Source organism: Corynebacterium sp. SA-MJD20WY100, assembly GCF_039822565.1.
Classification (GTDB): Bacteria; Actinomycetota; Actinomycetes; order Mycobacteriales; family Mycobacteriaceae; genus Corynebacterium; species Corynebacterium phoceense_A.
In genome coordinates this window covers 1-40,733 of the sequence record NZ_JBCJKS010000024.1, presented here as the reverse complement: position 1 = coordinate 40,733, position 40,733 = coordinate 1, and the positions used below count along the sequence as shown (strand labels likewise).

Annotated in this window: 38 protein-coding genes and 1 pseudogene; 23 read left to right on the top strand and 16 right to left on the bottom strand. The window is 62.1% G+C overall.

The window, feature by feature from the left end:
* Positions 1–156: 156 nt before the first annotated feature.
* Complete coding sequence (locus ABJ196_RS11335; protein ID WP_347307170.1) at positions 157–1,113, bottom strand: LysR substrate-binding domain-containing protein; 957 nt, start codon at positions 1,111–1,113, stop codon at positions 157–159.
* A 170-nt stretch (positions 1,114–1,283) separates the two neighbouring features.
* On the opposite strand from ABJ196_RS11335, the gene ABJ196_RS11330 reads away from it, so the two are divergent.
* The 3 genes from ABJ196_RS11330 to ABJ196_RS11320 all read left to right on the top strand — a co-directional run bounded on the left by ABJ196_RS11330 (position 1,284) and on the right by ABJ196_RS11320 (position 2,887).
* Positions 1,284–1,877 carry a peroxiredoxin gene (locus tag ABJ196_RS11330; protein WP_257069706.1) on the top strand — a complete coding sequence of 198 codons (594 nt, stop codon included), beginning with the start codon at positions 1,284–1,286 and terminating at the stop codon, positions 1,875–1,877.
* Between the two features lie 116 nt (positions 1,878–1,993).
* A complete protein-coding gene (locus ABJ196_RS11325) occupies positions 1,994–2,518 on the top strand; it encodes a carboxymuconolactone decarboxylase family protein (protein WP_257054650.1) in 525 nt (174 codons plus the stop codon).
* Positions 2,519–2,743: 225 nt separating this feature from the next.
* A complete protein-coding gene (locus ABJ196_RS11320) occupies positions 2,744–2,887 on the top strand; it encodes a hypothetical protein (protein ID WP_257072142.1) in 144 nt (47 codons plus the stop codon).
* Here ABJ196_RS11320 and ABJ196_RS11315 read toward each other — a convergent pair.
* Positions 2,884–3,159, bottom strand: coding sequence for a hypothetical protein (locus ABJ196_RS11315; protein ID WP_347307167.1), 276 nt, complete (start codon positions 3,157–3,159; stop codon positions 2,884–2,886). The genes ABJ196_RS11320 and ABJ196_RS11315 overlap by 4 nt on opposite strands.
* Positions 3,160–3,808: 649 nt before the next feature.
* On the opposite strand from ABJ196_RS11315, the gene ABJ196_RS11310 reads away from it, so the two are divergent.
* On the top strand, positions 3,809–4,663 hold the full coding sequence (locus ABJ196_RS11310) for a hypothetical protein (protein ID WP_257069703.1): 855 nt from the start codon (positions 3,809–3,811) through the stop codon (positions 4,661–4,663).
* Between the two features lie 33 nt (positions 4,664–4,696).
* Here the strand turns inward: ABJ196_RS11310 and ABJ196_RS11305 are convergent, their stop codons facing one another.
* Positions 4,697–5,722: a PTS sugar transporter subunit IIC gene (locus ABJ196_RS11305; protein WP_347307172.1), complete on the bottom strand. Its 1,026-nt coding sequence runs from the start codon at positions 5,720–5,722 to the stop codon at positions 4,697–4,699.
* Positions 5,723–6,144: 422 nt separating this feature from the next.
* Between ABJ196_RS11305 and ABJ196_RS11300 the strand changes: the two genes are divergently transcribed.
* Positions 6,145–6,699 carry a hypothetical protein gene (locus ABJ196_RS11300; protein ID WP_347307165.1) on the top strand — a complete coding sequence of 185 codons (555 nt, stop codon included), beginning with the start codon at positions 6,145–6,147 and terminating at the stop codon, positions 6,697–6,699.
* A gap of 243 nt (positions 6,700–6,942) precedes the next feature.
* Here the strand turns inward: ABJ196_RS11300 and ABJ196_RS11295 are convergent, their stop codons facing one another.
* On the bottom strand, positions 6,943–9,495 hold the full coding sequence (locus ABJ196_RS11295; RefSeq protein WP_347307163.1) for a DUF3516 domain-containing protein: 2,553 nt from the start codon (positions 9,493–9,495) through the stop codon (positions 6,943–6,945).
* A 33-nt stretch (positions 9,496–9,528) separates the two neighbouring features.
* Positions 9,529–10,611 (bottom strand): PAC2 family protein, encoded by a 1,083-nt coding sequence (locus ABJ196_RS11290; RefSeq protein WP_347307161.1) that lies wholly within the window; start codon positions 10,609–10,611, stop codon positions 9,529–9,531.
* Between the two features lie 298 nt (positions 10,612–10,909).
* Here ABJ196_RS11290 and ABJ196_RS11285 point away from each other — a divergent pair, with 298 nt between their 5' ends.
* Complete coding sequence (locus ABJ196_RS11285; RefSeq protein ID WP_347307159.1) at positions 10,910–12,067, top strand: DUF4192 domain-containing protein; 1,158 nt, start codon at positions 10,910–10,912, stop codon at positions 12,065–12,067.
* Between the two features lie 75 nt (positions 12,068–12,142).
* On the opposite strand, the gene galE is transcribed toward ABJ196_RS11285, so the two are convergent.
* The 6 genes from galE to ABJ196_RS11255 form a co-directional block, all read right to left on the bottom strand.
* A complete protein-coding gene (gene galE / locus ABJ196_RS11280; protein WP_347307157.1) occupies positions 12,143–13,132 on the bottom strand; it encodes a UDP-glucose 4-epimerase GalE in 990 nt (329 codons plus the stop codon).
* A gap of 233 nt (positions 13,133–13,365) precedes the next feature.
* On the bottom strand, positions 13,366–14,043 hold the full coding sequence (locus ABJ196_RS11275; RefSeq protein ID WP_347307155.1) for an iron dependent repressor, metal binding and dimerization domain protein: 678 nt from the start codon (positions 14,041–14,043) through the stop codon (positions 13,366–13,368).
* A 328-nt stretch (positions 14,044–14,371) separates the two neighbouring features.
* Entirely contained in the window at positions 14,372–15,379 is a 1,008-nt protein-coding gene (locus ABJ196_RS11270) for a sigma-70 family RNA polymerase sigma factor (protein ID WP_257054634.1), read from the bottom strand.
* A gap of 193 nt (positions 15,380–15,572) precedes the next feature.
* On the bottom strand, positions 15,573–16,025 hold the full coding sequence (gene dtd / locus ABJ196_RS11265; protein ID WP_141629110.1) for a D-aminoacyl-tRNA deacylase: 453 nt from the start codon (positions 16,023–16,025) through the stop codon (positions 15,573–15,575).
* Between the two features lie 14 nt (positions 16,026–16,039).
* Positions 16,040–17,590, bottom strand: coding sequence for a class I SAM-dependent methyltransferase (locus ABJ196_RS11260; RefSeq protein ID WP_347307153.1), 1,551 nt, complete (start codon positions 17,588–17,590; stop codon positions 16,040–16,042).
* A gap of 9 nt (positions 17,591–17,599) precedes the next feature.
* The gene (locus tag ABJ196_RS11255) at positions 17,600–18,073 is read right to left on the bottom strand and encodes a DUF3099 domain-containing protein (protein ID WP_347307151.1); all 474 of its coding nucleotides are present in this window, start codon (positions 18,071–18,073) and stop codon (positions 17,600–17,602) included.
* Positions 18,074–18,122: 49 nt separating this feature from the next.
* On the opposite strand from ABJ196_RS11255, the gene ABJ196_RS11250 reads away from it, so the two are divergent.
* The 5 genes from ABJ196_RS11250 to ABJ196_RS11230 all read left to right on the top strand — a co-directional run bounded on the left by ABJ196_RS11250 (position 18,123) and on the right by ABJ196_RS11230 (position 22,011).
* On the top strand, positions 18,123–18,377 hold the full coding sequence (locus ABJ196_RS11250) for a DUF3039 domain-containing protein (RefSeq protein WP_066486456.1): 255 nt from the start codon (positions 18,123–18,125) through the stop codon (positions 18,375–18,377).
* Entirely contained in the window at positions 18,374–20,140 is a 1,767-nt protein-coding gene (locus tag ABJ196_RS11245) for a DEAD/DEAH box helicase (protein WP_257054626.1), read from the top strand. Before ABJ196_RS11250 ends, ABJ196_RS11245 begins: the two co-directional genes overlap by 4 nt.
* A gap of 139 nt (positions 20,141–20,279) precedes the next feature.
* The gene (locus ABJ196_RS11240; protein ID WP_257069694.1) at positions 20,280–21,095 is read left to right on the top strand and encodes a DUF559 domain-containing protein; all 816 of its coding nucleotides are present in this window, start codon (positions 20,280–20,282) and stop codon (positions 21,093–21,095) included.
* Between the two features lie 135 nt (positions 21,096–21,230).
* Positions 21,231–21,440 (top strand): DUF6290 family protein, encoded by a 210-nt coding sequence (locus tag ABJ196_RS11235; RefSeq protein WP_196131284.1) that lies wholly within the window; start codon positions 21,231–21,233, stop codon positions 21,438–21,440.
* A gap of 277 nt (positions 21,441–21,717) precedes the next feature.
* Complete coding sequence (locus tag ABJ196_RS11230; RefSeq protein ID WP_347307148.1) at positions 21,718–22,011, top strand: hypothetical protein; 294 nt, start codon at positions 21,718–21,720, stop codon at positions 22,009–22,011.
* Between the two features lie 605 nt (positions 22,012–22,616).
* Here ABJ196_RS11230 and ABJ196_RS11225 read toward each other — a convergent pair.
* The 3 genes from ABJ196_RS11225 to ABJ196_RS11215 form a co-directional block, all read right to left on the bottom strand.
* Complete coding sequence (locus ABJ196_RS11225; RefSeq protein WP_347307146.1) at positions 22,617–23,138, bottom strand: helix-turn-helix domain-containing protein; 522 nt, start codon at positions 23,136–23,138, stop codon at positions 22,617–22,619.
* A gap of 122 nt (positions 23,139–23,260) precedes the next feature.
* A complete protein-coding gene (locus ABJ196_RS11220) occupies positions 23,261–23,653 on the bottom strand; it encodes a hypothetical protein (protein ID WP_347307144.1) in 393 nt (130 codons plus the stop codon).
* Between the two features lie 322 nt (positions 23,654–23,975).
* Entirely contained in the window at positions 23,976–24,920 is a 945-nt protein-coding gene (locus ABJ196_RS11215) for a trimeric intracellular cation channel family protein (RefSeq protein WP_347307142.1), read from the bottom strand.
* 925 nt (positions 24,921–25,845) lie between these two features.
* Between ABJ196_RS11215 and ABJ196_RS11210 the strand changes: the two genes are divergently transcribed.
* From ABJ196_RS11210 to ABJ196_RS11180, 7 genes and pseudogenes are all read left to right on the top strand, one after another.
* Entirely contained in the window at positions 25,846–27,651 is a 1,806-nt protein-coding gene (locus ABJ196_RS11210) for an NAD(P)/FAD-dependent oxidoreductase (protein ID WP_347307140.1), read from the top strand.
* A gap of 257 nt (positions 27,652–27,908) precedes the next feature.
* Complete coding sequence (locus tag ABJ196_RS11205) at positions 27,909–29,153, top strand: FAD-dependent oxidoreductase (RefSeq protein WP_347307138.1); 1,245 nt, start codon at positions 27,909–27,911, stop codon at positions 29,151–29,153.
* 342 nt (positions 29,154–29,495) lie between these two features.
* Positions 29,496–30,194, top strand: a complete 699-nt coding sequence (locus tag ABJ196_RS11200; protein ID WP_347307136.1) for a FadR/GntR family transcriptional regulator — start codon at positions 29,496–29,498, stop codon at positions 30,192–30,194.
* A gap of 201 nt (positions 30,195–30,395) precedes the next feature.
* Positions 30,396–31,847 (top strand): four-carbon acid sugar kinase family protein, encoded by a 1,452-nt coding sequence (locus tag ABJ196_RS11195; protein ID WP_347307134.1) that lies wholly within the window; start codon positions 30,396–30,398, stop codon positions 31,845–31,847.
* Between the two features lie 68 nt (positions 31,848–31,915).
* On the top strand, positions 31,916–32,812 hold the full coding sequence (locus tag ABJ196_RS11190) for an NAD(P)-dependent oxidoreductase (RefSeq protein WP_347307132.1): 897 nt from the start codon (positions 31,916–31,918) through the stop codon (positions 32,810–32,812).
* A 2-nt stretch (positions 32,813–32,814) separates the two neighbouring features.
* The gene (locus ABJ196_RS11185) at positions 32,815–34,152 is read left to right on the top strand and encodes a GntP family transporter (protein ID WP_347307130.1); all 1,338 of its coding nucleotides are present in this window, start codon (positions 32,815–32,817) and stop codon (positions 34,150–34,152) included.
* Between the two features lie 111 nt (positions 34,153–34,263).
* Positions 34,264–34,650 (top strand): annotated as a pseudogene (locus ABJ196_RS11180) (FAD-binding oxidoreductase); the annotation flags it as partial.
* Positions 34,651–34,717: 67 nt separating this feature from the next.
* Here ABJ196_RS11180 and ABJ196_RS11175 read toward each other — a convergent pair.
* Together ABJ196_RS11175 and ABJ196_RS11170 are read right to left on the bottom strand one after the other, a co-directional pair.
* The gene (locus tag ABJ196_RS11175; RefSeq protein WP_347307128.1) at positions 34,718–35,383 is read right to left on the bottom strand and encodes a hypothetical protein; all 666 of its coding nucleotides are present in this window, start codon (positions 35,381–35,383) and stop codon (positions 34,718–34,720) included.
* 240 nt (positions 35,384–35,623) lie between these two features.
* Positions 35,624–36,073 carry a hypothetical protein gene (locus ABJ196_RS11170; RefSeq protein ID WP_347307126.1) on the bottom strand — a complete coding sequence of 150 codons (450 nt, stop codon included), beginning with the start codon at positions 36,071–36,073 and terminating at the stop codon, positions 35,624–35,626.
* 174 nt (positions 36,074–36,247) lie between these two features.
* Between ABJ196_RS11170 and ABJ196_RS11165 the strand changes: the two genes are divergently transcribed.
* The 5 genes from ABJ196_RS11165 to ABJ196_RS11145 all read left to right on the top strand — a co-directional run bounded on the left by ABJ196_RS11165 (position 36,248) and on the right by ABJ196_RS11145 (position 40,690).
* On the top strand, positions 36,248–37,228 hold the full coding sequence (locus tag ABJ196_RS11165) for a tripartite tricarboxylate transporter substrate-binding protein (protein WP_347307124.1): 981 nt from the start codon (positions 36,248–36,250) through the stop codon (positions 37,226–37,228).
* Positions 37,225–37,854 (top strand): tripartite tricarboxylate transporter TctB family protein, encoded by a 630-nt coding sequence (locus tag ABJ196_RS11160; RefSeq protein ID WP_257034754.1) that lies wholly within the window; start codon positions 37,225–37,227, stop codon positions 37,852–37,854. Before ABJ196_RS11165 ends, ABJ196_RS11160 begins: the two co-directional genes overlap by 4 nt.
* Positions 37,855–37,857: 3 nt before the next feature.
* Positions 37,858–39,387 (top strand): tripartite tricarboxylate transporter permease, encoded by a 1,530-nt coding sequence (locus ABJ196_RS11155; protein ID WP_347307122.1) that lies wholly within the window; start codon positions 37,858–37,860, stop codon positions 39,385–39,387.
* A 220-nt stretch (positions 39,388–39,607) separates the two neighbouring features.
* Complete coding sequence (locus ABJ196_RS11150; protein ID WP_347307120.1) at positions 39,608–40,048, top strand: hypothetical protein; 441 nt, start codon at positions 39,608–39,610, stop codon at positions 40,046–40,048.
* A gap of 231 nt (positions 40,049–40,279) precedes the next feature.
* Entirely contained in the window at positions 40,280–40,690 is a 411-nt protein-coding gene (locus ABJ196_RS11145) for a hypothetical protein (protein ID WP_347307118.1), read from the top strand.
* Positions 40,691–40,733 lie beyond the last annotated feature (43 nt).

Below are 40,733 nucleotides of genomic sequence, written 5' to 3'. Positions count from 1 at the left end.
CCCCCCCCCCCCCCCCCCCCCCCCCCCCCCCCCCCCCCCCCCCCCCCCCCCCCCCCCCCCCCCCCCCCCCCCCCCCCACCCCCCCCACCCCCCCCCCCCCCCCCCGGGTGGGGGGGCCCCCCGCTTCGCTATGGAACGCGGGGGCAGTTCGGCGCTTTAGGCAGGGGAGAGCGGTGCCGAACGGTCGACGGCGTTGTGGAATGCGGCGGTGACGAGCGCGCCCAGCTCCTCGAATTCCTTGGAGCGCGCGGCCGAGGAACGGAAGACGAGGCCGATGGTGCGCTCGGCGATGACGTTGGGGGCGAAACGGCCTACGGCGAGCTCTGGGTTGCCGCATTCGGTGGCGAGCGCGGACTCGGGGACGAGCGTGCCGCCCAGGTTGCCCATGACGAGCTGCATGATGGTCGTCAGCGAGGAGGCGCGGGTCACGGCGTTCGTCGCTTCCGCCGGATTAATGTGCGCGGTGCGGCAGAGGTCGAGAATCTGATCGCGCAGGCAGTGCCCGTCATCGAGGAGGAGCAGATCGAGCTCATCAAGCTGCGTGAGCTCGAGGTCGGTGCGGCCGGCGAGTGGGTGCGAGACATTGGTGACGACCCGGAAATTCTCGTGGTAGAGCGGCACCTCGACAAGACCATGCGACTCCGCGGGCAGCGCCATGATGGCGACATCGAGCTGGCCGTCGCGCAGGCGCTGGACGAGGTTGTCGGTCTGCTCTTCGACGAAGCGCGGTTCGAGCTCCGGGAAACGCTCGGCAATGGAGGTGAGGAGGTCCGGCAGGATATACGGCGCGATCGTAGGAATAATGCCAATGGTGAGCGGGCCTGTGAGGGTCCCGTTGGCGCCGCGGGCGTGGGCTAAGAAGGCATCGGCAGCTTCGAGCGTGGCCTTGGCATAAGGGAGGAGAGACTCTCCCGCTGTAGTAACAATCACTTTGCGGGTGGAGCGCTCGATAAGCTGGACGCCAAGGCCCTGCTCGAGGGCGACGAGCGCCTGGGAGAGGGAAGGCTGGGAAATCTGCAGCTTGGTAGCGGCGGTGCCGAAGTGCTTATTCTCGGCGATCGTCACGAAAGTGCGCAGCTGAGCCAGCGTGGGACGATACTCTTTATTGTGCATGCCTATAACTCTAACACCACTTAATAAGTTTAGCTATTGACAGCCCGCGATTTGATAGGCATAATGGAACGCGTTGGCCACACAGTCCCGGTCGTTGTGAGAGGGACCTGCGGAAACGGCCAGTAGTGAAACCATTCAAGTTGTTTGCATCCTAAGGAGTAACACACACTATGCCTATCTTGACCGTTGGCGAGAAGTTCCCGGAGTTCGACCTCACCGCTCTGAAGGGCGGCGACCTGCACGACGTGAACGCGCAGCAGCCGGAGGATTACTTCGAGCAGGTTTCGCTCGACAAGTACCAGGGCAAGTGGAAGGTTGTCTTCTTCTACCCGAAGGACTTCACCTTCGTCTGCCCGACTGAGATCGCTGCCTTCGGCAAGCTGAACGAGGAGTTCGAGGACCGCGACACCCAGGTTCTGGGCGGTTCCACCGACAACGAGTTCGCTCACTTCAACTGGCGCGCAACCCACCCGGAGCTGAAGTCCGTTCCGTTCCCGATGTTCGCTGACGTCCGCCACGACCTCATCCGCGCCCTCGGCGTCGAGAACGCTGACGGTGTTGCAGACCGCGCTACCTTCATCATCGATCCGGATGGCATCATCCAGTTCGTCTCCGTGACCCCGGACGCTGTCGGCCGTAACACTGACGAGGTTCTCCGTGTCCTCGACGCTCTGCAGTCTGAGGAAGTCTGCGCCTGCAACTGGGAAGCTAACGACCCGACCAAGAACATCAACAAGCTCGACGTCGTCCAGTCCTCGCTCTAAGGCTGCGCCCACCTCAGGCATTAGGCCATGAGCTTTCAAGCCTCGCACACGCTGCGGGGCTTGCTTTTGACCATCGATTGAAAAACACCTATAAAACGCTGTAAGGAGCAAAGAATATGTCTATCGACAACCTGAAGTCTTCCCTGCCGGAGTACGCCAAGGACCAGAAGCTGAACCTGGGCACCCTCACTCGTTCCACCGAGCTCAACGAGGAGCAGCTGTGGGGCTCCATCCTCGCCGCGGCCGCTGCTACCCGCAACGACACCGTCCTCTCCGAGATCATGGAAGAGGCCAAGGAGCACCTGTCCGCTGAGGCTATCGAGGCTGCCCTTGGCGCCGCTACCGTCATGGCAATGAACAACGTTGCCTACCGCGCTAAGGGCTGGCTGGGCGATGACTTCGCTCAGGTCAAGTTCGGCCTGCGCATGAACATCATCTCCAAGCCGGGCGTTGACAAGGCCAACTTCGAGCTGTGGAACACTGTTGTCTCCGCCATCAACGGCTGCGAGCACTGCCTCGTTGCTCACACCAAGACCCTCCAGGAAGAGGGCCTGACCAAGGAGCAGATCTGGGAGGGCATCCGCGTGGCTGCCACCGTTCAGGCTGTTGCACAGGCAGTTCAGATTGAGGCTGCTCGCTAAGAGCATGCGCTCCTAGAACCGGTGGAACTTTCGGTTCTCTGGCACAGGGCCTTGCGTTCACGCGAACGCAGGGCCCTTTCGTGATCTCTGGGGACAATCCACAGGTGAGAACATTTCCGATGGGGCTAGAACGGGCGTGCGTTGTGCGCTAAATTAAGAGCAGTAGTGAGAACTGCATTGACTAGGTCTTCGCATCCCGCCCACGAATTCAGTCAAGGAAGGTCTATGAGCACGTCGTCGCGCCTCGCATTTAGCGGCTTGGTCGCCGCCGCGGCCTTGGGGATCGCCGCCTGTTCGTCTGACAGCTCCGCCGTTGCCAGCCCGCACGACGCCACGGCTGAAGAAAGCGAGAGTCCCACGACATTTTAGGGGTATGGCTTTTCCGTGCTCTCCGTGGCGAGGAACTCCAGGAGCGTCGCGCGTAGGGCCTCCTTTTCCGCGGCGTCGAGGAACTCTGCCGCGTGGCCTTTCGCTCCCGGGTTTCCCGCGCGTTCCTTGATTTCGCTGGGGCGCATTCCCAGCGCCTCCACGTAGGGCGCGGCGTGCGCGTTCGCGTAGTCCTTGCTTGTGACATCGTCGCGCTCGTCGAGCTGCGCATGGACGTGCGCGCGGTAGTCGGTGAGCGCTTTCTGCAAGCTCATATCGAGGGGAGTCTCTGCGGTGCGTGCCGAGCTTTCGCGCGCCGGCTCCCGTTCGGGATCCCGTGTGGTCTTCCGCGACGATTCAGGCTTACGCGGCGTCGATGGTTCCGCTAGATGGTGAGGGATCGTGCGCGCGACCCAGGCGCGCAAAGCATCTGCGCGGGCGCCGCGCAGCCTCAGTCCGACGGCGATGAGCATCTCGAGTGAATATTCAGCCCGCTGCCGGGTAACCTCACGGGGGCCTTCGGCGCGAACTTGTGGGGTTTCCCGACGAGTTCGGCGTACGAGCGGACCGTTGTCTCGCGAGAGCGTCGCGATATGCGTGGCGACGGTGCTGCGTGCCACGCCGAACACCGCAGCGATGTCCTCCTCGGTCCACAAGGCGCTGTGTGCTGCCTTTTTAACCGAGAGTGTGTAGCCGCCGTGCCTGGCGCGGGAAAAGGATAACAGTGGAGCTGCAGTCGTTGATTTCTTTGGCATGGAACTGAATACCGGTAACCGGGGATTAGTGGGCGTGTGCCCATCAATCATAATCGAGCAGAGTCCACATCGCGCTTGGTGGGATAAGGGGGCGCCTCACAGAGGAGCTGTCCGCGGCGGACGCTTTCGCGTTCGCCCTCCATTTCGATGACTGTGTAAAGGAGTAGTCATGTTTTCTATCATCACCGACGCCCGTGTCTACGAGAACGCCGACCCGAAGGACCGGAACCTGCCCCCGCTCATTCTGCCGGAGGGCAGCGACGTTCCGCTCATTGGCGGGGAACGCACGCCGGACGTTGTCGTCCGCTCGCGGTACGTCCCAGGGGCCGAACGCGTTCTCGTTGCCGCAATGAGTGCCTTTGACGCCGTGTGCGCGCTGGGAGGCGAGGACCTGCGGGTGGCACGCGCCGACGTCGATGACCTGGGAATCGGCGTTGAGGACATCGCCGAGCTGACGTCCTATACCGAGCCGACGCCGGTGCTGGGCGACGCCGTCCACGCCTTGCTCAAGGAGCTGGGGGAGTTCGCCCACGCGTGCCGCGTGGAAACGCAGCGACGGATCAACTCGGCGTATGCGGTCACGCGGACGTGGAATGATCTGGAGACACACGAGCAGGATCTTCTCCTGCGGGCTGCGAACCCGGCGGTCCGCATGCTGTGGGATAAGGAGATCCGTAGGGAATGGGGTGAGATTCTGTGGACCGCGCCCGTCCCGCTTGTCCTCAATACCCTCGATGTCCAGCTGCTTAAGGGGCAGCCGAATCTCAACGCGTTCTACTGCGGGGAGATGCTCCTCATGAGGGCTCACCGGCCGGAGCTGCTCCTCGGAGATCTGTGGGCCGCGGGGCTCGTGGACATCGACGGTCGCGAGGGCGACCGGTTCGCGCACGCAGACGCCGCGTTGCAGGAGGCCTTCGAGATGAGCGGTGAATTTGGTGAGCGTTGGGAGGCTTATCAGGATGGCATGACCTATGAGGAGTGGCTGCGCGCCGAAGCCGCCGCCGACGCGCACCGGCTGAGGTAGCGGCGGTCCTCGCAGCGGCGTGGTGCCGGAGTACTACTCGAAGTCCAGCTTGTAGTGCTCTGGCTTTACCCAGCCAAGGAGCGTGCTGTAGACGAAAGTGAAGAGGAAACCGAGAGCGATGGGAGCGGCGACGAAGACGAGGGCGACGATGATGACGTTGCCGGCGCTCCAGCCCCAACCTTCGTAGTTGAGGGCGGCGAGCGGGCCGACGAGGCCGGAAATACCGAAGCCGGCCGAGATAGGCGTGCCGGAAATACCCACGGCGCCGCCGATGCCGCCGAGGATGGCCGCGGAGCTCAAGATGGGCAGCAGGGTAATGGGACGCGAAAAGATATTCGCCATCTGGACCTTGGGGGAGCCGAGGACGTGGAGGATGGATGTCGCAAAGCCATTGGCCTTCCAACCGATGATGAGCAGCGTGAAGCCGGTGGCGACGGCGCCGAGGTTCGCCGTACCGGAGGCCACGCCTTCCATGAAGATGGCGGTGGCGATGCCGACGGTGGAAATCGGCGAGACGATAAGGAACGCGAAGAGCGTGGAGAGCACGATGCCCATGAGTACGGGTTCGAGCGTCGTCGCGCCGTTGATGAGTCCGCCGAGCCACACGGTCAGCGCCTTGACGGCAGGGTAGGTCACGGCCCAACCGATGCCGCCGGCGACAAGCGTGACGATGACGGAGAGCACGAGGATGGTGTAGTTCTTCAGGCGCGAACCGATGAGCAAGATGAGACCGACGGCGATAGCTGCGGTGAGGCCGGCGTTGATGACGAGGCCCGTGCCCTGGAGGTGGAAGCCGCCGTCTGGATCGACCTGCGCGACGCCCGAGCCGCAGACGGCGGCGATGCCGACGCAGGCGGTCTGGATGGGCGTGAACTTGAACTGCATGCCGACGAGGATGCCGATCATGGCGGGCAGCATGCTCGACGCGAGGCCGGTAATCGCGATGATGGTGGCGGCGCCGGGCCAGAAGGGCAGCAATGCCTTGGCCAGCTCCCCGAGGAGGGCCTGGGGGATAAGCGAGACCACGACGGCGATGGAGATGCCGTTGAGGACCTTCATGCTAAAGCTGCCGACGCTAAGCGAGGGCTTCGCGTCGGTCGCGGCGGTATCGGGATTGGACTCGGCGTTGGAAATCGGTTCCTCACGCGCTGCGTTGTAGCGGCCGGCGGCCCGTGCGGGGGCATCGGCAGCGGAGGCTTTCGCGGCGGTGGCGCTCGCTGCAGTGGTGGTGGTATTAGGGGAGGTCATGCGGGTAGTATACGAATACTATCGACCGATTGAAAATTATTCGTCCCAATCTGTGGTACTTTGCCCCCATATGGTGAGATGAGCGGTGGTTGCTTGGGGAAACTACTCTGCACCGGGCGACAGGGAACGCTACGGTGAAAAGCACGGCACGCGGCTTCGACGCGCCGCGTGGTCATCACCGCGCGGGTGTAGGCCTGCTGACTCCGTCCGCGCCAGACACAGAAAGGACCAGCATGCTTACTCGATTTCGACGCACGCTCTCACCCGCGTCCCGCGCGGTGACTGTCGTTGCTCTCACAGCCGGACTCGCCGTCACTGGCCCCTTCGCCGCTGCGGCGGAGCCGTTACCAGACAACCAGTGGCCGCGTTCTTCGGGCTCCTCCGAGGACTTGCAGTTTCGTGAACTCACTGAGGACGAGGCGTTTATCGCGGAGCGCAATCATGTGCTGGGCGGCGCTGAGCTGCCGTATACCTCGCCGGATAATCCGTGGCGCACGTGGGACGAGAAGAAACTCATCCCGATTCACGACCCGCGCTTCTTCGACCCGAAGGAAAACGAGGCCAAGATCGTCTCGCCGCACGGCACGGACGGTGTCGTGTGTGCCCAGGCGCGGTGGGCCCTCACGGCGTGCTACCAGCACGGCAAGAAACTCATCCACCTCGATACGGGCACGATAAACGGAATGTTCGTCAATTCCGATAGGCCGAAGGAACAGGTTCGCCGCACGGCACAAGCGTTCCTGCGCTCGAGTGAATTCGCGACATCTTCGGACTCGCCGTTCTACTAAATCGCGGCAGTACAGCGCACACGGGGCGAGTCTGTCTCAGTCTCGTGGGAGGTGCTCGCCAGTCGTGTGTTTGTCCCCCGTCGCACTCACCACGCCCTTGCCACCGTAGGAGCCTTGGCCCGTGCGGTCGGCATGGTGGTGACCGGCCCCGCCACAGCGAGCGCGGAGGAGCAGTTCCCGGAGGTTTACTCCTCGCTCGCGCAGCGTGAGAACAACGTGAGACAAGCCGGAGCCGAGGGGCGTCTAGTACTCGACGCGCAAGGAGGACAGGCGCACCTCACCGGCGGCATCGGAAGCATCGAGGTCGACGGTGCCCACGAACTGGAAGGCGTGCTCGCCCTTGGGATCGCAGATGATTTGGCGGACGGTCCAGGTGCGGGTCTCTTGGTCGCTCACGCGGAAGAACTCGGGGCCGCGGGCGGAGGGGCCGGTCTCAATGTCGTCGTACTCGTCGAAGTAATCGTCGAGCACCGCGCCGAAGTCGGGGACCTCGTCAAGATAGTCGAGGAGCTCGGCCAGGCGGTCTTCCTTCTCCAGAGCAAAGAGCTGGACGAGGCGGAAGAAGTAGTTGCGCACCATGATGGTAAACGCGCGGCGGTTGGCGGTAAGGGCCGTGGGGTCCTCGACGCCGAAGGCGAGCTCGCGGTCCAAGTCCTCCTGGGAGATGGGGTTGTCCTCGCCGGCCATCTGAGCCCATTCGTCCACGAGGGAAGAGTCGACCTGGCGGATGAGCTCGCCGAGCCATTCGACGACATCGGCAAGCTCGTCCGTGTAGTACTCGTCAGGGACGGATTGGCGGAGGGTACGCCAGGCGTCGGTGAGGTAACGCAGGATGACGCCCTCGCTGCGGGCGAGGCCGTAGGTGGCCACCAGGTCGGAGAAGGTCATGGCGTTGTCCAGCATGTCGCGGACCACGGATTTGGGCGCGAGCTGGAATTCCTTGACCCAGGCATTGGTCTCAGCAAACGTGTCATAGGCCTGCTCGAGGAGTTCCTCCAGGGGCTTGGGCCACGTGATGTCTTCGACGATGGTCATGCGCTCGGTGTAGTCCACGCCATCGGCCTTGAGCTGGGCGATCTCCTCGCCGCGGCGCTGTTTCTGCTGGGCGATGAGAACCTGGCGGGGGTCGTCGAGGATGGCTTCGAAGACGGAGATAATATCGAGCGTGTAGGTGTCCGACTCTGGGTCGAGCAGGCTCAGTGCGGCGAGCGCGAAAGGCGACAGGGGCTGGTTGAGCGCAAAATCGCGGGGGAGTTCGCGCACCACGTGGTAGGGGCGGCCGTAGATGTCGAGGCCCTTGGTGGACTTCTGGACGACGCCGGTGCGCACGAGCCCGCGGAAGAGATCCAGCGCCGTGAGGATGTCCTGGTTCTGCTTGGAGCGGGTGTCGTGGTTGGTGCGCAGGAGGTGGCGCATGTGTTCGTAGCCGTCGCCGTGGCGGGCAAGGACATTGAGCAGCATGGAGTTGGAGACCTTAAACTGGCTGGTGAGCTGCTCGGGCTCGGCATCGATGAGTCGCAGGTAGGTCTTTTCTGACCAGGTGACCTCGCCGTCGCGGGCCGACTTCTTCTTGAGCTTCTTCAGGCGCGCCGGGTCGTCCCCGGCCTTGCGGCGGGCCTTGGCGTTTTCGATTTCGTGCTCGGGGGCCTCGACAACGACGGTGCCTTCGGTGTCGTAGCCGGCTCGTCCGGCGCGGCCGGCGATCTGGTGGAACTCGCGGGACTTCAAGATGCGCTGGCGGGTGCCGTCGTATTTGGCCAGGCCCGTCATAAGCACGGTGCGGATGGGCACGTTAATACCCACGCCCAGGGTGTCCGTGCCAAAGATGATCTTGAGCAAGCCGCGCTGGGCGAGGCGCTCGACCAGGCGACGGTACTTGGGCAGCATGCCGGCGTGGTGGACGCCAATGCCCTTGCGTAGCAGCTTGGACAGGTCCCGGCCGAAGGCCGTGGTAAAGCGGAAACCACCGATTTCCGTGGCGACTGCTTCCTTTTCCTCGGGAGTGAGGATCGTGCCGATGGAGGTGAGCGCTTGGGCGCGCTCGGAGGCCTCGCGCTGGGAGAAGTGCACGACGTAGATGGGGGCCTTGCCCTTGGAGAGGAGTTCTTCGATGGTGTCCTGCACGCCCGTAAAGACATAAGAGAAGTCGAGCGGCACGGGACGGGTGGTCCCGGCGACGAGCGTGGTGTCGCGGCCGGTGCGCTGGGTGAGGTCCTCCTCGAGCCACGACGTGTCGCCGAGTGTGGCGGACATGAGGAGGAACTGCGCCTTGGGCAGTTCCAGGAGCGGTACTTGCCAGGCCCAGCCGCGGTCGGGCTCAGAGTAGTAGTGGAACTCATCCATGACGACTTGGTCGATGTTCGCCTCCGCGCCGTCGCGCAGCGCGATATTGGCGACGATCTCCGCGGTGGCCGCGATAATCGGCGCGTTGCCGTTGACGGTGGCGTCGCCTGTCATCATGCCCACGTTATCGGGGCCGAAGATTTCGCACAGCGCGAAGAACTTCTCGGAGACCAGCGCCTTAATGGGGGCGGTGTAGAAGCTGCGCTGGCCGCGGGCGAGTGCGATAAAGTGCGCAGCGTTAGCCACCATGGATTTGCCGGAGCCGGTGGGTGTCGCAAGGATGACATTGTCGCCGGCGAGGATGCCCAACGAGGCTTCCTCCTGGGCGGGGTAGAGGCTAATCCCGCGGTCTTTCGTCCACGCGATGAAGGTGTCCCACACCGCCTCGTCGAAGAGGGAGGAGGGGACATTCTCAAGGTCGGCCAGCTTGTCAGACAACGTCGCGGTATTCACGACTCACCAGTCTACAAGGCAGGCCGACGCGAGTTACTTGGCTTCGCCTGAATCGTCCGAGTCATCGGAAGCATCCGAGCCCTCGGCAGAAGGACCGCCCAGCCCCTGCGGACCCGAAGAGCCACGACCGAAGTTAACCTCGCGGTCGTTGATGTCCGCGGTGAGGATCTGGTCGCGCCAGGAATACTCGTGGCCCAGGGCGTCGAGGAAGCGCTCGAATTCCTCCGAGAGCTCTTCGCCGGTAGGCGCGCCCTGCTCGCCCGGCATGATGGCCTGCGGGTGCTCCTCGCGGTAGCGCTCCATGTAGACGTCGTACTGGTTCTCCAGCTGGCCCACGACCTGCGCGATTTCCTCGGAGTCGTTGACCTGCTCCTCAATCTGGTGGTTGAGTCGTGCGGCGTCGGCCTCCAGGGCGCGCAGCGGCAGCTTGAGGCCCGTCACCGAGCCGACGGACTCGAGAAGCTCGAGCGTGGCCTGCGGGTAGGGGGAGCTGGCCAGGTAGTGCGGCACGTGTGCCGTGTAGCCCGCCACGTTACGGCCGGCCTTCGCCAGGGCACGTTCGATGTACATCTGCGCCGCCCCCGGGACCATCATCGTGGAGTCGAGGCGGAACATGCGGCTCACGAGCTCCGGTGAGTTGCCGTGGGCCGTAATCACCATGGGGCGCGTATGCGGCACCGGCATGGGCGCGCCATACAGCGCGACCGTCTGCTTGACGTCGAACTTCTCAACCAGGTCAGTAACGGCCTTGGTAAAAGCCTGCCAGCGCAGGTCCGGCTCGGGGCCAGACAGCAGCAGGAAAGCCTTGCCCGCGGTATCGCGCAGCACGCGCATATCGAGATCGAGGTTTTCAATCTCCATCGGTGCGTCATTATCGAGCGTCACCGCAGGGCGGCGCGAGCGATAATCGATGAGCTCGTCCGCGTTAAAGGATGCGATAAGCCTGTTATCGAGCGCCGCCTTGAGGTGGTCGGCACTGTGCTCGACCGCCTGGCCCGCGTCCGCGTAACCGTGCAGGGCGACGATAAGGGTGGGGCCGTCCGTCTCGCCGGCCGCGGTGTCGTTTACCGCCGGTGCTGGGTATTCCAGCTCATACATGCGATCTTCGTTCGCCATGGTGTCCTCCTAGCGTCTATACCCTCCACAACAGCGAACCTCACCGTTGTTATTCCCTTGCCCGCACTCACATTTCAGGGGTGCGGCAATGAGGTAGGTGGCCAACCATTCTAGCCCGAAAAACCTGCCAAGCGTGCCGGTTGTTCCCGATCTATTCCTGTGGAGTCAATACCAATGTGCGCATCTGTGGATAATCCCCGGGGGACTGCACACTCTATTGGGCAATGCACTCGCGTTATCCACAGGCGCGAACGCGCCGGTCTCGACACCATGCAGAGTAACCGGCCACAGTGAAAGCATGACTACTTCACATGATGCTGTTACACCTGGTTACCTGCTCGCTTCTATCCCTGGGGCGCTCGGATTTTATCCCAGCGACTCCATCATCCTCATGGGCTTTAGCTCAGAGGACAATCGCCTCGTCTTAGGGCCCGTCGCCCGTTTCGACGTCGCGCTTGCCTCGCGCCAACTGTCTGAGGCCTTCGCCGTCGTCGCCGCGGAGACGGATGTCGTCTTCGCCTTCATCGTTTCCCACCGCCCCGACCCCGCCATTCATGACCTCACCGATCTCCTCTTCGATTTTTCTGCCGACCTCGACGACACTTGCCGCACCGTCGACGCCTGCTGGTTTACCCCAGAGATTTCCGTCGGTCAGCCCTATGAGATGTGCTTTGCCCCGGCGGAGATTCCGCTCACGCACACCGCGGAATGGCAACAGGGCACCATTGACTCCATCGCCGCGTCGCCCACCATGGAGCGCTGGCGCGAGGCCGGCCGCCTGCCAGAGATTTCCCGCGACGAGGCCTTCGCCTGCTTCGACGAGGCCAATCCTCACTTCGGCCCGCACGATATCGCAGCCATGGTGAAAGCCGCTGCTTCCGATGCCCCCTTGCTCGCCCAAGGCCGTCCCGCCCGGCCTGTGCCCCTGGCAACCGGCGTGGCGGCCAGCGCCCTGGCCGAGGACGTCCGCCTGCGCTTCGAGGTCCGCGACATCGTGCCGCTGGTAACGCGCGTCTTTAGCGAACTGTCGCATATGACGGGTGAGCCGCCGGAGGACGACCCCGTGCGTGCCGATGCCGTCCTGATCACCCGTATGGCGACCATCCTGTATGACACCGCGTTGCGCGACCTCATCGTGAGCGCCCTGTGCGACCAACCACAGGGCGCGGCGCGAGTGCTGCTCGCCGTGGCGCAGACGGTCCACGGACCCTCGCGCACCAACGCGTTGGCGCTCTATGCCATGGCGCAGGTCGCGCTCGGCTTGCCGATGGTCGCCGGCACCGTGTTGTCCGTCGCCCTCGAGGAAGACCCGGAGCACACCCTCGCGGGCCTGCTCATGCGTGGGTATCGCGCCGGGCTGCAGGACAAGATGGTGGCTAACTTCCGGCGCGGATCCGCCAAGGCGCGGGCGAGCCTCGGCCTCGACGAGGACGGCGAGCGCGCCTTGTGCGCCTAGCGGACGTGTGTCCATGACCGAAACGACGAAGTCCCGGCACCGCAATCGGTGCCGGGACTCGTGCGTGGAAGACGCTTAGCGGACGCGCTTGGCGGAGTGCGCGCGCTCGCCCAGGTTCTTCGTGAAGTTCCACGCGTCCGTCACGATGGTGGTGAGCTCGGTGCGCGTCGGGTTCCAGCCCAGCTCCTCCTTGATCTTGGCGGAAGACGCGATGAGCGTCGCCGGGTCGCCAGCGCGGCGCGGGGCAAGCTCGGCCGGGATAGGGTGGCCCGTCACGGCGCGGCAGGCCTCGATGACCTGCTTGACGGAGTAGCCATCGCCCGAGCCCAGGTTGTAGATGCGGTGCGTGCCCGGCGTATTCGTCTCGAGCGCGAGGACGTGTGCGTCCGCGAGGTCGCGGATGTGGATGTAGTCGCGCACGGCCGTACCGTCCGGGGTGGGGTAGTCATCGCCGAAGATGAAGATCTTGTCGCGGTGGCCCAGCGCCACCTGGAGCACGAGCGGGATGAGGTGGGTCTCGATTTCGCGGTTCTCGCCAATCTCGCCGTAGGCGCCCGCGACGTTGAAGTAGCGCAGCGAGGTCGCGCCCAGGCCATAGGCGTTCGCGTAGGACGTGATGGCGTAGTCGATGGCAAGCTTTGTCGCGCCGTACGTGTTCGTGGGCTTGGTAGGCAAGTCCTCGGTAATCGGCACGACCTCGGGCTCGCCGTAGGTCGCCGCGGTGGACGAGAAGACGAGGTTGTTCACGTCGTTGGCGCGCATCGCGTCGAGCAGTGCCAGCGTGGTGACGAGGTTGTGCTGCCAGTACTCGTCCGGTACCTCCATGGACTCGCCGACAAGCGAGCGTGCCGCGAAGTGGACGACGCCCTCGAAGCCGCCTTCGCCGAGGACCTCGGCGGCCTTATCACGCACGTCGCCTTCGACGAGGCGGGCGGCGGCCGGGACGGCCTCGCGGTTGCCCGTGGTGAAGTTGTCAATGATGGTGACGTCGTGGCCGGCCTCAACGAGGACGGCGGCGCACACGCTTCCCACGTAACCGGCACCGCCGGTGACAAGCAGCTTCATGAATAGGACCTTTCCATTAGGCAGTTGGGGGCAATGCCTGCGGCAGATGCCGCAGGCGGGCGAGTCGAGTCAGGAGTGTTGGTCTGTCTACAACAATCTCCCACTGTAGACGCGAACGCGGCCACGGTCCCGGTGCGAAACTCGTGTGGCCCAGTGAGGGGCGAATGGAGCGGCACAGGGAGCACGGCCGCGGAGGAGAAGCCGGTGCGAAAGGCGAGCACCGGCCCGGCACGCTACGTGTGAATGCGAATGGCGTGAGCGAGGTCGTCGACGAGCTCAACGGTGGCGCCGTTGTCCGTCGTTATCGTCACGGTGCCGTTGTCATTGACCACGGTGACTGCGGCGCCGACCACGATGCCGGCCTCGTAGAGCTCACGGAACTGGGAGGCATCGACCTGCAGGATCTCGTTGATCTGCTCGATGGTGCCCTTCGTCTCCTCGTTGTCCGGAAGATCGATGACGCGCACGCCCGCCTCGAGCGACGGCGGGGTCACGCCCAGCTCGTCGAGCGCCGGGATGGGATTGCCGAACGGGGAGCGGTACGGCTCGTCCAAGATGTTGACGAGGCGACGCTCGACGTCCTCGCTCATGACGTGCTCCCAGCGGCAGGCCTCGTCATGGACCTGGTGGATGTCGAGGCCGAGGACATCGGTGAGCAGGAGCTCAGCGAGACGGTGCTTGCGCATAACGGCCGTGGCTAGTGAGCGGCCCTGCGCCGTGAGGTCGAGGCTGCGGTCGTTGCGCACGTGCAGCAGGCCATCGCGCTCCATGCGGGCGACCGTCTGAGAGACCGTCGGGCCGGACTGCTCGAGGCGCTCAGCAATGCGGGCGCGCAAGGGAATAATCCCCTCTTCTTCCAGCTCATAGATGGTACGAAGATACATCTCCGTGGTATCGACTAGATCGCGCATGCTGTATGGCCTTTCTGTCTGGAGCCGACGTACGCGACGACCCCAGGCGCTGTAATAAAGAAATACTCGCCCACCCCAACGCGCCAGCAAGCCGTTGTATTTCCACGACCTGCCGCCGCGCGGTGTTAGTTACTCCCATACTTTAGCGTAAAAGCATGCTCCCGTGCACAGGAAAACACTTTTAACTGCTGATTTTTAATAGTCGGGGACTATGAGATGTGGGCAACTATGCACAGTTTCCTGTTGGTGACATACGACACCGCCCCCGGCCGGCTGGCCGAGGGCGGTGGAAAGGGGCGCGGTGGCGCCCGGAATGCGTCCGGGCTGTCTACTGGGCGTACTCGCGCAGGCGGGCGGCGCGGTTGCCGTCGCGCAGCTTAGCCATCACCTCGCGCTCGATCTGGCGAACGCGCTCGCGGGAGAGACCGAACTTGCGGCCAATCTGGTCGAGGGTGCGCGGCACACCGTCGTCCAGGCCGTAGCGCAGACGGATAACGTCCTGCTCGCGCTGCTCCAAAGAGCCGATGACGGAACGGATATCAGAGTGGCGCATCGCGGCGACGACGGCGGACTCGGCGTCGGTTGCCTCAGCGTCCTCAATGAAGTCGCCCAGCGGTGCTTCCTCGTCCGCGCCGACCGGCATGTCAAGCGAGACCGGGTCGCGGGACTGGCGCAGGAGCATCTCAATCTTCGACTCGTCAATGCCGGATTCCTCCGACAGTTCCTCGTTCGTGGCCTCGCGGCCCAGGGACTGGTACATCTCGCGCTTGATGCGCGAGAGCTTATTGACCTGCTCGACGAGGTGGACTGGGAGGCGAATGGTGCGCGACTGGTCAGCCATGCCGCGCGTAATAGCCTGGCGAATCCACCACGTGGCGTACGTGGAGAACTTAAAGCCCTTGGAGTAGTCGAACTTCTCCATGGCGCGAATCAGGCCGAGGTTGCCCTCTTGGATGAGGTCGAGGAGCGGCATGCCGCGGCCGGTGTAACGCTTCGCGAGCGAGACGACGAGACGGAGGTTGGCTTCCAGCAGGTGGGAGCGTGCCTTCTTGCCGTCGCGGGCGAGGATCTTCAAATCACGCTTCTCAGCGCGGGTGAGCTTCTCGGCGTTGGCGAGCTTGTGCTCCGCGTAGAGACCAACCTCAATACGCTGGGCGAGTTCCACCTCGTCTTCGGCCGAGAGCAGCGCCGTCTTACCGATGCCGTTGAGATAAACACGAACCAGGTCTGCGGAGGGATTATCGTTCGTCTGATTGCGGCGGGAGCCGCGGTCCGCGTCGTCGGGCGCGAAGCCGTCGGTCTCTGTGGTGGTGTGGGCTGCGGAAGAGCTGCTCATTGTTTGTGGCCTCCTATAAGGTTTCGCCGGTAACACACTGTTCAACGGCCGAGAGGTGACATGAGTTCCCGCCGCCGATTATTACTGCGATAGGTACCGCACGAATGGGGGTAATCCACCGGGGGTAACCTGCGGTTTCCTGAGATCTATTTAAAACAAAAAATTAGTGGAAATTCAGACTCGGGCCGCGAGGCTAGCACTCGACGAGGACCGTGAAGGGGCCCTGATTGACGGAGGTGACCTCCATCATGGCACCGAAGCGGCCTGTCTCCACGTGCACTCCGTGGCCCTCGAGCGCGGTGCGCAGCGCCTCGATGACGGGCTCGGCGTCTTCGCCAGGCGCGGCGTCCGACCATGACGGGCGGCGGCCCTTGGCGGTGCGGCCGTAGAGCGTGAACTGGGAGACGAGGAGAACCGGCGCGCCCGCGTCGCGGACGGCGACCTCGCCGTCAAGGATGCGCAGGCCTGAGATTTTGTCTGCCATCTTGTCAATTTTCGACGCCAGCGTGCTGGCGTCCTCGCAGTCCTCGCGGGCCACACCCACGAGCGCGAGCAGCCCGCCGGTCTCGGGGCAGTCGATGGCGCCGACCACCTCGCCCTCGACGGTGACGGACGCGGACGAGACGCGAGTGAGAACGGCGCGCATGAAAGAAAGACTCCTTAGTCGTTGAGCAGGTCGGTGGGGATGAGTAGGCCATGGCGGACGAGATCCACGACGGCAGGCAGGGCAGAGGCGAGGAGCTCGTCCTCGTCGAAGTCGTTGAGTGCGGCGTAGACGCCGACGGTATCGGCGAGCGTGAGGCCTTCCGGGTTGAGGCCCGCGACGATGGAGGCGAGGTGCTCGTCTACTTCGTGCTGCCAGCGCGGGCCCTCGGTACGGGTGAGTCGCAGTGCGGCGCGGTGAAAACCTTGGCCGGAGTCGTCCGGCAGGGCGACGTCCTCGCGGGCAAGACCCGGGCGCACCGCGAAGTGGGAGTGCTCCAGCTGGCCGGGGACGAGGCCGCGCAGCCACGCGACGCGCGCGAAGTACTCCTCGACCTCGGGGCCGAGCGGATCGTTAAACGGCTGCGGCATGTACTCCGCCAGGATGTCCGAGGGCTCGTCGTCGCCGATGCGCTGCAGAGCCACGAAGCCGAAGCCAATGCCCGTGACGTCGTGGGCATGGAAGTGCGAAAGCCAGCGCTGCGCCTGTTCCTTGCCGGTGTCTGAGCGCAGGTCTACGGACTCGTCCTTGAGCCACGTCGAGACGTAGAGGGACGGGTCGGCGACGTCGCGCTGGATGATCCACGCGGCCACGCCTGTGGCGGGCAACCAGGACGCGACGCGCTGCTGCCAGGGGACGTCGCCCTGGTGGACCCAGGCCGCGAGCAGGTGCGCGGTGCCGCCGGGGTTGAGGTGCTCTGGGGCCTGGGAGATGACGAGCTCGGAGGCGCCGTCCAGGTTGAGGCCGGAGTCGCGGTAGACGTGGCCCACGGTGGGCAAGCCCACGACGAAGGGCGGGTTGGCCACGATCCGGTCGAAGCGTTCGCCGTCGACGGGCGCGAACCAGGAGCCCTGGCGGAGATCGACGCGCTCGGTGGCGCCCGCGGCGGCGACGGTGGCACGGGCGAGCTCGAGGGCGCGCGCATGGACGTCCGTGGCGACCACCCGCGTGGCGTTGCCCAGCTGGCCGAGCAGCTGCACGCCCGAGCCTGTGCCGAGGTCGAGGACGGACTCGACAGGCGAGTGCGGAGTGGACTGGAGGAGGGAGAGCGAGGCCGAGCCGACGCCCAACACGTGATCGGGGCCGGGGACGTGGTCGACGAAGGTGGCGTCCACGTCGGAAAAGACCCAGTGGTTGGCGCCCGCGATGACGTGCGGTCGCACGTCGAGGGCGACGCGGAGCGTCCCGGCGGCATCAGCAGGGACGGTGACCCCGGCGTCGATGAGGCGGGTGGCTAGCGGTGCGGAGAGGGCATCGGCAAGCTCGGCGGGCGTCAGCGGCTCGTGGAGGATAAATGCGCGAATGAGCGCGTCGAGCTGGGTGCCGCCGGAGGTAGCGAGCAGAACGGGGCCGGGCTCGCCGCGGTAGAGGGCCTCGGTGACCTCAGGGCCCAGGTGGCCGGCCAGACCGGCGTCGGTAAAGCCGGCGGATTCGAAGGCGGCGGCGAGGTCTGCGGCGACAGCGGCAAGCGGGAACTTGGGGTTAAGCGGTGCGAAGAAGTCGGTCATGGCGGGCCTTTACTGGGGGTCGTCGTGGTCGATGGTGCGGGAGGCAGGCAGCTCGGCGGTGCGTTCGCGCTCAAGCTGGGCGTAGTGCTGTTGCTGCTGGCGGGCGAGGGCGGGGCGGTAGACCATGCGCTCGCGCTCGTCGCGCTTCTGGCCGCGGCCGTTGCCGAGCACGACCGCAATCCACGGCAGCGGCACGGAGACGGCCAGCGCGATGGTCGCGGCGAGGTACCAGTGCATGACGAGGAAGAACGCGCCGAGCAGGAGGGAGGGCACGCGAAGGAACTGGAGGAAGGCGTATTGCTTCTCGCGGCGGAGGCGATCCTGGCCGGGGCCGACCTTCGCGTCTGTAATGAGGGCACTGCGGCGGGCGAAGCGGCGGCGGGGTGCTTCCTCTGCGACGCCCTCAATAACGCAGGGATCGCTAGACGACGATCCGGTCTGAGGATCGTCTGGGGTGTCGTCGACATTCTCCCGAGTACTCATGACAACCCAGCCTAGCCCCTTGAGTCGCATTTTTTAACCCGCGTGGGGCATGATAGGTCGAGTGAGTACTACGACGACGAAGACGATTGAACGCCCCGACGTTCGTGAAGAGACGTCGACGGGTGATGGCACCCCGAAGTTCTTCCACTACGTGCGCAAGGACAAGATCCTGAATTCTGCCGTGAGCGGCGAATACGTCGTTGCACTGTGCGGTGAGACCTTCCCGGTGACCAAGCAGGCGAAGCCGGGGTCTCCGGTGTGCCCGGACTGCGAGAAAATCTATAAGGGGCTGCGTCGTAAGTGAGCGCCCGCCGCGGTCCTTTGCGTGCCTGGCAACAGGCGGCATTGGACAAATTCATGGCAACCAAACCGCGTGACTTCATGGCCGTGGCAACGCCGGGTGCCGGTAAGACGACGTTCGCGTTGCGCATTGCCACGGAGCTTATCGATGACCGCACGGTCGACCGCGTCATTGTTGTGGTCCCCACGGAGCACCTCAAGGTGCAGTGGTCCCACGCTGCCGCGCGCGTGAATCTGTCGCTGGACCCGAATTTTAAGAACTCGTCTGCGTTCAACCCGGCCTACGACGGCATTGTGGTCACCTATGCCCAGGTGGGCATGCACCCGTTCAAGCACCGCGCCGTGGCCTCGTCCAAGCGCACGTTGGTGATCCTTGACGAGATCCACCACGCCGGCGACGCAAAAAGCTGGGGCGACGGCGTGCGCGAGGCCTATGACGACGTGGAGCACCGCCTGGCGCTGACCGGTACGCCGTTTCGTTCCGATGACTCGCAGATCCCCTTCGTGCGCTACGAGCAGGACGGCGAGGGCCACCTCGTCAGCCAGTCCGACCACACCTATGGGTACGGTGACGCGCTTGCCGATGGCGTCGTGCGCCCCGTGGTCTTCCTTTCTTACTCTGGCGAGTCGCGCTGGCGCGATTCCGCCGGTGAGGAGCATGCCGCCCGCCTGGGCGACATCCTCAACCCGGAGCAGACCGCCCGCGCGTGGAAGACGGCGCTGGACCCCAAGGGCGAGTGGATTCCTACCGTTTTGAATGCGGCGCACACGCGCCTGATGCAGATGCGCCGCAACATGCCGGACGCCGGCGGCCTCGTGCTCGCCACGGACACGCAGACCGCCCGCGCGTACGCGAAGATCTTGAAGAAGCTGTCGAATACGCCGGTCTCCGTCATCCTCTCCGATGATCCGACGTCCTCGGACCGCATTGAGGAGTTCTCCCAATCCACCGACGAGTGGATGGTCGCCGTGCGCATGGTCTCTGAGGGCGTCGACGTCCCGCGCCTGGCCGTGGGCGTCTACGCCACCTCCGCGTCCACGCCGCTCTTCTTCGCGCAGGCCATCGGCCGTTTCGTGCGTTCGCGCATGCCGGGCGAAACCGCGAGCGTCTTCCTGCCCTCCGTCCCCGTCCTTTTGGGCCTGGCGGAGAACATGGAAAAGTCCCGCGACCACGTCCTTGGTGCGGAGAAGTCCCCGGACAAGGAGGGCTGGGACGACGATCTGCTGGCCGAAGCCAACAAGAAGAAGACCGAGCAGGACATGCTCGAGCCGACCTACGAGTCCTTGGGAGCGGAGGCTGAGTTCTCCGGCCTGCTCTTCAACGGCTCCCAGTTCACCACCGGCGATATCACGCAGGAAGACCAGGACTTCATTGGCATCCCCGGCCTCCTCGATGCCGACCAGGTCAAGGACCTGCTGCGCAAGAAGCAGGCCGATGAACTCGACCGTCGCGAGCATGAAGAAAAGGCAAAGCGCGCCGCCGAGGCCGCCGAGGCCCACCGCCGCGAAATCTTCGGCCTGCCCAGCGCGCCGCAGAACCGGAAACCCGCTGCGTCCGACGCCGCTGGCGAAGCCAGCGGTGTTGTCGATGAGATCGCCGAGCTGCGCAAGGAGCTCAACACCTTGGTCTCCATCAAGGCTCAGAGCTCCGGCCGCCCGCACGGCGCTATCCACACGGAGGTCAGAAAGGCCTGCGGCGGACCGCCCACCGCACTGTGCAACGCAGAACAGCTGCAGGCGCGGATTGATTTTCTGCGGGCTTGGTAGCGCTCCTGGGTGCTTGCCTGGTGCAACGTGAATGAGTCGCCGAAATTCGAGTGAATTTTCGGCGACTCATTCATATTCGTGCTGCACGCTCGGGTGCCTTCGGTTAGGCTGATGCTCACAACACACGGGGGAGATCAGCATGAAGATCGTTGACAGAAAATTTCCGGGGGCTTTCAAGGTAGGTCGCGGCCTCTATTTGTCGCAGGAGCCGACGCCCGAACAGCTCGCGGCCCTCGCTTGCGAGAGGGGCGCGTATCTCACGGGAGACAGCGCCGCACAGGTGCTATTGGGTGAAGAGCTCACCTTGCCACTGCGCTTGGTGAGCCGTACGTCGCTGCCGGCCTCGCATCTGTGGACTGTGTCGCGACGCCACCGGCTGGTGTACCTAACGCGTGGCGACCTTAAGATCCTCTATCACCCTCTCGCCGTGGCCGATATCGCCAAGGATGACCGGGCCATCCGGCTGCTCGCGAGCCGCTACGGTGGAAAGAGAGGACAGAGGTTACTCGATGAGGATCTCTCGCACGTGCGTGAGCTTCCCAAGCGGACGCGGGAACTCATCAACCGCGCCGCGGTGGGGGCTGAGTCCCCGCTCGAGCGCACTGTCGCCCGTGCGCTGCGGGAACATGGCGTCGAGGTAAAGATCAATCACCTCATAGGGCTTTATCGCTGGGATCTGGTGATCCCGAAAATGAAGGTCGCAATCGAACTCGATGGATTCAAGTTCCACATCCAGCGTGACGTGTTTATCCATGACCGCTGGAAGAATAATGACGCTGTCCTGCGCGGCTGGACGACACTTCGATATTCCGGTTCCTGCGTGAAGCATCATCTCGAGGACGTGGTGGGGCAAATCCTCTCGGCAAAGGCCCCGCGATTGGGCGAGCGGTGGCACAGGCTCTTCGTACGGCAGTGGCATTGGGGTATGCACGACGAGATGATTGTTCTGGAATGACGGAACGTGAATGAGTCACCGAAAATCGGGTGAATTTTCGGCGACTCATTCATACTTCGCAACCCCACCTGCCGAACGGACGCACGAATGGCGATATCGGAGACGCGTGGATACATCTCCATGAAAGGAACCCCCTTGGCTACCACGCTGACGGTGCGTCTCAGAAGTGATGAAAAGTTAGCCGTCGAGACGCACGCCGTAGCACTCGGCCTGACACACTCCCAGTTCTTGCGGTCGGCGGCTCTGGACGCTGTGGAGCTCGCAGAACACAACGACGCTAAGGCGGAGTTCGACAAGGATCCCGTGGTTTTCTCTGCCGAGGAACTCGCTGCCGAGTTCCTTTAAGACCGGCAGCGAGGGCAGTGCGGAACACTATCCGGGGAACGGAGAGAACGGCGCTCCAAGGTATCGGCGGCTCAGAGCTTCGGCGCTACTGAGCGAGCGCCTGCCGGATGACGGCCTGCGGCAGCTGGACCGCACCACCGAGGACGCCAACGAAAGGACAGCCCCGGCAGACAGGCTCTCCGGCACGCGGTTCGCCGGGTCATCGAAGCCCGTCGCAGCGTGGGTGCCGGACATCGTGTTGTCATGGGGCAACGGGGGAGTCCTTACCGACATGGGCGTGACCCACGCACCGGTGACGTATGCGCTCGATATCGGCTTCGTGGGTCCGCTGCGTATCCTGGCGCTGGTCTTTCTGTGCTGGCGCACTGGACTTGCTCTCGCGCTCTACGCGTCGGCGTTGCTCCTGTGTATCTCCGTGGCGGGGCAACCGGTCGCAGGTATTCCCTTCGTGCGGCACATCTACGCGGGGACGGGACTCACTGCGTTGATGACGCGCGTTGTCTCGTTCATCGCGCTCGGCGCCTGGGGACCCATCCTGGGCAAGGAGCTCTACCGCCAGCAGCAGCAGTAAGTGCTGCATAAGACGTCGTTACTAGTTGTTTCGGGCCGCATCACGAAGCATGGTAGCTGCTTCGGTCGCGCCGTATCGTTCTTCCATAATCGTGATGAATTGTTCGAGAGTCAGAGCGGGGTTCTTCAAGCGAGCGAGCAGGGAGTTGCATGCTTCGAGTCCACGTGCGGGAGAAAGTCCTACGGCGTCAGCTAAGAATTCGCTGGGTGGAATGGCGCTGATACCAGACGGTAGACAGTTCCTGGGAAAGTCTTTGAGATTATTCGTAACAATAACTTCAGCGTTGCTGAAGACGGCCGCACCGAGGACGTGCTCATCGTAGGGATCTGGTAGGGGATTGCTGGGGACCAGGCTGGAGGGACGTGCACTGTGCATTGCGGAAAATGAGTTTCCATCTGTCGGATCAGCCGGAATGCTCGATGCTGAGCGTTTGATTCTGAAACGCCATGAGAGACGAGCTTCTCTGTTTCATGAATCTCGAGCTCAGCCAGGATGTCTTCGCTCCATCGTGGTTCAAAGACGTGATGGGAACCAAGCGTGAGAAGGAAATCTCTTTGGAGAGAGGGCCAGAGGACACATGTATCAAGCACTGCAGGAAACATGCTTTATCCGGTCTGCTTCTTTCGCTTGCGCTCGGCAACAGCTTGTCGAACTCGTTTGAAATCCTCTGACGATGGTTCTTCATCCAAGTGCTGCGAAGTAGACGCAATGAAGTCGAGCTGCTCCTCACGCTTTTTATCGCGATAGTGGAGAACATCGGTAAGCCTTAGCCGGCGGTGGCGCGTGACTCTTTCGGCATCCAGCTGCCCGGACTCGATGAGGCGAACAACCGTTGGTCGTGATACGCCGAGAATGTCTGCGGCCTGTTGGGTCGTTACCTGCATCTCATTGGGGCGGATTGTCACTGCCTTACCGCTTTGTAGTGCTTCTACGGATTGCACCAGGATCTCGTAGAGCTGCCGCGGAAGCGGCACGTGGTCGCTGGGGTTCGGACCAGAAAGGAAGTACTGTGGCTCTGGTTCCTCGCCTTTCTTAGCGCGGAAAGCATCGAGGAAATTGGCGACTCGGGCAAGCTGATGATCGCCGTCATCATCAAGGGGTAAGTATGTGGCTTCCTGGGCGGACATGGGGCGGCCTTTCGTTTTGTTCGAATTCAACCTTGATGGTAAATGGACAGAACGAAAGATGCAATACCTTGGCGTTGGTTTTAGCAGGTGTAGGAAGTATTTCGGCGCGACGGCGTTCGAGGTCACAGTAGGGGAAGAACCAACACCGCCATGACAACCGTAAAAATCCGGTTCTTCACGATGTCCGCGAGCGTCCCCGGCAGTGGGGAAGCCGTAGCCCACCACCGTGATGAAGACGAGGAACGCGAGGATGACCAGCGCGCCCCAGCGCACGGTAAGTCCCGCACACAGAGGGCGGCGCCGGCCACCATCTCGAAGGCGGCGAGGATAAGCGTGCGCCAGCTGATGTTCGGCATGACGAACGAGGACCACAGGGCACTAAGCCAGTTGAAGGGCGCGGTCTCGTCAAAGCCGGCGTAGCTCTTCGGCGCGATGTGGTCGAGGACGAGGTGAGCCACGCCGCTAGCGAGGAAGTAGAACCTGAAGGCGGCGCGGGCAATGGCGTGGTAGCGCATGGTCACTCCAGCGCGTCGAGGGCACGAATCTGGGCGGCGCGCCGGGTAGGCGGGAGACACGACTCACGCTTGAGTTTGATATTCACGCATGTCTTGTGCCCTGGACTGTGCTTTTGGTCGCGGCCCAGCTTTTCGATGCCCCCTCCACCCGTCGCCGCAGTCCCCGCTCAGCAGGGGAGACGGCGAGAAATCCAAGGGGATGAGAACACGAGTGGGCGGGGAACTTGCCGGCGATCATGCACGAGGCCCAACACAGGTTTCCCCGGGCGACATAGCAGTGGCCGAGCGGTTGTGTGGGCATGCATATCCATGCACGGCCCTGCTAGGCGCGCCCGTCGCCACCCTCACGGTTGACCTCGGCCTCGTCATCCGCCGTCAACGCGTCAGCGGCCGCTTCTACGTCGTGCTCGACTACAGCCTTCACGGCCTCCGCCGTGTCCTTGACGGCTTCCTTTGCTTCCTCGACGGGGTTGGCGTCATCGACGTCATTGCCAAGTTCTCGGTCGGCCTTGGCAAGCGCCTGGTGGCGCAGTGAGCGCATGGCATACGGCTCGAGCTCGCGAGCAATGCGGCGGCTTTCATTCTCGAGCGGTGCTGCCGCGTTGCGCAGGAAGTTCGCCGCCTGATTGACCGGTGCGAATTCGACGTGGAAGGGGATCTTCCAGTGCCGCCAGTAGGACAGCAACGCGAGCGCCGTCGCGGGGATGGGCGCGAGGAGCATGCCCCAAATGGTCTGTCCCAGCTCATTGAGTACCACCACGATGACCGCGGAGAGCAGTGCCGGCATGGCGTAGAGCCGCTTGCCCACGAGTACTTGCGGGGTCACACCCGTCATCACGTCCACAAGCACGCCGCCGCCCGTCGCGGTGAGCACGCCCATGAGCACCGCAGAGAAGGGCGGCAGCCCGTACTGCAGAGCCTTCGTTGCACCAGCCACCGCCCAAATGCCTAACAGGAGGGCGTCGGCATGGACTTGAAAGAGCTCCCAGACGCGTCCGCGCAGGTGAGTGAAGAAGGCGATGAGTGCGCCGACCGTGGCGAGGATGAGATACATCGGGTCTTTCATCGCGGAGACCGCGCCCGCCATGATGAGCGCGTCGCGCATCATGCCGCCACCCAGCGAACCGACCAGCGCGATGACGAAGAAGCCGAAGATATCGAATTCCCTGCGCCGCGCCACCATGGATACGAGGATGGACATGAGGAACACGCCTCCGAATTCGAAGACGCGGTAGAGGTTCATGACCTCGGGATCGACTTGTTCCATTGGTCCACCCTAGATCGCTTGTGGTCGTGGGGTGGCAGGGCACGCTCACATGCGTCCCTCGAGGACCCACGCTGTAGACCCCATGCGCCGAGCGGTCGCCGTGCTATCGCGGCGCCCGCGTAAAGGCGACGAAGGAAGGAAAAGAACATCGTGAAAGCACGGATTACCGCGGCCCTCGTGCATGCTGCAGCCAACAAAGCACTATGCGTTTTCATTATGGGGGACGGCCACTTCGATGGTCTTTCGTTTGCCGTCTTTGTTCTCTTCTTCCTCGGCGTGAGCGTCCGTCTACGCGTGACGGGTGGTCGCACGAGTTGGGCGCGCATCCGGTCCTCACAATGTGCGCAGCACGGGCCTGCGTAGCCGTCATTTCCGCAGCGTACATCGTGAAAACTCACCAATCCACTGTGGGGCGGTGCTCATGGCCTTCATGGCGTTTGCCGCCGTCCTGCTGCGTGGCGAGGCACGGCCCCACGGCGCGGAGCAGAATGACACCGGACTCGACAACGACGTGCGTTCCAGCGCGGTCCCCTGCGGATAGCGCCACGAACGCGTAGAGCGCACGCCGCTAAACCTGGGGGCAACGAGTCCCCACGTGCGCCCCAGTAGTGCACTCCAGTCATGCACAGGCATGAGGAAAGTGCACTGGGGAAGTGAAGCGCGGATCCCGGATGCCTGTGCTCAGCGCTTGTCGCGCTCCATCACCACGCCGATGGCCTGCGCGACGAGGCGGTTCATGCGCGCTGAGTTTTATTCGCCGCGAGGCGTTTACATCCGCTAAGAAATCGCAACGTCGTTCCCAAAGTTTTTGCAAAGCATCGCATGGCAAAAATAACAACGCGCCACACCGACGAAATTTTGGCACGTGTTACGTTTTCTCCTTACTGTGGTGTGCAACATATTTGCCTAGGAGAAAGGGGTCGTGATGACCACCGCAGTAGCCGTCGACCAATCCACCTACGTCGCAGACTGGTTAGAACGCTTGGAAGGCCTCACCAGCCAGGAACACGTCACCACGGCTGATGTGGAAGGCGTCTTTGAATCCGACGGCTTCTGGCGCGACCTCACAGCAATCTCCTGGAACCTGCACACCGCGGAAGGCGCGGAGTCCATCGCAGAACTCATTTCGAATACCGAGTCGGCCCTCACCAACACCGAAGTCACCGAGGTCGTCGACGAAGGCGAGGGCGTGCTCCGCGTGCACTTCACGTGCGACTCCCTGGCGATGAGCTGCAAGGCCATCGCGCGCCTGCGTGACGGCAAAGCATGGACGTTGCTCACTTCGGCGCGCGAGCTCCGAGAGTTTCCGGAGCCCGCCGGACGCAACCGTGAGAAGGGCGCCGAACACGGCCCGCATCAGTCCAAGAAGAACTGGGCGGATCGCCGCGCCGAGCGTCAGGCCGCACTGGGCTACACGGAACAGCCTTACGTCGTCATCATCGGCGGCGGCCAGGGCGGCATCGCGCTGGCCGCGCGTCTCAAGCGCCAGGGCGTGCCCACCCTCGTCGTTGAGAAATCCGACCGCCCTGGCGACCAGTGGCGCGGTCGCTACCACTCACTGTGCCTCCACGACCCGGTCTGGTACGACCACTTGCCGTACATTCCGTTCCCGGACCACTGGCCGGTATTCACGCCCAAGGACAAGATGGGCGACTGGCTCGAGGCCTACGTCACCATGATGGACCTAGATTATTGGACGAAGACCGAGTGTCTGTCCGCGAGCTACAACGAGGCGGAAGGCAAGTGGGACGTCCACGTCAACCGCGACGGGGAAGACCTCACCCTGCACCCCACGCAGCTCGTCTTCGCCACCGGCATGTCCGGCGTGCCCAACCGCCCGCACCTGGAGGGACAGGAAAACTTCCGCGGGGAAATCCGCCACTCCTCGGAGCACCCCGGCGGCAGCGGTGACGAAGGCAAGAACGTCATTGTCCTCGGCGCGAATAACTCGGCGCACGATATTTGCGCGGACCTCGTGGATAACGGCGCCAAGCCCGTCATGATTCAGCGATCGTCCACCCACGTCGTCCAGTCGGACTCGCTCATGAAGGAAGTTTTCGGTCCGCTCTATTCGGAAGAAGCCGTGGAATCCGGACTCGACACGGACTCGGCGGATCTGCTCTTCGCCTCAACCCCGTACAAGATTTTGCCGGATGGCCAGCGAAAGGCCTTCGACAAGATCCGCGAGATGGACAAGGACTTCTATGACAGTCTGGAAAAGGTTGGTTTCAAAAACGACTTCGGCGCGGATGGCTCGGGTCTCTACCTCAAATACCTGCGCCGCGGCTCCGGCTACTACATCAACGTCGGGGCCTGCGAGCTCGTTGCCAGCGGCGAGATTCCTGTTCACTCCGGCGTCTCCATCGCGGAGGTCGGGGAGGACACCGTCACGCTCACCGACGGAACCGTGCTGCCCGCGGACGTCATTGTCCTGGCCACCGGCTACGGCTCCATGAATGGCTGGGCGGAGACTCTCATTTCACCCGAGGTCGCCGACCGAGTCGGCCGCTGCTGGGGACTTGGCTCTGATACCGCCAAGGACCCGGGCCCCTGGGAGGGCGAGCTGCGCAATATGTGGAAGCCCACCCAGGTGGACAACCTCTGGTTCCACGGCGGTAACCTCCACCAGTCGCGCCACTATTCGCGCTACCTCGCGCTCCAGTTGAAGGCCCGCTACGAGGGCCTCGACACCCCGGTCTACAAGCTGGCGGAAGTCCATCACCGCCGTTAACAGCCACCACATACAGCGCCGCCATCCTCCCTTGATGGCGGCGCTTTGCGCGCGCCGGGCCATCAATCACCCCGCCGCACCGAGCTATCAGCCACCTTTGCCGAGGTCCCACAGCACCCACTTAATCCAGACGTCATTTCGCCCACACAACCACCAATGCGGTAGTAATATGACTCACAATTAACACCCCACTGTGCACGCCCCACAAGGGCTCTACGCACAACACACCCACTCGACACCCTGAGAGGAAGCAGTCCATGGCAGCATCCCAGTCCACCCCACATTCGATCGTCGTCGGCGCAGGCATGGTCGGCTTGTCCACGGCCTGGTTCCTCCGGCAGAAAGGCCACGAGGTCACCGTCATCGACCGCGACGGTGTTGCCGCCGGTTCTTCTTGGGGTAACGCCGGGTGGCTGAGCCCCGGCAAGACCATTCCGCTGGCCAACACGGAGCTGTGGCGCTACACCCCGCAGGCCTTCTTCAATCCGGATGCCGCCCTCCACGTCCCGCTTCCGCCCAGCCCGCAGGTCATCGACTTTGGCGTGCGCTTCATGGCGCACGCCACCCAGAAGGCCTGGGATAAGACGATGGCTGCGCTCACGCCCATCGATCTCAAGGCACTCGACGCCTATGACGAGATGGTCGACGGCGGCGTCGAATCCTGGACGAAGAAGAGCCCGTTCATCATCGCTTTCAAGAACGAGCAGGAAGCCGAGGGCTTCATCCATGAGGTCGAAGGCGCCGTGCGCCACGGCCAGGATGTTCCCTTTGAGGAGGTCGCCAATCCTCGCGAATTCGTGCCCTTCCTCAGCGATAACGCGCAGCTCGTCTTCCAGATGGGCAATCAGCGCTACTTTGAGCCGGGCCCCTTCTGCCACAAGCTTGCCGATGCCCTCCGCGACCGCGGCGTCACCATCCGCACCGGCGACTCCGTCGTGGATGTTCAGTCCACCCGCAAGCCTGTGGTGGAGCTCTCCACCGGCGAGCGTCTCCCAGCCGATTACGTGGTCCTTGCCACCGGCGCATGGCTGCCGAAGCTCGCGCGCAAACTCGGCGTGCGCACCCGGGTCCAGGCCGGCCGCGGCTACTCCTTTAGCGTCGATACCGGCGCGCACCCCGCCGAGTATCCCGTCTACCTGCCCGCGCAGCGCCTGGCCTGTACTCCGTACGAGGGCCGCTTCCGCATCGCTGGCACCATGGAGTTCCGCGATGCTGATGCTCCCTTCGACCCCAAGCGTGTTCAGTCCATGGTCAAGGCCGCCCAGGAGATGTTCACCGGCCTTGATTTCGAGGACCGCCAAGACGAGTGGGTCGGCTCCCGCCCGGTCACCCCGGACGGCCTGCCCCTCATCGGTGCGACCAAAGCCCCGAACGTCTTTGTTGCCGGCGGCCACGGGATGTGGGGCGTCGTCTTAGGCCCCGCCTCCGGCCGCGCCCTGGCGCACCTTATTGAGACGGGGGAGACCCTGCCGGAGATTCGGGACTTCGACCCGCTGCGTTAGTAGACAAGTTGCCATCGACGTCACTGCGTAAGGTTCGGTGTTCTTTGGCATTACTCCGGAAGTCAGATTTTAATCTGACAAATTATGCGACTGCTGTTAAGGCGTACGTTCCGGAAGACGCGGGGACTGAGCTTGAGTAGGGCACCAGCCTATCCGGCAAACTCCGCGGAGAAGACTCGCCTGCGCCAATTTAGGATGGCGTGCGAGGTGTGAAGAGGGATGCACCTTTCAATAGTTAGGCGGAAACCCAGGTCCTCTGAGGTGCTGTTTGTATGATGGATAAGTAGTCGTTGTCATTGGACGCAGACCTTAGAGGACTGCAGCGTAGGAGAGATTGTCATCATGCGTAAGGACCGTGTCACTCAGGGCATTGATCGCATAATGCAAGCTATTGCCGACAAAGAATTCGAGCCAGGGCAAGCGATTCCGGGTGAAGCGAAGCTAGCGGAGTTTCTTGACGTTTCGCGCCCAACAATGCGTGAGGTCGTCCGCACACTTGCAGATCGTGGAGTGCTGGAAGTAGTCCATGGTCGAGGTACTTTCGTTGCTCCGCTGGATCAATGGAGTGATGTGCGCAGCCGCGTCGACTTTATTTCTCGGACATTATCTCCCGGCGAAGTCGGTTTCCACCTCACCGAGGTGCGTCGAATGATCGAAGTTGGTTCTTGCGGTCATGCAGCAGCGCGTGCTGAGGATAGTGATTTAGATCGAATGCAGACGGCACTTGATGCTTATGACGCGGCCTTGGAAGCTCATGATGTCGCTGGCATAGCGAAATTTGACGTCGAATTCCACAATGCAGTTTTTGAAGCCACCAAGAACCCGGTCGTTACTGCGCTCATGATTCCTCTCCAGGGGGAGCTGGCGGCATCGCGCCTGCGGACAAGCGCTGTATTGGAGGTCGCCGAACGTGCGCAAGAACATCATCGCCGAATTTATTCTGCAATCAAGGCAAGTGATGAAGAAGGAGCAAAGAACGCGATGCGCGCGCACATGGCGCAGACTTTTGATGATTTGCAGCGGTTGGTGGGAGAACATTAACCCATTTGGGGGCCACCATTGGCCGTTTGCAAGTGGAAAGTTTGTAACGACAATCGGCTGTTTACGTAGTGTTTCACCGTACTTAACCCTTTGATGCAGCGGGTTAGTGGGGGTGAAAAACGGAAAAGTACTTTCCTGCGCTTGCCACGGGCGCTAGTCTTAACTTCAAGTCCTCAGAGGTCTAAGCACTAAGGAGTTAGAGTGACCATTCAATCACTTGCGGAGCTCACAGCAGGCTACGCATCAGGCGTCGAGGTTTCTGCAGATGAGGTTCGTGAAGCCGTGGATGCTGCCCCGCATCAAGTGTTGATTGTCTTGGATGATGATCCAACTGGTACGCAATCCGTTGCGGACTTGCCGGTATTGACGCGCTGGACTGAAGCTGATCTTGCATGGGCATTTGAGCAAAATGCACCAGCCATTTACGTCATGACCAATTCTCGTTCGTTGGCACCAGTCGACGCGGAGGCAATCAATAAGGACGTTGCTGATGCTGCTTTCGCGGCTGCCGATGCTCGTGGCATTGATATCTCATTCGTTTCACGCAGCGATTCGACATTGCGTGGGCACTACCCGCTGGAGCCAGATACCCTCGCCGATAAGGTTGAAGCTCATGGTGCGACCGTCGATGGGTTCGTTATTGTCCCGGCTTTCGGAGACGCTGGTCGTATTACGGTCGGTTCAACTCATTACGCGGGGAATACTGCAGAAGGCTTCAAGCCGGTGGGGGAGACCGAGTTCGCGGAAGACGCGACCTTCGGTTATACCAACTCCCGCCTCCCTGAGTGGATTGAAGAGAAGACTAGCGGTGCAGTGAAAGCAGCCCAAGTACTACGGCTTGATTTGAACGTGATCCGCGCCGGTGCTGACGCAATCGCTGAGGTTCTTGTCCAAGCCAACGATCGCCAGCCTGTCGTCCCTGACATTGTGACTGAGGATGATTTACGACTGCTCTCGCTCGGGCTCATCAAAGCAGAGGCGCAAGGGAAGCACTTCATTTACCGCGTCGGCCCACCTTTTGTCCGAGCCCGAATTGGTCAGGATGTTCCGACCCCGTTGACCCCGGCACGGATAGAAACAGCACGACGCTCCTCCACGCAAGGAGAATTTGCAGAGGGCGGACTCATCGTGGTGGGGTCTCACGTGCCAACGACGACACGACAGCTCAATCAACTTCTCGAGAGGAACAATCCTGCCGTGGTGGAGCTCGACGTTCGCCGTGTCTTGAGCGACGGAAGCGAGGCCTATCTCGCAGAGCTTGTTGATACCGTCACTGCCAAGCTGGCCGCTGGAAACGTTGTGTTTCATACCTCCCGTGAACTGGTCAAGGGCGAAGATGGCGACGAATCGCTCGCCATCGCCCGTGCCGTCTCTGCTGCCTTAGTCGGCACCGTAAATCAAATCGTTCACCGAGTTACTCCACGCTTCGTTATCGCCAAAGGCGGAATCACCTCATCGGATGTGGCTTCCAAGGGACTCGAAATGACTCGTGCGATAGTCATCGGGCCAATGCAACCCGGCATCATCTCACTCTGGACCACCCAGGAAGGTCCGGCGACCGGTGTCCCATACATTGTCTTCGCAGGCAATGTCGGAACTGATACGTCGCTTGCTGAGGTCGTGGACACGTTGTCTGCGAGTACTTCCAGTTAGTCTTTCGATGCTCTAACTGAGTCTCTACGCAAACAAGCAATTATCTCAAAACTTTTTAGGAGAATACAATGTCTTTCACTGTTACTGTCGTCGGCATGGGGGCTATGGGACTTCCTATGGCCACGAACCTTGCCAAGAATTTCACGGTTCGAGGCGTCGACATCGCTCAACCGCGTTTGGACCTCGCTAAGGCGGCCGGTATCGAGACCTATACAAACGCTTCAGATGCCGCCGAGGGCGCGGATGTCGTTCTCCTCGCCGTCCGAAACGAAGCACAGCTTCTTGATGCCCTCTTCGGTGACGGAGATATTGCTTCCCACATGACTCCGGGTGCTGTAGTGCTGTTGACTTCTACAGTCGGCATCGGAGCTGTCGAAAATGCCGCAAAACGGCTAAAAGAAATCGGCCTGAACATCGTGGATGCTCCGGTTTCTGGTGGTCCAGTCCGCGCAGGAGAAGGCGACTTGCTGGTGACAGCTGGCGCAGAACCTACCGTCGTAGAACAGATTCGTCCGGTACTGGAAGAGATGGCTTCTAACTTGGTCATCGTTGGCGATGCCCCGGGTAAAGGGCAGGCGCTAAAGACTGTCAATCAGCTCCTGTGTGGTGTACACATCGCTGCTGCAGGAGAGGCTCTAGCTCTCGCAGACCGTTTGGGGCTTGACCCAGCCGCGGCGCTTGATGCATTGATGAGCGGCGCTGCTTCCTCGTTCATGCTCGGCGATCGTGGCCAGCGAATGTTGGAGGCATATAACGAAGACGGGGCTGAGGTGAAGAGTCGCCTGGATATTTTTGTTAAAGACATGGGTATTGTGACTGCTGCAGCCAAGAAGGCAGGAATTGGTGTGCCGCTTGCGGCAGCTGCTGAACAGCAGTACCTCGCTGGCCTTGTCCGTGGACAAGGTGCTATGGATGATTCCTCAATTATCCGTATCGTGGCTCCGACTAAGGCGCAGGACGCATAACCGTGACGGGCATGGCGCTCCTAGGACTCGGCGTCGTAGCAGTCGCGGTCCTTCTATTACTCGTGATTTGGCTACGGGTACCGGCCTTCGTGGCATTAATCGGTGTATCTATCGCCACGGCTTTGTGCTCCGGTATCCCTTTAGCGGACGCGGTTTCCACCGTTACCGACGGTGTTGGGAAAACCCTTGGATCAGTAATTGTCGTGGTCGGCCTCGGTGCCATGCTCGGCAAGATGATAGAAGTATCCGGCGGCGCGGAGGCGGTTGCTCAATACTTTACGACCCGTCTTGGTCCCGCAAAAGTCGCCGGCGCGGTGACGCTTGCTGCGTTCATCCTAGGCATCCCCGTATTTTTCGACGTCGGATTCATTATTCTCGCGCCGATAATATTTGGATTTGCGGCGGTAGCCAAGCAAGATCCTCTCAAGATCGGTCTGCCGGTTGCTGGCGCACTGTTAACTGTGCATGTCACGCTTCCACCGCACCCGGGACCAGTCGCGGTAGCTGGGGTCTTAGACTCGGATGTGGGCATGATGCTTACGTTTGGTTTGCCCATCGCGGCAATCACTGCTGCGATTGGTTTCTTTGCAGCCAAGCTACTGAAAGTTGAGAAGATTGAGCGCGGCAAGTCTCCTGTCGAGCTCGAAGATATGGGCCCGACTGGAGTGGCACCGTCGCCGTTTCTCATCCTCGGTCTGATCCTACTTCCGATTGTTCTGATCATGGTGGGAACTACCGGTGAGATGCTGACAAAAGAAGGTACGACGGTGAATACTTTCGTAAGCTTCATTGGCAGCTCTCCGGTCGCGCTCCTGATAGCTGTGATCGTTGCGTGGTTCTTCATCGGTCGCCAGCAGCATTGGAACCTCGAACGGGGATCCAGCGTCATGGATTCAGCGCTTCCAGCAGTGGCGGTCATTATCTTTGTCACTGGTGCTGGCGGTGGCTTCGCTAATGTTCTCGTGGAATCCGGTATTGGAAAGGTTCTATCAGACATCCTTGTGAACGCACATATGCCGTTGATTCTCATGGCGTTCTTGCTCTCGCTAGCACTTCGCGCGTCACAAGGATCCGCTACGGTAGCGATGCTTACAACGGCGGGTCTGATTAATCAGCCGATTATTGATGCGGGTCTTAGCACTGCTCAGACTTCGTTGGTCATGTTGGCCATCGGTTTTGGTGCTCTTGGTCTATCGCACGTCAATGACTCTGGTTTCTGGATTGTTACCAAGTACTTGGGGCTGTCAGTGAAACAGGGGCTTAAGTCGTGGACGCTTCTTTCGACTGTATTTGGAGTAACCGGATTCCTCCTGACGTGGGGCGTTTACGCCATCGTTTAAGAGACCGGTAGGTGCCTTCTACCTTTCGACGTCTACGACGAGATGGTCGACTCGTGGATGTGCGAGGAAGCCCGTTCATCATCGACTTCAAAAAGTGCCGGAGGCGTGAACCCCGCCGAGTATCCCGTCTACCTGCCCGCGCAGCGCCTGGCCTGTACTCCGTACGAGGGCCGCTTACGCATTGCTGGCACCATGGAGTTCCGCGATGCCGACGCTCCCTTCGACCCCAAGCGTGTTCAGTCCATGGTTAAGGCCGCCAAGGAGATGTTCACCGGCCTTGATTTCGAGGACCGTCAAGACGAGTGGGTCGGCTCCCGCCCCGTCACCCCGGACGGCCTGCCCCTTATTGGCGCGACCAAAGCGCCCAACGTCTTTGTTGCCGGCGGCCACGGCATGTGGGGCGTCGTCTTAGGCCCCGCCTCCGGCCGCGCCTTGGCGCACCTCATCGAGACAGGGGAGCCCCTGCCGGAGATTCGGGACTTCGACCCGCTGCGTTAGCAAGCCCACCCCGCTTGCCGATGCCCCCTCGCGACGCCGAGCCCCCAATCTCGGCGTCGCGTGCGCTTTACACCCCGAGCAGCGAGCGCAGCTGGCGCATGATGGGCTGAGCCTGCGGCAGCTGCAGCGCGCCCGCTACGGCCGCGATGATCGCAAGCACACCCAGGATCGGACCCGCGATGGCTGCCTTCGAGGACACCGACTCCGGAACCCGGTTCGACGGGTCGTCGCTGGAGAGCGCAATCTTTTCCTCAGAGGACAGGATGTCGGCATCGCTGGCACCGCCGGTGGGGTAGTCGACGATGGAAGAACCGATGGTGCCCTTCTCGCAGAATTCCACTGCCTTCTTATCCGCGGCAGCGACCTTCTCCAACCATGCGGCGTAGTCGGTGGCAGTCGTCTCATCGATGCCAGCGATGGCCTGCTTCAGTGCGTCACTGCGCTCGGACTCCGTCGGCAGCACCGGCGTGAAGTTGCTGTTGGCTTCACCAGAACTGATAGCGTCCGTCGGATCCTGGGTGAGAAGATGCGTCGTGACAACGCCGTATTCGGGAAGCTCCGAGTCCATGATGAGCAGCAGGTAGTCCTTGATTTCATCCTGGGTGTAGCCCGCGGCGAGGGCCTCCGCGACAACCTTGTCGGTCGGCGCTTCGTCGTTGAGTCCGCTGCGCGCGGCCTGCTGGTACGCGTCGAGCTGCGCACGCGCCTCATCTGAGGTTAGCGACGCGGCCATCTTTTCACGCAGTTGGTAGAAGAAATTGTAGGGGCCGTTGTTGAGCTGGCCCGTTTCTGCCCATGTGAATTCGCGGGTGCAGGTGGACGTGTTTCCGGAGATGATAGCGGCATGTGCCGGCGCGACAACCGTTGAAGCGGCAATCGCAACACCAACACCGAGAGCAACAGCGCGCGACTGTGCGCGGCCGCCCAGCTGCCCTGGGCACGTCTATGCCCAGGGACTTCACCGGAGCTGCGGCTAATTCCGGTTCATGATGGTGAGCCGCGTGCCGTCGCGCTGAAGCGTCGGCAGCATGACGCGCGCTCGCCAACGCTCGACCTTGCCGTACTTGAGGCTTACCGGGCAGGAGATACTTGGCTCCCGTTTCGCGAGGAGGAGGCCAAAACCGAAGCCAATCGCGATGGTGAGGATCGAGACGAGGAGGCCTGGCAAAGCGACGGCGGTGAGCTCATCGAGTGTCACTACTGCCATGGGTATGCCTGCCAGTACGCCAATGACACCCCGCGCTGACTTGTCAATCAGGCGGTGAAGCGGGAGTTCGTGATGCGTCGTCATCGCCACGGTGGCAGAGGCGAGAATGCCAGCCAGAATCCACGCGGCGGCGAGCCCGAAGTAGGAAAAGAGAGAACCGAGCAGCAGCGCGAGAACAATGGCTGCTGTCCAGCGGAAGAACTTCGGAGCACTCACAGAAAAGAATCCTACGTCACACAGATTTACCTTGCGGGTTGATAGACAAAATGAATGTAATTCGGCTCTCGCTCCAGGGGAGCGGGTGTCCCCCATCACAATGGGGCGCTATATTGAGTATCCATGCCCCAAAAGAGGCTAAAGGTATGACAACGCTCTCCCCAAGGATTAAACGTGAAAAAGGCACTCACACCGATACTCGCGGTCGTGGCGCTCGTACTCACAGCAACAGGACTTTGGTTCTCTGCTGCCGTGGGATCGGGCGCGACATCGCGTTCATCACTCACCATCATCGCCGGTGCGAATCCCGGTGGTGGTTGGGATACGACAGCTCGAGCCATCCAACAAGTCGCTCGTGACCACAACATTGTGGGCAACGTCCAGGTCGTCAATATTCCGGGTGCGGGCGGCACGATTGCGCTCACTAAGCTCTCGGAGATGACGGGTAACGAGAACACGATTCTCGTCACCGGTGGCGGCATGATTGCTTCCGCGGAAATTGCTCAGCCCGGCGTCCAGATCTCGGATGTCACGCCCGTCGTGAAGTACACCGAAGAGTATTCGGTGGTGGTTGTCCCCGCGGACTCGCCCTACCAGACGATGGAGGATTACGTCGCGGCATGGAAGTCCAACCCGCAGTCTATTGCGGTGGGCGGCGCATCCATCGGTAACACGGACCACCTGCTCGCGTCGAAGACGGCACTCGCTTCTGGTCTCACCGTTGACGAAATGAAGTACATCCCGTTCGAAGGCGGAGGCGATCTGCTCAACTCGCTACTCTCTCACTCCGTCGATGTTGGTTACACGGGCTACAAGGAAGTCCAGGACCAGGTCGAAAACGGCACTCTGCGCGTCCTGGGTATCTCCTCGGCGGAGCGCCAACCAGGACTCGATGACATCCCAACGTTTACGGAGTCGGGCGTCGACGTCGTTGCGTCGAACTGGCGTGGATTTGTCGCGCCTCCGGGAATCAGCGACGAAGCTCGCCAGGAGCTCACGAACATCCTCCAAGAAGTCCATGACACCGAGGACTGGGCGCAGATGGCCGAGCGTAATAGCTGGTCCGACGCGCTGGTCACCGGCGATGACGCAACCCGCTTCTTCGAAGAAGAACACAAGAACGCAATCGAGCTCGTGGAGGTGCTCGGACTATGACAACGGCAACGAAAGCAAAGCCGGACAAGACGCCGGCGAAGCGCAACTACGGCGAGCTCGTGCTTGCCGCGCTCCTGGGGCTTGTGGGCCTGTGGATGCTGCTGGGGCGCTCGACCATCCAGGTCATCGGTGAGACCATCCCCGGTCCGCTCTTCCTGCCTACGGGAGTGGGCATCGCCTGCCTCGTGCTCGCCGCAGTCCTGGCGGCGGATGTCTTCGCCAAGCCGCAGCGCCTGCATGACTCGACACACAATACGTCCAGCAACGTCTCGACGGACCTGCTTGATGACCTCGGCGGCATCGACGAAGACGAGCGTCACATCTCCACGCTGAGTGACGACGCGGACGCAGACCTCCCGCCCAGCGCGAAAGACACTAACCCGCCCACGGACTGGAAGACGTGGGGTGCCGTCGTCGTGGCCTTCGTCCTCACCATCGCGGTGCTTCCGTACCTGGGGTGGATCCTCACCTCGTCGCTTCTCTTCTTCGCCATCTCCCAGCTATTGGGCGGCAAGAACTGGCCGCGGGATCTCGCCATCAGCTTCATTGTGGGTTCAGTGACCTACTTCATTTTCGCCTTGGGCTTGGGACTCAACCTTCCAGCCGGCTTCTTCGGAGGTATCTAAATCATGGAGCAACTGACTTCACTCATTGCGGGCTTCGGCGCGGCGCTCACGCCAGCCAACCTCATCTACCTCGTCATCGGCGCTGTGCTCGGTACTGCGGTCGGCGTCCTGCCCGGCCTCGGCTCGTCGATGGCAGTGGCCCTGCTGTTGCCTATCGCGTTCACCCTCGATCCCACCGGCGCCTTCATCATGTTCTCGGCGGTCTACTTCGGTGGTCTCTTCGGCGACTCGACCGCTGGCATCCTGCTCAACACGCCGGGCCAGGCCTCGGCCATTGCCTCCTCACTCGAAGGACACCGCATGGCTCGCGACGGACGTGCAGCCACGGCCCTTGCGACCGCCGCGATCGGTGCGTTCATCGGTGGTTTCATCTCGACGCTCATCGTCGCGTTCTTCTCTCCGTACCTCGTCCTACTTGCCACCCAATTCGGCCCAGCGGAGTACTTCGCCCTCGCCGTCTTCGCGTTCTTCGCCATCTCCTCGGTCGTCTCCGAATCCATCATTCGTGGTCTGGGTGCACTTGCCATCGGTCTGGCATTGTCCTTCGTTGGCATTGATGGCCCGTCCGGTACGGAACGTTTCACCTTCAACATCCCGCAGCTCTTCGACGGTATCGACATCGTGGTTGTGACCGTCGGCCTGCTCGCGGTAGGGGAGATCCTCCACACCGCAGCGACCATCAAGGTCTCGCCGCCAGACTTTAAGCTCGGCGCTACCAAGGCGACGATGTCTAAGGCCGATTTCTTCCGCGCACTCCCATCCTGGCTGCGTGGTACCGCTTTCGGCGCGCCCTTCGGCCTTATCCCGGCCGGCGGCTCTGAGGTACCGACCTTCATGGCTTACGGCACGGAGAAGCGCATCGCGAAGAAGAAGGGCCAGACGGACTTTGGCACGACTGGCTCCATCAACGGCCTTGCTGCACCGGAAGCCGCCGGTAACTCCTCGGCGGGTACGTCGCTCGGTACGCTGCTCGCCATCGGCCTGCCCACGTCTGCCACCTCCGCCATCCTGTTGGGCGCGTTCCAGCAATTCGGTCTGCAGCCCGGACCGCTCCTCTTCGAGCGTTCCGGTGACCTCGTGTGGACACTCATCGCGTCGCTCTTCCTGGCCCTCATCGTCCTCGTGACGCTGAACCTGTTCCTCGCGCCGATGTGGGCAAAGCTGCTCTACATTCCGCACAACTACCTCTACGCCGGTATTGCCGTCTTGGCCACGCTGGGTGTCTACGCAGTGGGTGCCTCCATCGTTGACGTCGCCCTCATGCTCGGCTTCGGAATTCTGGGCTTCTTCATGCGCAAGTACAACATGCCGGTCGCGCCGGTCCTCATGGGCTTCATCCTGGGGCCGCTGGCCGAGGTTGAGCTTCGCCGCGCGCTCACCATTTCCGGTGGCGAGCTCTCCGCGCTTGCCGATGGCCCCATCTCCATCGGCATCTACATCTTCCTCGCCGGCGCAGCCATCGTCACGGTTGTCCAGCACCTCCGCGGTATCCGCCGCGAGCGTAAAGCCGCTCAGGAACCCGTCGCTGCCTAGGTTCCGCCATATCATAGGGGAGTAGCGTTACTCCTACCATGCCCGCATCGCTCCTGCGTTGCGGGCATTTCCACGTGCGCAACCGCGTGGTGGTCAACCTCGCTCCAGCGGTTCATGTCGACCCCTTTTATAAACTCACTTTCATCAACGCAGTACCCCCACTCAGCTCATCAGTTGAGGCCGCGACTCTGCAGCACATGAACGTTCTAAGGAGATCAACATGAGAACGATTACGAAGCCGCTGACCCCGACGCCGGCCAAGCGCACGGCCGCCAAGCCTTCCGATGCCCCCGATGTCTGGGGCATTCCCGACAAGGGCATGGGCTGGTGCGACTGCGGCGCCCACCATCCGGTGATCAAAGACCTTGTTCGGTCCTGGATTCAGGAGCATTTCGGCCGACTTCCGGAGCAATTAACCTACCTGCAGATTGGCGAGATCCTCCAAGTCTGGTGGAACTACGCCGAGATCTCCCAGTTCTTCGTCGACGCCGTCAATAAGTCCGCCACGCGCGTCAATGGCCACGTCGATTACGACTATCCTCTGGCCACGGCCGCGCAGATCATGGGCTACGTCTCTAAGACCTGGAACGGTTGCCCGGTCGAGGCCTGTGGAGGCGGCTCCGACTACCTCCTGGAGGATGGTAGCGAGTGGCGAATTTGAGAATCGGGCAAGGACGCAAGGAAGCCATTCTTCGCGTCATTCATAATCAGGTATCCTGCTCCGAATCTGAAGCGATGACGCATTTTCCGTTGGTTTCATTGCGTTGTCGACCAAGACGGTGCGTTTCATAGTTGGTAGTCTAAAAGAGCTTTGGTACAGCCATGCGTGCTGATTCATTTAACCATGCTCAGAACACTAACATGGTGCCCCTCCAATAAGATTTCGCGTCACGTGGATGCGGGTACGTTGAACTCGTTGAAAGTTAAGGCCGAAATTTTTGTAAATGGCATGTCCCATGACGTGACAGTGGGGGTGTTCCCCAGCGCGCAGACGTTGTTCCTCAACGTGTTCGTCGCTGCCCAGGAGCGTGAAGCCCGCAAGGTCACGGAGAAGACCATTGTGAAGCCTGTGTCTATCCCGACGTACATGTTCCAGCATGTGCCTGCGGGCGAAGACACGCAGGATCGTCTGTCCGAGGGCGACAAGTTCAAGGCTCGCGCGTACTACCAGCCGTACCGTAAAGGCTTGTTTCCGGTGGCGAGTTTCGACGCAGAATCGACGGAGTACCGGCTGGCTGAGATGATGGGGTCGGCGAAATCGGTGACGTGGGAGCGTGTCAAGTTGATTGTGTGTGGGGCTTGATTTCTTAGAGGTATTGGTCGAAGCGGTCGGGGTAGGCCACGGC

What these genes read in the sequence shown, in the direction of transcription:
- ABJ196_RS11155 (WP_347307122.1), top strand. Translation starts at nt 37,858, where the DNA reads ATGGAGCAACTGACTTCACTCATTGCGGGCTTCGGCGCGGCGCTCACG.
- ABJ196_RS11260 (WP_347307153.1), bottom strand. Translation starts at nt 17,590, where the DNA reads ATGACCGACTTCTTCGCACCGCTTAACCCCAAGTTCCCGCTTGCCGCT.
- dtd (WP_141629110.1), bottom strand. Translation starts at nt 16,025, where the DNA reads ATGCGCGCCGTTCTCACTCGCGTCTCGTCCGCGTCCGTCACCGTCGAG.
- ABJ196_RS11210 (WP_347307140.1), top strand. Translation starts at nt 25,846, where the DNA reads ATGACCACCGCAGTAGCCGTCGACCAATCCACCTACGTCGCAGACTGG.
- ABJ196_RS11220 (WP_347307144.1), bottom strand. Translation starts at nt 23,653, where the DNA reads ATGCGCTACCACGCCATTGCCCGCGCCGCCTTCAGGTTCTACTTCCTC.
- ABJ196_RS11255 (WP_347307151.1), bottom strand. Translation starts at nt 18,073, where the DNA reads ATGAGTACTCGGGAGAATGTCGACGACACCCCAGACGATCCTCAGACC.
- ABJ196_RS11330 (WP_257069706.1), top strand. Translation starts at nt 1,284, where the DNA reads ATGCCTATCTTGACCGTTGGCGAGAAGTTCCCGGAGTTCGACCTCACC.
- galE (WP_347307157.1), bottom strand. Translation starts at nt 13,132, where the DNA reads ATGAAGCTGCTTGTCACCGGCGGTGCCGGTTACGTGGGAAGCGTGTGC.
- ABJ196_RS11290 (WP_347307161.1), bottom strand. Translation starts at nt 10,611, where the DNA reads ATGGCGAACGAAGATCGCATGTATGAGCTGGAATACCCAGCACCGGCG.
- ABJ196_RS11200 (WP_347307136.1), top strand. Translation starts at nt 29,496, where the DNA reads ATGCGTAAGGACCGTGTCACTCAGGGCATTGATCGCATAATGCAAGCT.
- ABJ196_RS11325 (WP_257054650.1), top strand. Translation starts at nt 1,994, where the DNA reads ATGTCTATCGACAACCTGAAGTCTTCCCTGCCGGAGTACGCCAAGGAC.
- ABJ196_RS11320 (WP_257072142.1), top strand. Translation starts at nt 2,744, where the DNA reads ATGAGCACGTCGTCGCGCCTCGCATTTAGCGGCTTGGTCGCCGCCGCG.
- ABJ196_RS11270 (WP_257054634.1), bottom strand. Translation starts at nt 15,379, where the DNA reads ATGAGCAGCTCTTCCGCAGCCCACACCACCACAGAGACCGACGGCTTC.
- ABJ196_RS11225 (WP_347307146.1), bottom strand. Translation starts at nt 23,138, where the DNA reads ATGTCCGCCCAGGAAGCCACATACTTACCCCTTGATGATGACGGCGAT.
- ABJ196_RS11300 (WP_347307165.1), top strand. Translation starts at nt 6,145, where the DNA reads ATGCTTACTCGATTTCGACGCACGCTCTCACCCGCGTCCCGCGCGGTG.
- ABJ196_RS11285 (WP_347307159.1), top strand. Translation starts at nt 10,910, where the DNA reads ATGACTACTTCACATGATGCTGTTACACCTGGTTACCTGCTCGCTTCT.
- ABJ196_RS11240 (WP_257069694.1), top strand. Translation starts at nt 20,280, where the DNA reads ATGAAGATCGTTGACAGAAAATTTCCGGGGGCTTTCAAGGTAGGTCGC.
- ABJ196_RS11215 (WP_347307142.1), bottom strand. Translation starts at nt 24,920, where the DNA reads ATGGAACAAGTCGATCCCGAGGTCATGAACCTCTACCGCGTCTTCGAA.
- ABJ196_RS11190 (WP_347307132.1), top strand. Translation starts at nt 31,916, where the DNA reads ATGTCTTTCACTGTTACTGTCGTCGGCATGGGGGCTATGGGACTTCCT.
- ABJ196_RS11310 (WP_257069703.1), top strand. Translation starts at nt 3,809, where the DNA reads ATGTTTTCTATCATCACCGACGCCCGTGTCTACGAGAACGCCGACCCG.
- ABJ196_RS11250 (WP_066486456.1), top strand. Translation starts at nt 18,123, where the DNA reads ATGATAGGTCGAGTGAGTACTACGACGACGAAGACGATTGAACGCCCC.
- ABJ196_RS11305 (WP_347307172.1), bottom strand. Translation starts at nt 5,722, where the DNA reads ATGAAGGTCCTCAACGGCATCTCCATCGCCGTCGTGGTCTCGCTTATC.
- ABJ196_RS11160 (WP_257034754.1), top strand. Translation starts at nt 37,225, where the DNA reads ATGACAACGGCAACGAAAGCAAAGCCGGACAAGACGCCGGCGAAGCGC.
- ABJ196_RS11335 (WP_347307170.1), bottom strand. Translation starts at nt 1,113, where the DNA reads ATGCACAATAAAGAGTATCGTCCCACGCTGGCTCAGCTGCGCACTTTC.
- ABJ196_RS11275 (WP_347307155.1), bottom strand. Translation starts at nt 14,043, where the DNA reads ATGCGCGATCTAGTCGATACCACGGAGATGTATCTTCGTACCATCTAT.
- ABJ196_RS11175 (WP_347307128.1), bottom strand. Translation starts at nt 35,383, where the DNA reads ATGGCCGCGTCGCTAACCTCAGATGAGGCGCGTGCGCAGCTCGACGCG.
- ABJ196_RS11205 (WP_347307138.1), top strand. Translation starts at nt 27,909, where the DNA reads ATGGCAGCATCCCAGTCCACCCCACATTCGATCGTCGTCGGCGCAGGC.
- ABJ196_RS11150 (WP_347307120.1), top strand. Translation starts at nt 39,608, where the DNA reads ATGAGAACGATTACGAAGCCGCTGACCCCGACGCCGGCCAAGCGCACG.
- ABJ196_RS11315 (WP_347307167.1), bottom strand. Translation starts at nt 3,159, where the DNA reads ATGAGCTTGCAGAAAGCGCTCACCGACTACCGCGCGCACGTCCATGCG.